Annotated in this window: 50 protein-coding genes and 1 pseudogene (1 of these 51 only partly in view); 23 read left to right on the forward strand and 28 right to left on the reverse strand. The window is 59.4% G+C overall.

The window, feature by feature from the left end; translation table 11 throughout:
* Window positions 1-182: 182 nt before the first annotated feature.
* Window positions 183-1847, reverse strand: a complete 1665-nt coding sequence (gene ettA, locus ACYZTW_RS29090) for an energy-dependent translational throttle protein EttA (RefSeq protein ID WP_462002788.1) — start codon at window positions 1845-1847, stop codon at window positions 183-185.
* 286 nt (window positions 1848-2133) lie between these two features.
* Here ettA and ACYZTW_RS29095 point away from each other — a divergent pair, with 286 nt between their 5' ends.
* The 5 genes and pseudogenes from ACYZTW_RS29095 to ACYZTW_RS29115 all read left to right on the forward strand — a co-directional run bounded on the left by ACYZTW_RS29095 (window position 2134) and on the right by ACYZTW_RS29115 (window position 10570).
* The gene (locus ACYZTW_RS29095; protein WP_462002789.1) at window positions 2134-5982 is read left to right on the forward strand and encodes a sensor domain-containing protein; all 3849 of its coding nucleotides are present in this window, start codon (window positions 2134-2136) and stop codon (window positions 5980-5982) included.
* A 249-nt stretch (window positions 5983-6231) separates the two neighbouring features.
* Window positions 6232-7485, forward strand: coding sequence for a serine hydroxymethyltransferase (gene glyA, locus ACYZTW_RS29100; protein WP_462002790.1), 1254 nt, complete (start codon window positions 6232-6234; stop codon window positions 7483-7485).
* A gap of 277 nt (window positions 7486-7762) precedes the next feature.
* Window positions 7763-9076: a C4-dicarboxylate transporter DctA gene (locus ACYZTW_RS29105; protein ID WP_462002791.1), complete on the forward strand. Its 1314-nt coding sequence runs from the start codon at window positions 7763-7765 to the stop codon at window positions 9074-9076.
* A 67-nt stretch (window positions 9077-9143) separates the two neighbouring features.
* A complete protein-coding gene (locus ACYZTW_RS29110) occupies window positions 9144-9848 on the forward strand; it encodes a FadR/GntR family transcriptional regulator (protein ID WP_347805737.1) in 705 nt (234 codons plus the stop codon).
* A gap of 25 nt (window positions 9849-9873) precedes the next feature.
* Window positions 9874-10570: pseudogene (locus tag ACYZTW_RS29115) on the forward strand (GntR family transcriptional regulator).
* A 98-nt stretch (window positions 10571-10668) separates the two neighbouring features.
* Here ACYZTW_RS29115 and yjiA read toward each other — a convergent pair.
* The 3 genes from yjiA to ACYZTW_RS29130 all read right to left on the reverse strand — a co-directional run bounded on the left by yjiA (window position 10669) and on the right by ACYZTW_RS29130 (window position 14082).
* Window positions 10669-11640 carry a GTPase gene (yjiA, locus tag ACYZTW_RS29120; protein WP_462002792.1) on the reverse strand — a complete coding sequence of 324 codons (972 nt, stop codon included), beginning with the start codon at window positions 11638-11640 and terminating at the stop codon, window positions 10669-10671.
* 163 nt (window positions 11641-11803) lie between these two features.
* Window positions 11804-12001 carry a YbdD/YjiX family protein gene (locus ACYZTW_RS29125; RefSeq protein ID WP_007895266.1) on the reverse strand — a complete coding sequence of 66 codons (198 nt, stop codon included), beginning with the start codon at window positions 11999-12001 and terminating at the stop codon, window positions 11804-11806.
* Window positions 12002-12015: 14 nt separating this feature from the next.
* Entirely contained in the window at window positions 12016-14082 is a 2067-nt protein-coding gene (locus ACYZTW_RS29130; RefSeq protein ID WP_462002793.1) for a carbon starvation CstA family protein, read from the reverse strand.
* A 159-nt stretch (window positions 14083-14241) separates the two neighbouring features.
* Between ACYZTW_RS29130 and ACYZTW_RS29135 the strand changes: the two genes are divergently transcribed.
* The gene (locus ACYZTW_RS29135; protein ID WP_462002794.1) at window positions 14242-14610 is read left to right on the forward strand and encodes a PilZ domain-containing protein; all 369 of its coding nucleotides are present in this window, start codon (window positions 14242-14244) and stop codon (window positions 14608-14610) included.
* Between the two features lie 159 nt (window positions 14611-14769).
* Here ACYZTW_RS29135 and radA read toward each other — a convergent pair whose 3' ends face one another.
* A complete protein-coding gene (gene radA / locus ACYZTW_RS29140) occupies window positions 14770-16137 on the reverse strand; it encodes a DNA repair protein RadA (RefSeq protein WP_008149143.1) in 1368 nt (455 codons plus the stop codon).
* Window positions 16138-16811: 674 nt separating this feature from the next.
* Between radA and mscL the strand changes: the two genes are divergently transcribed.
* Window positions 16812-17237, forward strand: a complete 426-nt coding sequence (gene mscL, locus ACYZTW_RS29145; protein WP_462002795.1) for a large-conductance mechanosensitive channel protein MscL — start codon at window positions 16812-16814, stop codon at window positions 17235-17237.
* A gap of 33 nt (window positions 17238-17270) precedes the next feature.
* On the opposite strand, the gene ACYZTW_RS29150 is transcribed toward mscL, so the two are convergent.
* Window positions 17271-18047: a ferredoxin--NADP reductase gene (locus tag ACYZTW_RS29150; RefSeq protein WP_462002796.1), complete on the reverse strand. Its 777-nt coding sequence runs from the start codon at window positions 18045-18047 to the stop codon at window positions 17271-17273.
* Between the two features lie 342 nt (window positions 18048-18389).
* Here ACYZTW_RS29150 and ACYZTW_RS29155 point away from each other — a divergent pair, with 342 nt between their 5' ends.
* From ACYZTW_RS29155 to ACYZTW_RS29165, 3 genes are all read left to right on the forward strand, one after another.
* Complete coding sequence (locus ACYZTW_RS29155; protein ID WP_462005859.1) at window positions 18390-19121, forward strand: helix-turn-helix transcriptional regulator; 732 nt, start codon at window positions 18390-18392, stop codon at window positions 19119-19121.
* A 177-nt stretch (window positions 19122-19298) separates the two neighbouring features.
* Window positions 19299-20423 carry a methyltransferase gene (locus ACYZTW_RS29160; RefSeq protein ID WP_462002797.1) on the forward strand — a complete coding sequence of 375 codons (1125 nt, stop codon included), beginning with the start codon at window positions 19299-19301 and terminating at the stop codon, window positions 20421-20423.
* Window positions 20424-20526: 103 nt separating this feature from the next.
* Complete coding sequence (locus tag ACYZTW_RS29165; RefSeq protein ID WP_462002798.1) at window positions 20527-21951, forward strand: IS1182 family transposase; 1425 nt, start codon at window positions 20527-20529, stop codon at window positions 21949-21951.
* Between the two features lie 154 nt (window positions 21952-22105).
* Here ACYZTW_RS29165 and ACYZTW_RS29170 read toward each other — a convergent pair whose 3' ends face one another.
* From ACYZTW_RS29170 to ACYZTW_RS29180, 3 genes are read right to left on the reverse strand one after another with little or no spacing between them, the layout of a single operon-like run.
* Entirely contained in the window at window positions 22106-22276 is a 171-nt protein-coding gene (locus tag ACYZTW_RS29170) for a DUF2474 domain-containing protein (protein WP_082555883.1), read from the reverse strand.
* A 58-nt stretch (window positions 22277-22334) separates the two neighbouring features.
* Window positions 22335-23342 (reverse strand): cytochrome d ubiquinol oxidase subunit II, encoded by a 1008-nt coding sequence (gene cydB, locus ACYZTW_RS29175; RefSeq protein WP_462002799.1) that lies wholly within the window; start codon window positions 23340-23342, stop codon window positions 22335-22337.
* A 3-nt stretch (window positions 23343-23345) separates the two neighbouring features.
* On the reverse strand, window positions 23346-24785 hold the full coding sequence (locus ACYZTW_RS29180) for a cytochrome ubiquinol oxidase subunit I (protein WP_462002800.1): 1440 nt from the start codon (window positions 24783-24785) through the stop codon (window positions 23346-23348).
* Window positions 24786-25315: 530 nt separating this feature from the next.
* On the opposite strand from ACYZTW_RS29180, the gene ACYZTW_RS29185 reads away from it, so the two are divergent.
* The gene (locus ACYZTW_RS29185; RefSeq protein WP_462002801.1) at window positions 25316-26554 is read left to right on the forward strand and encodes an MFS transporter; all 1239 of its coding nucleotides are present in this window, start codon (window positions 25316-25318) and stop codon (window positions 26552-26554) included.
* Between the two features lie 22 nt (window positions 26555-26576).
* Here ACYZTW_RS29185 and ACYZTW_RS29190 read toward each other — a convergent pair whose 3' ends face one another.
* Complete coding sequence (locus ACYZTW_RS29190; protein ID WP_462002802.1) at window positions 26577-27128, reverse strand: DJ-1 family glyoxalase III; 552 nt, start codon at window positions 27126-27128, stop codon at window positions 26577-26579.
* Between the two features lie 66 nt (window positions 27129-27194).
* Entirely contained in the window at window positions 27195-27650 is a 456-nt protein-coding gene (locus ACYZTW_RS29195) for a DUF4879 domain-containing protein (RefSeq protein ID WP_462005860.1), read from the reverse strand.
* A gap of 214 nt (window positions 27651-27864) precedes the next feature.
* Between ACYZTW_RS29195 and ACYZTW_RS29200 the strand changes: the two genes are divergently transcribed.
* Entirely contained in the window at window positions 27865-29160 is a 1296-nt protein-coding gene (locus ACYZTW_RS29200) for an NCS2 family permease (protein WP_462002803.1), read from the forward strand.
* Window positions 29157-30236 carry a tRNA (uridine(54)-C5)-methyltransferase TrmA gene (trmA, locus tag ACYZTW_RS29205; protein ID WP_462002804.1) on the forward strand — a complete coding sequence of 360 codons (1080 nt, stop codon included), beginning with the start codon at window positions 29157-29159 and terminating at the stop codon, window positions 30234-30236. The genes ACYZTW_RS29200 and trmA overlap by 4 nt, the downstream gene beginning before the upstream one ends.
* Window positions 30237-30290: 54 nt before the next feature.
* Here the strand turns inward: trmA and ACYZTW_RS29210 are convergent, their stop codons facing one another.
* From ACYZTW_RS29210 to ACYZTW_RS29220, 3 genes are all read right to left on the reverse strand, one after another.
* A complete protein-coding gene (locus ACYZTW_RS29210) occupies window positions 30291-30737 on the reverse strand; it encodes a DUF2442 domain-containing protein (RefSeq protein WP_462002805.1) in 447 nt (148 codons plus the stop codon).
* Entirely contained in the window at window positions 30734-31162 is a 429-nt protein-coding gene (locus ACYZTW_RS29215; protein ID WP_462002806.1) for a DUF4160 domain-containing protein, read from the reverse strand. Before ACYZTW_RS29215 ends, ACYZTW_RS29210 begins: the two co-directional genes overlap by 4 nt.
* 214 nt (window positions 31163-31376) lie before the next feature.
* Complete coding sequence (locus tag ACYZTW_RS29220; protein WP_462002807.1) at window positions 31377-31583, reverse strand: tautomerase family protein; 207 nt, start codon at window positions 31581-31583, stop codon at window positions 31377-31379.
* 177 nt (window positions 31584-31760) lie between these two features.
* Here ACYZTW_RS29220 and ACYZTW_RS29225 point away from each other — a divergent pair, with 177 nt between their 5' ends.
* From ACYZTW_RS29225 to ACYZTW_RS29235, 3 genes are all read left to right on the forward strand, one after another.
* A complete protein-coding gene (locus ACYZTW_RS29225) occupies window positions 31761-32672 on the forward strand; it encodes a LysR family transcriptional regulator (RefSeq protein ID WP_462002808.1) in 912 nt (303 codons plus the stop codon).
* Window positions 32673-32813: 141 nt separating this feature from the next.
* A complete protein-coding gene (gene aroQ / locus ACYZTW_RS29230; protein WP_008084592.1) occupies window positions 32814-33254 on the forward strand; it encodes a type II 3-dehydroquinate dehydratase in 441 nt (146 codons plus the stop codon).
* 5 nt (window positions 33255-33259) lie between these two features.
* Complete coding sequence (locus ACYZTW_RS29235; RefSeq protein ID WP_462002809.1) at window positions 33260-34114, forward strand: shikimate dehydrogenase; 855 nt, start codon at window positions 33260-33262, stop codon at window positions 34112-34114.
* Between the two features lie 36 nt (window positions 34115-34150).
* On the opposite strand, the gene ACYZTW_RS29240 is transcribed toward ACYZTW_RS29235, so the two are convergent.
* Together ACYZTW_RS29240 and quiC are read right to left on the reverse strand one after the other, a co-directional pair.
* Window positions 34151-34828 (reverse strand): TetR/AcrR family transcriptional regulator, encoded by a 678-nt coding sequence (locus tag ACYZTW_RS29240; RefSeq protein WP_462002810.1) that lies wholly within the window; start codon window positions 34826-34828, stop codon window positions 34151-34153.
* Window positions 34829-34930: 102 nt separating this feature from the next.
* Window positions 34931-36832 (reverse strand): 3-dehydroshikimate dehydratase QuiC, encoded by a 1902-nt coding sequence (gene quiC, locus ACYZTW_RS29245; RefSeq protein WP_462002811.1) that lies wholly within the window; start codon window positions 36830-36832, stop codon window positions 34931-34933.
* A 374-nt stretch (window positions 36833-37206) separates the two neighbouring features.
* Between quiC and ACYZTW_RS29250 the strand changes: the two genes are divergently transcribed.
* A complete protein-coding gene (locus ACYZTW_RS29250; RefSeq protein ID WP_462005861.1) occupies window positions 37207-38523 on the forward strand; it encodes an MFS transporter in 1317 nt (438 codons plus the stop codon).
* A gap of 45 nt (window positions 38524-38568) precedes the next feature.
* On the opposite strand, the gene ACYZTW_RS29255 is transcribed toward ACYZTW_RS29250, so the two are convergent.
* From ACYZTW_RS29255 to ACYZTW_RS29270, 4 genes are all read right to left on the reverse strand, one after another.
* Window positions 38569-39447 carry a DMT family transporter gene (locus ACYZTW_RS29255; protein ID WP_462002812.1) on the reverse strand — a complete coding sequence of 293 codons (879 nt, stop codon included), beginning with the start codon at window positions 39445-39447 and terminating at the stop codon, window positions 38569-38571.
* Window positions 39448-39498: 51 nt separating this feature from the next.
* Window positions 39499-40314, reverse strand: coding sequence for a sugar phosphate isomerase/epimerase family protein (locus tag ACYZTW_RS29260; RefSeq protein ID WP_462002813.1), 816 nt, complete (start codon window positions 40312-40314; stop codon window positions 39499-39501).
* 2 nt (window positions 40315-40316) lie between these two features.
* Window positions 40317-41372 (reverse strand): Gfo/Idh/MocA family protein, encoded by a 1056-nt coding sequence (locus tag ACYZTW_RS29265; protein ID WP_462002814.1) that lies wholly within the window; start codon window positions 41370-41372, stop codon window positions 40317-40319.
* Between the two features lie 212 nt (window positions 41373-41584).
* On the reverse strand, window positions 41585-42361 hold the full coding sequence (locus ACYZTW_RS29270; RefSeq protein ID WP_462002815.1) for an IclR family transcriptional regulator: 777 nt from the start codon (window positions 42359-42361) through the stop codon (window positions 41585-41587).
* Between the two features lie 177 nt (window positions 42362-42538).
* On the opposite strand from ACYZTW_RS29270, the gene ACYZTW_RS29275 reads away from it, so the two are divergent.
* The 3 genes from ACYZTW_RS29275 to ACYZTW_RS29285 all read left to right on the forward strand — a co-directional run bounded on the left by ACYZTW_RS29275 (window position 42539) and on the right by ACYZTW_RS29285 (window position 46530).
* Window positions 42539-44287, forward strand: a complete 1749-nt coding sequence (locus tag ACYZTW_RS29275) for an FAD-dependent oxidoreductase (protein WP_462002816.1) — start codon at window positions 42539-42541, stop codon at window positions 44285-44287.
* 395 nt (window positions 44288-44682) lie between these two features.
* Window positions 44683-45570: a KPN_02809 family neutral zinc metallopeptidase gene (ypfJ, locus tag ACYZTW_RS29280; protein ID WP_462002817.1), complete on the forward strand. Its 888-nt coding sequence runs from the start codon at window positions 44683-44685 to the stop codon at window positions 45568-45570.
* Window positions 45571-46530, forward strand: coding sequence for an alpha/beta fold hydrolase (locus tag ACYZTW_RS29285; protein ID WP_462002818.1), 960 nt, complete (start codon window positions 45571-45573; stop codon window positions 46528-46530). It begins immediately after the preceding gene.
* A 96-nt stretch (window positions 46531-46626) separates the two neighbouring features.
* Here ACYZTW_RS29285 and ACYZTW_RS29290 read toward each other — a convergent pair whose 3' ends face one another.
* The 3 genes from ACYZTW_RS29290 to ACYZTW_RS29300 all read right to left on the reverse strand — a co-directional run bounded on the left by ACYZTW_RS29290 (window position 46627) and on the right by ACYZTW_RS29300 (window position 48759).
* Window positions 46627-47220, reverse strand: a complete 594-nt coding sequence (locus ACYZTW_RS29290; RefSeq protein ID WP_462002819.1) for an HAD family hydrolase — start codon at window positions 47218-47220, stop codon at window positions 46627-46629.
* The gene (tesB, locus tag ACYZTW_RS29295; RefSeq protein WP_462002820.1) at window positions 47217-48086 is read right to left on the reverse strand and encodes an acyl-CoA thioesterase II; all 870 of its coding nucleotides are present in this window, start codon (window positions 48084-48086) and stop codon (window positions 47217-47219) included. Before tesB ends, ACYZTW_RS29290 begins: the two co-directional genes overlap by 4 nt.
* Window positions 48087-48189: 103 nt before the next feature.
* Window positions 48190-48759, reverse strand: coding sequence for a GNAT family N-acetyltransferase (locus ACYZTW_RS29300; protein ID WP_462005862.1), 570 nt, complete (start codon window positions 48757-48759; stop codon window positions 48190-48192).
* 84 nt (window positions 48760-48843) lie between these two features.
* On the opposite strand from ACYZTW_RS29300, the gene ACYZTW_RS29305 reads away from it, so the two are divergent.
* Both ACYZTW_RS29305 and ACYZTW_RS29310 read left to right on the forward strand, forming a co-directional pair.
* The gene (locus ACYZTW_RS29305) at window positions 48844-49764 is read left to right on the forward strand and encodes a histone deacetylase family protein (RefSeq protein ID WP_462002821.1); all 921 of its coding nucleotides are present in this window, start codon (window positions 48844-48846) and stop codon (window positions 49762-49764) included.
* 279 nt (window positions 49765-50043) lie between these two features.
* The gene (locus ACYZTW_RS29310; RefSeq protein ID WP_462002822.1) at window positions 50044-51285 is read left to right on the forward strand and encodes a TIGR03862 family flavoprotein; all 1242 of its coding nucleotides are present in this window, start codon (window positions 50044-50046) and stop codon (window positions 51283-51285) included.
* A 238-nt stretch (window positions 51286-51523) separates the two neighbouring features.
* On the opposite strand, the gene ACYZTW_RS29315 is transcribed toward ACYZTW_RS29310, so the two are convergent.
* Window positions 51524-52858: a DEAD/DEAH box helicase gene (locus ACYZTW_RS29315; protein WP_414910653.1), complete on the reverse strand. Its 1335-nt coding sequence runs from the start codon at window positions 52856-52858 to the stop codon at window positions 51524-51526.
* A gap of 65 nt (window positions 52859-52923) precedes the next feature.
* Window positions 52924-53850, reverse strand: a complete 927-nt coding sequence (gene yedA, locus ACYZTW_RS29320) for a drug/metabolite exporter YedA (RefSeq protein WP_462002823.1) — start codon at window positions 53848-53850, stop codon at window positions 52924-52926.
* Between the two features lie 162 nt (window positions 53851-54012).
* Between yedA and ACYZTW_RS29325 the strand changes: the two genes are divergently transcribed.
* A complete protein-coding gene (locus tag ACYZTW_RS29325) occupies window positions 54013-54465 on the forward strand; it encodes an Lrp/AsnC family transcriptional regulator (protein ID WP_046048737.1) in 453 nt (150 codons plus the stop codon).
* A 128-nt stretch (window positions 54466-54593) separates the two neighbouring features.
* On the opposite strand, the gene ACYZTW_RS29330 is transcribed toward ACYZTW_RS29325, so the two are convergent.
* From ACYZTW_RS29330 to ACYZTW_RS29340, 3 genes are all read right to left on the reverse strand, one after another.
* The gene (locus ACYZTW_RS29330; RefSeq protein WP_462002824.1) at window positions 54594-55205 is read right to left on the reverse strand and encodes a 3'-5' exonuclease; all 612 of its coding nucleotides are present in this window, start codon (window positions 55203-55205) and stop codon (window positions 54594-54596) included.
* 22 nt (window positions 55206-55227) lie between these two features.
* Window positions 55228-55707, reverse strand: coding sequence for a LabA-like NYN domain-containing protein (locus ACYZTW_RS29335; RefSeq protein WP_010467410.1), 480 nt, complete (start codon window positions 55705-55707; stop codon window positions 55228-55230).
* A gap of 214 nt (window positions 55708-55921) precedes the next feature.
* Window positions 55922-56401: the 3' portion of a DUF2076 domain-containing protein gene (locus tag ACYZTW_RS29340; protein ID WP_462002825.1), read on the reverse strand. 276 nt of this gene lie beyond the right edge of the window; only the last 480 of its 756 coding nucleotides appear in the window; its start codon lies off the right edge, out of view — the gene reads right to left on this strand; it ends in the stop codon at window positions 55922-55924.

Here is a 56401-nt window from a genome sequence, read left to right on the forward strand (position 1 = left end):
CGAGCAGGTCGGATCGCCGCACCGTCGCTCCCACAATTGTTATTCAGTGGACTTCAGATTTGCAGCCAACACAAATCCCCCTGTGGGAGCGAGCCTGCTCGCGATGGCCGCGCCGCGGTGTAACTGAAGCCCATAAAAAAACGGAGCCCCGAGGGCTCCGTTTTTTATGCAACCAATCCGATTCAGGCCAGTTTCTTGTGCCGTACACGATGCGGCTGAGTCGCGGCTTCGCCCAAGCGTTTGCGGCGATCGGCTTCGTACTCGGAGTAGTTACCTTCGAAGAACACCGCTTGCGAGTCGTCTTCGTACGCCAGGATGTGAGTCGCGACGCGGTCAAGGAACCACCGATCGTGAGAGATCACAATGGCAGCGCCCGGGAAGTCCAGCAGGGCTTCTTCCAGGGAACGCAGGGTTTCAACGTCGAGGTCGTTGGACGGTTCATCGAGCAGCAGGACGTTGCCGCCCTCTTTCAGGGTCAGGGCCAGGTGCAAGCGACCGCGCTCACCACCGGACAGGTCCTTGACGAACTTCTGCTGATCGCCGCCCTTGAAGTTGAAGCGACCGACGTAGGTGCGCGACGGGATCTCGTAGTTGCCGATGCGGATCTGATCGGAACCGTCGGAGATTTGCTGGAACACAGTCTTGCTGCCGTCCAGGTCTTCACGGCTCTGATCGACGCATGCCAGTTGCACGGTTTCGCCGACTTCGATGCTGCCCGAATCCGGCGTTTCCTTGCCCATCAGCATGCGGAACAGGGTCGATTTACCGGCACCGTTACCGCCGATCACGCCAACGATGGCGCCTTTAGGCATGGAGAACGACAGGTTGTCGATCAGCACGCGATCGCCGTAGCCCTTGGAAACGTTCTTGAACTCGATGACCTTGTCGCCCAGGCGTGGACCGGCCGGGATGTAGATCTCGTTGGTTTCGCTGCGCTTCTGGAATTCCTGCGATTGCATTTCTTCGAAGCGTTGCAGACGAGCCTTGGATTTGGACTGGCGGGCCTTGGCGCCTTTGCGCACCCACTCCAGTTCTTCCTTCATGGCTTTTTCGTGGGCCGACTGCTGCTTGGATTCGGCAGACAGACGATCGGACTTGGCTTCGAGCCAACCCGAATAGTTGCCCTCGTACGGGATACCGGCGCCGCGGTCGAGCTCGAGGATCCAGCCGGCAACGTTGTCCAGGAAGTAACGGTCGTGCGTGATCGCGACCACGGTGCCCGGGAAATCGTGCAGGAAGTGCTCCAGCCAGGCGACAGAATCGGCGTCCAGGTGGTTGGTCGGTTCGTCGAGCAGCAGCATGTCGGGGGCGGACAGCAGCAGGCGGCACAGGGCCACACGACGTTTCTCACCACCGGACAGGAATTCGACCTTGGCATCCCAGGCCGGCAGACGCAGCGCATCGGCGGCGACTTCCAGTTGGCGATCCAGGTTATGACCGTCGCTGGCTTGCAGGATGGCTTCGAGTTTGGCTTGTTCAGCGGCCAGTTTGTCGAAGTCGGCATCTTCATCAGCGTAAGCCGCGTAGACCTCGTCCAGACGCGCCTGAGCGTTCTTGATCACGCTGACCGCTTCCTCAACCACTTCACGCACGGTCTTGGTCGGGTCCAGAATCGGTTCTTGCGGCAGGTAGCCGATGTTCAGGTCCGGCATCGGACGGGCTTCGCCGTCGAACTCGGTGTCCACACCCGCCATGATTTTCAACAGGGTGGATTTACCCGAACCGTTGAGGCCGAGTACGCCAATCTTGGCGCCCGGGAAGAACGACAGCGAAATGTTTTTCAGGATTTCCCGCTTCGGCGGAACAACTTTACCCAGCCGATGCATGGTGAATACGTATTGAGCCATGGAGAACCTAGGGTCAGTGAACGATGAATGATTGGGGCGCGGGCGATGCCCGGCCAGGCCGTGCGCGTCGTCCGATTGATAGGTACCAATGCGTGCGCGCTAAAAAAAGCCTGATTCTAGGAGCTGGAACGCTCCCGCGTAACCGGCAAAGCTACCTGATTGACGGAAGGCAGTCCAGCCGAGCGGGACTGGCACTTTGCCACAACTCAAGGCATGCTAGCCGCCCTTCGGGCGTCCGGCTTATAGTGCACGTCGCGCCAGTCCAGCCAAACCGCAGGATTACAGTTTGTCTAATGTCACTCCCTCATCTTCCGTGAGCGCACTCAATCCTGCGATCGGCTCACCCCTGCGTGGATCCTTGAAGGGCGCGCTGGCGGCGCTCGTCCTGTTGTTGCTCGCGCTGCTGTTCTGGCAGTTGCTGGATCAGCTTCGCGATACCCAACAACACCAGCGTCAGTACACCATCGACTACACCGCCGATCTGGCCTCGCAAGTCAGCCTGAACATGGCGCTCAACGCCCAGATCGCCCTCAACCTGCTACCGATCGTCGAACAACCGCAAAGCGCCGACGAACAGCAGGCGCTGTTTCGCAAGCTGCAAAAGTCCTTGCCCGACCTGCGCAGCCTCGCGTTACTCAGCCCCTCCGGCAAAGTCCTCACCGACAGTGCCGACGACAGCGACGACACCGACTACCTGAGCGAACTGGTCCGGCGCAGTCACGCCCAGGCCCATTATTTCAGCAACGCCAATGACGGCTCGGTGGTACATCTGCTGCTGCATCAAGCCAGCGGTAGCACTCGCGGCTACTGGGTACTGCGCCTGACGCCGACATTTTTCTCGTCGCTGACCAAACAAAACGAAGCCGGTATCCGCCCGCTGTGGCTGGTGGAAAACCGCTTCAATCACCAAGTTATCAGTCGCGATGAGCCACTACCCTTGGCCAAGCCCGGCGAACTGACCGAGGACGATGTGGCCAACAGCGTGTTGACAGTGCCCCTGAGCAACAGCGACTGGCAACTGCGCGGGCTGTTCGACCGGCAACGGGTGATCGAACACCTGCTGCCGGCGTTCATTGGCAAATGCCTTCTGGGCCTGGCCTTCTCCCTGCTGCCGTTCATCGCCCTGCTGAACATGCGCCGCCGCCAGCGCCAGGTGCACGAAGGCCGTCGACGCTACCAGGATATTTTCGAAGGCACCGGCGTCGCCCTGTGTGTACTCGACGTGTCCGGGCTCAAAAGCCTCTTCGACAAGGCTCAGTTGCACAGCAGCGAACAACTGAAAGCCTGGCTCGAGACACCGCAACAACGCCAGCAACTGCTGCAGGAACTGCGCATCACCGAGGTCAACCTGGTCGCCCTGCAACTGCTGAACGTCAACGCTTGCGATCAAGCCTGGAAACTGCTGATCGACGGCAACCCGCAGGACGGCGCCGCCATCGGCGATCAAGTGCTCGACGCGGTGCTCAACCAGCAGAAACAGCTTGAACTGGAAATCAAACTGCAGGACGCCAATGGCCGCGACCAGCACTTGTGGCTGGTCCTGCGTCTGCCGGAAGACGTGGACGACTATAAAGCGGTGATCCTGAGCATCACCGACATCACCAGCCGCAAGCTCGTCGAACTGTCGCTGTTGGAGCGTGAAGGATTCTGGTCCGACGTGGTGCGCACCGTGCCGGATCATCTGTACGTGCAAGACGTGATCAGCCAGCGAATGATTTTCAGCAACCACCACCTGGGCCAGACGCTCGGTTACAACCGTACCGAACTGCACCAGATGGGCGAGTATTTCTGGGAAATTCTGCTGCACCCCGAAGATGCCGACTTCTACCACCGCTCGCGCCAAACCCAGCGGCAGGCCGGTTACAGACAATTGATGCAATGCCAACTGCGCTTCCGCCACCGGGACGGTAAATGGCGGCGTTTCGACATCCGTGAACAGGCGCTGGCGCGGGACAAGCACGATCAGGTCACGCGGATCATCGGCGTGGCCAAGGACATCACCGAACAGATCGAAGCCAGTGAGTCTCTGCGCGACAGCGAGCAGCGTTACCGGATGCTCGCCGAAAGCATCAGCGACGTGATTTTCTCAACTGACAGTAAGATGGCGCTCAACTACGTCAGCCCGTCGGTGCAAGCCGTGCTGGGCTACGACGCCGACTGGATTTTCCAGAACGGCTGGCAATCGACCATCGCCAACCCGCAACAGCTGACCGGCATTTACCACCTGATGGACCGGGTCAGCAAAGCGCTGAATAAACCCGACCAACTGGCGCTGTTGCGCAGTCAGGTGCAGACCCAACTGTTTTTGTTCGACTGCCTGCGGGCCGACGGGCGCAAGATCCCCATCGAATTGCGGCTGGTGCTGGTGTGGGACGAACACGGTGCATTCGAAGGCGTGCTGGGCGTCGGTCGCGACATCAGCCAGCAACGCCGGGCCGAAAAAGACCTGCGCATGGCCGCGACCGTATTTGAGCACTCGACCTCGGCGATCCTGATTACCGACCCGGCCGGCTACATTGTCCAGGCCAACGAAGCCTTCAGCCGTGTCAGCGGTTATGCGGTGGAGCAGGTGCTCGACCAGTTGCCAAACATGCTGACCGTCGACGAGCAGCAGGAATCCCATCTGCGTTATGTGCTCAAGCAACTGCATCAGCACAGCACATGGGAAGGCGAAGTCTGGCTCAAACGACGCAATGGCGAACATTACCCGGCCTGGGTCGGGATCACGGCGGTGTTGGATGATGAAGGCGATTTGGCGAGCTACGTGTGCTTCTTCAGCGACATCAGCGAACGCAAGGCCAGTGAGCAGCGGATTCACCGCCTCGCCTATTACGACGCCCTGACTCACCTGCCCAACCGCACACTGTTCCAGGATCGCCTGCACACAGCGCTGCAATCGGCCGAACGGCAGAAGTCCTGGGTGGTGCTGATGTTCCTCGACCTGGACCGCTTCAAACCGATCAACGACTCCCTGGGCCACGCCGCCGGCGATCGCATGCTCAAGGAAATGGCCACGCGCCTGCTCGGCTGTGTCGATGACGACGACACCGTGGCGCGCATGGGCGGCGATGAATTCACCTTGCTGCTGCAACCGCGGGCCAACCGTGAAATTGCCTTGAACCGGGCGATTCATGTGGCCGAACAGATTCTCGCCAGCCTGGTGAAACCGTTCGTGCTTGAAGGCCGCGAGTTCTTCGTCACGGCCAGTATCGGGATCGCCCTGAGCCCTCAGGACGGTAACGAACTCAGCCAGCTGATGAAAAACGCCGACACCGCGATGTATCACGCCAAGGAGCGCGGCAAGAACAACTTCCAGTTCTATCAGGCCGACATGAATGCCAGCGCCCTGGAGCGTCTGGAGCTGGAAAGCGACTTGCGTCATGCCTTGGAGCAAGACGAATTTGTGCTGTATTACCAGCCGCAGTTCAGCGGTGATGGCAAACGCCTGACCGGCGCCGAAGCCTTGCTGCGCTGGCGCCATCCGCGACGCGGGCTGGTGCCGCCGGGAGACTTCATTCCGGTGCTCGAAGAGCTCGGTCTGGTGGTGGATGTCGGCGACTGGGTGATCAGTGAGGCCTGCCGTCAGCTCAAGACCTGGCATCAGGCCAAGGTCCGGGTGCCGAAGGTGTCGGTGAACATTTCGGCCCGGCAATTCTCCGACGGCCAACTCGGCACGCGAATCGCCACCATCCTCAAGGAAACAGGCCTGCCGCCGGCGTGCCTGGAGCTGGAATTGACCGAAAGTATCCTGATGCGCGAAGTCAGCGAAGCGATGCAGATTCTTGCCGGGCTGAAAAATCTCGGTTTGAGCATTGCGGTCGACGACTTCGGCACCGGTTACTCATCGCTCAACTACCTCAAGCAGTTCCCGATCGACGTGCTGAAAATCGACCGCACCTTCGTCGACGGCCTGCCGTCGGGTGAGCAGGATGCGCAGATTGCCCGCGCGATCATCGCCATGGCCCACAGCCTCAATCTGGCGGTTATCGCCGAGGGCGTGGAAACCCACGAGCAACTCGACTTCCTGCGCGAGCATGGTTGCGACGAGGTTCAGGGGTATCTGTTCGGCCGTCCGATGCCGGCGAGCCGGTTTGAAGCGCAGTTCAGCAATGATGCGTTGTTCATGTTCGACTGAGGCCTTGTGGTGGGGCTGATGGCCCTATCGCGAGCAGGCTCGCTCCCACAGGTTTTTTGGGTGTACACAAGATTTGTGACCACTGAAGATCCACTGTGGGAGCGAGCCTGCTCGCGAAGAGGCCGGCACGATCACCGCTGATCCCGTCATGAAGCCCACTTGTCTGCGACATGATGTCCTTTCATATGCCATCTAAAACCCATTGGGTTAGAATGCCCCCCTTTTCTGCCCCGATCCTTGAGGACCGCCATGTTCAGCCGTGATTTGACTATTGCCAAGTACGACGCCGATCTCTTTGCCGCCATGGAGCAAGAAGCTCAGCGCCAGGAAGAACACATCGAGCTGATCGCTTCGGAAAACTACACCAGCCCAGCGGTGATGGAAGCTCAAGGCTCGGTACTGACCAACAAATACGCCGAAGGCTACCCGGGCAAGCGCTACTACGGTGGTTGCGAGTTCGTCGACGTGGTCGAGCAACTGGCCATCGACCGTGCAAAAGAGCTGTTCGGCGCTGATTACGCCAACGTTCAGCCACACGCTGGCTCCCAAGCCAACAGCGCCGTTTACCTGGCCCTGCTGCAAGCGGGCGACACCATCCTGGGCATGAGTCTGGCGCACGGCGGTCACCTGACCCACGGCGCCAGCGTTTCCTCCTCCGGCAAGCTGTACAACGCCGTTCAGTACGGTATCGACGGCAACGGCCTGATCGACTACGACGAAGTCGAGCGTCTGGCCGTTGAGCACAAGCCGAAAATGATCGTGGCCGGTTTCTCTGCCTACTCGCAGATTCTGGACTTCCCGCGTTTCCGCGCTATCGCTGACAAGGTTGGCGCTTACCTGTTCGTCGACATGGCTCACGTAGCCGGTCTGGTCGCCGCTGGCGTCTACCCGAACCCGGTTCCTTTCGCTGACGTCGTGACCACCACCACGCACAAGACCCTGCGCGGTCCACGTGGCGGCCTGATCCTGGCTCGCGCCAACGCCGACATCGAGAAGAAGCTCAACTCCGCGGTATTCCCGGGCGCCCAGGGTGGCCCGCTGGAGCACGTGATCGCCGCTAAAGCGATCTGCTTCAAGGAAGCGCTGCAGCCTGAGTTCAAGACTTACCAGCAACAAGTGGTGAAAAACGCCCAGGCCATGGCCGGCGTGTTCATCGAGCGCGGTTACGACGTGGTGTCGGGCGGCACTCAGAACCACCTGTTCCTGCTGTCGCTGATCAAACAGGAAATCTCCGGTAAAGACGCCGATGCCGCTCTGGGCAAAGCGTTCATCACCGTGAACAAGAACTCCGTGCCAAACGATCCACGCTCCCCGTTCGTCACCTCCGGTCTGCGCTTCGGTACTCCGGCTGTGACCACTCGTGGCTTCAAAGAAGCAGAGTGCAAAGAGCTGGCCGGCTGGATCTGCGACATCCTGGCGGACCTGAACAACGAAGCGGTGATCGACGCCGTTCGTGAGAAGGTCAAGGCCATCTGCAAGAAGCTGCCGGTATACGGCGCCTAATCAGCCCGCTAAACCGCAGCAATGAAAAAACCGGCCAGTGATGGCCGGTTTTTTTTGGTCCACGATTTTTTTCAAACCGCGAAAAGGCTCAAGGTCGGAGCATTACGCCCAACTGGTAAGACCGGTCATGCCAATCACTTAAATTTTGCTTGCGATCACCCAAAAACAGCGCCTAGACTGCGCCTGCACTGGACATACCGGTAAGACCACAATAATTAAGTCCTGAATCTGATGCGCGAAGCGCACGGCAGCCAGGACACCGACCAGGATTCCTCCCATGCTCAGATGGTGCTCGCGTTCAATCTTCCTCCAAGTGGTTCTCGGACTGGTGCTCGGCATCGTCTGCGGGCTGACCCTTCCTGAATACTCCGCCCAGCTCAAACCTCTTGGCGATGGCTTCATCAAACTGATCAAGATGCTCATCGGTCTGATCGTGTTCTGCGTGGTGGTCAGCGGCATCAGCGGTGCCGGCGACCTGAAGAAGGTCGGACGCATCGGCCTGAAATCGGTGATTTACTTCGAAATCCTGACCACCATCGCCCTGGTGATTGGTCTGGTGTTCGCCTTCAGCACCGGAATCGGCAGCGGCGCAAACATTCATCTGGATCAGCTCTCCGCTGCCGACATGGGCGATATCGCCCAGCGCGGTCAGCACATGCACACCACCACGCAGTTCCTGATGGACCTGATCCCGACCTCGGTGATCGGCGCCTTCGCCGACAACAACATCCTGCAAGTCCTGCTGTTCTCGGTGCTGTTCGGCAGCGCCCTGAATCTGGTGGGCGAAGCAGCCTCCGGTATTTCCCGGTTGATCAACGAACTCAGCCACGTGATCTTCCGCATCATGGGCATGATCGTGCGCCTGGCGCCGATTGGTGTGTTCGGGGCGATTGCCTTCACGACCAGCAAATATGGCCTGGACTCGCTGCAACACCTGGGTAGCCTGGTTGGCCTGTTTTACCTGACCTGCGTGGCGTTCGTGTCGCTGATTCTCGGCCTGGTGATGCGCCTGTCCGGCCTGCGGATGTGGCCATTGCTCAAGTACTTGCGCGAAGAGTTGCTGATCGTCATGGGCACCGCTTCTTCCGACGCCGTGCTGCCACAAATCATGCGCAAGCTTGAGCATCTGGGCATCGGCAGTTCGACAGTCGGGCTGGTCATTCCTACCGGTTACTCGTTCAACCTGGACGGTTTCTCGATCTACCTGACCCTCGCCATCGTGTTCATCGCCAATGCCACCGGCACGCCGCTGGCCATGACCGACCTGCTGACGATTCTGCTGGTGTCGCTGATCACCTCCAAAGGTGCCCACGGTATTCCCGGCTCGGCGCTGGTGATTCTCGCGGCGACACTGACGGCGATCCCGGCGATTCCAGTGGTCGGTCTGGTGCTGGTGTTGGCAGTGGACTGGTTCATGGGTATCGGCCGGGCGCTGACCAACCTGATCGGCAACTGCGTCGCCACCGTGGCCATCGCACGCTGGGAAAAGGACATCGATATCCAACGGGCAAACAAAGTACTTTCCGGTCAGCTGGGTTATACCTTCCAGCCGAAAAAGCCTGTCGGCCCTGCGCATCAGCAGGAATTCTGAATAATCGCCGTGCCTGCCCACGGGCGGGCACGGTCATCAATCGTTTTGGATGCTCATGGAGCGAACAGTGATCACCACATCAACCGTCGTCAATTCAGTCGTAGAAAAACTTCGGGCCGCTTTGGCCCGTGGTCAGTGGCGCTCCGGCGAGATGTTGCCGGGGCAGCGTGAGTTGGCCGAACAACTGGGCATCAGCCGCCCTAGCCTGCGTGAAGCCGTCATCGTGCTGGAAACCCTCGGGCTGGTGCGTTCCATGCCGGGTAAAGGCGTGGTGGTGCTGGAGGCCAATCTCAGCGACAGCCAACGCCACGACAGCGCAGTCGCCGGTGCGAGCCTGGAAGACGTGCTGCAACTGCGCTACACCCTCGAGCCGTTCATTGTCGGCCTGGTGGCGCAGTCGATCAGCAGCAAGGAAGTCGGACAACTGCGCCTGACCCTGATGGACATGCGCGAAGCGCTGGAGGCCAACGACAGCGAAGCCGGCGTGAACGCCTACATCGCCTTCCACGAAGAGCTGTTCACGCTGACGTCAAACCCGATTTTCCAGAGTGTGGTGCAACAGACCAGCAACGCCCTCAAGCAAAGCGCCGACGTGCTGCGCAACTCCCCGGAGCATTTGGCTGAGCGCCTTGAGGAAAACGAGGCGGTGGTGCGGGCGATCCGCAGCAAAAACAGCGCCCAGGCCAGCGCCGAAATGCGTCGGCACATCCTTCGAGAAGGCCAGCGGATGGGCATCGAATTGAATATTCCGGACGACAACCTCGTCAGTTGAGTCCGCTTCGAACTGGAGACAGGCCATGAACAGCTTCGCCTCACCGCAAACACTTACTGCCCTGCCCTTCCCGCGAACGAACACCGGGAAGCCGTCGACGGATGATCTCTACTCACGGATATTCGATGCCATTCTCGAACAGCGCATCGTCCCCAGCAGTCGCTTCACCGAAGAAAGCCTGGGAGACATGTTCGGGGTGAGCCGCAGCAGCATCCGCCAGGTACTGACGCGCCTGTCTCATCAGCAGATCATCATCCTTCGCACTCATCATCGTCCCCGAGTCGCCGCACCGGATACGGAGCAAACTCGGCAGACGCTTCACGCCCGGCGACTGACCGAACTCACGCTGGTGCGGCTGGCCTGTCAGCAACCTCGTTCACAAGACCTGAAACGCTTGCGCGCGTTAATCGATAGCGAGCGCCAATGTACGGTGCGTGGTCCGGCTATACGGTTTTCATTTGCGCTTGGCGGAAATGGCGGGGAATGTACCGTTGGCGCATTTTCTCTGCAGTCTGGTGCCGCTGACTTCGTTGGCGATTGCGCAGTTTGATGCGCAGTTGGAGGACTATTGCGTGTGGCAGGTGCATCTGGCGATTCTGGAGGCTGTGGAGCGCAGGGATGTGGTGATGGCGGTGGCGTTGCTGAGTCGGCATCTGGATTATTTGGAAGAGACTTTGCTGAACGCGAGACCGACTCTTAGTCAAAATCGTGTTGCCGGTTAAATCGCCTTCGCGAGCAGGCTCGCTCCCACATTTGGAATGCATTCCCCTGTGGGAGCGAGCCTGCTCGCGAAAGCGTCAAAGCAGACGCCGACCATGCTTCAGCTTGCGGCCACCCGCGCAAACCCCTCTCGGATTTTCTCTTCTGGCAAATCATCGGCAATAAACACAATCACGCTTTCTCGCGCTTCGTCGTCCGCCCACTCCGTGTCCCAATCGAATCCGTATAACTTCAACACACCCTGAAACACCATACGCCGCGGCTCGCCAAGGATGTTCAACACGCCTTTGTAGCGCAGCAATTGCTTGCCATGGTCTTCCAGCAGTTCGTTCATGAACTCGCTGAGTTTGTCGATATCCAGTGGCTTGTCGGTGCGCAGCACCAGGCTGGAAATGCGGTCGATGGACGGCGCTTTGCTCACCGGGCGCAGGCTGACGCCACCGCCAAGGTCGGCATTGAGATTGAAACCGCGCACGTCGAGCAATTCGGCGAGGTCAATTTTGCCGTGCTCGACCACGCGGATCGGTGCGCGACGGTTGATCCGGGTCAGGCGCTCGCTCAGCGCGTTAAAGGTCGCCTCGTCCACCAGATCGCGCTTGCTCACCAGTAAGCGGTCGGCGAAACCGATCTGCGCCTGGGCGATGGTTTGGGTCAGGTGAGTGTCAGCGTGCGCCGCATCGACCAGGGTGATGATGCCGTCGAGGATGTACCGCTCGCGCAGCTCTTCATCGATGAAGAACGTTTGCGCCACCGGTGCCGGATCGGCCAGGCCGGTGCATTCGATCACCAGACGGTCGAAGGCGATTTCGCCGCTGTCCAGGCGCTCGAGCAGCAAGTACAAGGCTTTGGTCAGATCGGTGTGGATGGTGCAGCAGACGCAGCCGTTGGACAGCGTCATCACTTGCACGGGTTCGTCGCCCAACAGTTGGGTGTCGATACCGGCTTCGCTGAATTCGTTCTCGATCACGGCGATTTTCAGGCCGTGTTCGGCTTTGAGCAGGTAGCGCAACAGCGTGGTTTTGCCGGCGCCGAGAAAGCCGCTGAGGATGGTTACCGGGATGGGAGAGGACAAACTGGATCTCCTGTTTCACAAAATTAAAAAACAACACTAAACAACTGTGGGAGCGAGCCTGCTCGCGAAGGCGGTGTGTCAGTCGACATCGATGTCGAATGACAGATTGCCTTCGCGAGCAGGCTCGCTCCCACAGGTTTTTGCCATGACCTGACTCAGCAGATCAACAGCACTTCGGCCCACCCTTGCCACCGTAACGAGCCTCTTGGCGTTCCCGGAAGAACATCTCGTAGCTCATCACCGGTTTGTCCGGGTGTTTGGTTTGCATATGCTCGACGTAATTGTCGTAGTCGGGCATCCCGACCATCAGGCGCGCGGCCTGACCGAGGTATTTACCGAGGCGACTCAGGTCATTGAACATGCTGCAATCCTCGATTACGCATCCGGCAGAGCCTGGAATGGCGCTTCTTTATCCGTACGTTCTTTGCTGCCCCAGGCGGAAATACCGACCTTGAGCGCATAGAACAGGATACTGAATACCACGAACAGGAACAGCGCTGTCAGCGTTGCGTTGGTGTAGGCGTTGAAGATCACGTGCTGCATCTGGGTGATGTCCTTGGCCGGGGCGAGGATCTGACCGTTGGCCAGCGCATCGCTGTACTTCTTGGCCAGCGACAGGAAGCCGATCGCCGGGTTGGCGTCGAACAGCTTGATGAAGCCGGCGGTGGTGGTACAGATCAGCAACCACACGGCGGGCAGCATGGTCACCCAGACGTAGCGTTGGCGTTTCATCTTGATCAGCACAACGGTGCCGAGCATCAGCGCGATACCGGCCAGCATCTGGTTGGAGATACCGAACAGCGGCCACAAGGTGTTGATCCCACCCAGCGGATCGATCACGCCCTGGTACAGCAACCAACCCCACATTGCCACGCAACCGGCGGTTGCGATCAGGTTGGCGGTCCAGGATTCAGTCCGCCGCAGGGCCGGCACGAAGGAACCGAGCAGGTCCTGCAGCATGAAGCGTCCGGCACGGGTGCCGGCGTCGACGGCTGTCAGGATGAACAGCGCTTCGAACAGGATCGCGAAGTGGTACCAGAACGCCATGGTGTTTGCACCCGGCAGGACACTGTGCAGGATCTGCGCGATACCGACCGCCAGGGTCGGCGCACCGCCCGCACGGGCCAGGACGGTGGTTTCACCGATATCCTTGGCTACCGCTTGCAGGGCTTCCGGCGTAATCGCGAACCCCCAGCTGCTGACGGTTTGTGCCACCGCCACCACGTCACCGCCGACGATCGCCGCCGGGCTATTCATGGCGAAGTACACGCCTGGCTCGATCACCGATGCGGCAACCATGGCCATGATGGCCACGAAGGATTCCATCAACATGCCGCCGTAACCGATGTAACGGGCATGGCCTTCGTTAGCCAACAGTTTCGGTGTGGTCCCGGAAGCGATCAGCGCATGGAAACCGGACACCGCACCACAGGCGATGGTGATGAACAGGAACGGGAACAGACCGCCCTTCCACACCGGCCCGGTGCCATCGATGAACTGGGTCAGCGCCGGCATTTTCAGGTCGGGCATGGTGATCAGGATGCCGATTGCCAAGGCCACGATGGTGCCGATCTTCAGGAAGGTCGACAGGTAGTCCCGCGGCGCCAGAATCAGCCACACCGGCAATACTGCCGCGACGAAACCGTAGCCGATCAGCATCCAGGTAATCTGAATCCCGGTGAAGCTGAACGCCTTGGCCCAGACTGGATCAGCGGCAATCTGCCCGCCCAGCCAGATCGAACCGAGCAGCAACAGCACACCGACCACCGAGATTTCACCGATGCGACCCGGGCGGATGTAGCGCATGTAGATGCCCATGAACATCGCGATCGGGATGGTCGCCATCACCGTGAAAATCCCCCACGGGCTTTCGGCCAGCGCCTTGACCACGATCAGCGCCAGCACCGCGAGGATGATGATCATGATCAGGAAGCAGCCAAACAGCGCGATGGTGCCGGGGATACGGCCCATTTCTTCGCGGACCATGTCACCCAGGGAACGGCCGTTGCGGCGGGTGGACATGAACAGGACCATGAAGTCCTGAACGGCACCGGCCAGCACCACGCCGGCAATCAGCCACAGCGTGCCGGGCAGGTAACCCATCTGCGCCGCCAGGACCGGGCCGACCAGCGGACCCGCGCCAGCGATGGCTGCGAAGTGGTGGCCGAAGAGAATGTGTTTGTTGGTGGGGACGTAGTCCAGACCGTCATTGTTGATCACGGCGGGGGTGGCCCGTCGCGGGTCGAGTTGCATCACGTTGTTAGCGATGAACAGACTGTAGTAACGATACGCAACCAGATAGATGGCCACGGCGGCGACCACAATCCACAAGGCGTTGATCGCCTCGCCTCGGCGCAATGCCACTACGCCTAGGGCGCACGCTCCCAGGATTGCCAGCAGCAGCCAGGGTAAGTGGCGTAGCAGGCTATTATTATTTTTCATTTTATGATTCCAGCCAGGGTGGACAAGAAAGACAGCCATCCCGAGTTTAGCTCTCCTGACGGCAAAGGCCATACCCCAACATTGGTCTAGACGCCTGTCTTGGCTGGCAGGCTTTGACAATGCAGGTCTATAGTCAGCGGACATTCCGAGGATTACGCCATGAGCGAACACCCTGCCAATCGCCGCCGCTTCAAACGTATTGCGTTCGATGCCAAAACCGAGCTGAGCCAGGGGGAATTCATCTGGCCGGTGAAGTTGATCGACCTGTCGCTCAAGGGGCTGCTGATCGAAAAGCCCGAACCGTGGCTGGGTAATCGGGACTGGCATTTCCTGGTCGATATTCATCTCAACGAGGACGTCGAGATCAAGATGGATGTGATGTTGACCCACGATGACCATGGCCAGCTCGGTTTTGTCTGCAAACACATCAGTCTGGAATCGATTGAGCGCCTACGGCGATTGGTCGAACTCAACCTGGGTGATCCAGAGGAACTGGAGCGCGAATTGGGCGCCTTGATCGAAGTCTGACGGCCCAACACTATTCCAATGTGGGAGCGAGCCGGCTCCGGGCGGCGTTCCGACGAATGCGGTCTGACATTCAACATTTAAGTCGACTGGCATACCGCTTTCGTCGGAACGCCGCCCGGAGCCGGCTCGCTCCCACAGGGTTTGTGTCCTGTTTAACGGTTACTCGAACAAGGCATCCAACGCCTGTTCCAGACGCGTTACGGCAATAATCTGCAACCCCGGCGGCGCTTCCTTAGGCGCATTGCCCTTGGGCACGATGGCGCGCTTGAAGCCGTGTTTGGCGGCTTCTTTCAAACGTTCCTGGCCACTCGGCACCGGGCGTACTTCGCCGGAAAGCCCGACTTCGCCGAACACCAGCAGATCATGGGGCAGTGGCCGGTTGCGCAAACTGGACATGACCGCCGCCATCAGCGCCAGGTCGGAGGCTGTTTCCAGCACCTTCACCCCGCCAACCACATTGAGAAACACGTCCTGATCGTGGGTCGGAATGCCACCGTGACGGTGCAGCACCGCCAGCAACATCGCCAGTCGATTCTGATCCAGACCCAGCGTTACCCGACGTGGATTGGCCAAGTGGCTGTCGTCCACCAGCGCCTGGACTTCCACCAGCATCGGCCGCGTCCCTTCCCACGTCGCCATGACCACACTGCCCGGCACTTCCTCCTGCGCACGTGTGAGAAAAATCGCCGAAGGGTTGGAGACTTCTTTCAGCCCCTTGTCGGTCATACCAAACACGCCCAGTTCGTTGACGGCGCCGAACCGGTTCTTCACCGCCCGCAGCAAACGCAAACGCCCATCGGATTCGCCTTCGAAATACAGCACCGTGTCGACCATATGCTCCAGCACTCGCGGCCCCGCCAATGCACCTTCTTTCGTCACGTGACCGACCAGGAAAATGGCCGTGCCGCTCTGCTTGGCATAGCGCACCAGCAACGCTGCGCTTTCCCTGACCTGGGACACGCCGCCCGGTGCCGATTGCAGCTGCTCGGTGAAAATCGTCTGAATCGAGTCGATCACCATCACCTTGGGCTTTTCCTGCCGGGCCGTGGCGATGATGGTTTCGATGCAGGTTTCGGTCATCACCCGCAGTTGATCCTGAGGCAAGCCGAGACGGCGGGCGCGCATGGCCACTTGCTGCTGGGATTCTTCGCCGGTGACGTACAGCGCCGGCATGACTTTGGCGAGGTTGCACAAGGTTTGCAGCAGAATGGTCGATTTGCCGATGCCCGGATCACCGCCGATCAGCACCACCGAACCGTCTACCAGACCACCGCCCAGCACCCGATCGAGTTCACTGGAGGCTGTGGAAAAACGCGGGATCTCTTCGACACTGACTTCGGCCAGGGTCTTGATCTGTGCCTGCTGGCCGGTCCAGCCGGTGCGACCGCTGGGGGCTGCGGCACCGCCACTCTCCACCATGGTTTCAGTCAGGGTGTTCCAGGCCCCGCACTCACCGCACTGGCCAGCCCACTTGGGGAAGGTTGAGCCGCACTCGGTGCAGCCGTACATGCGCTTGGCCTTGGCCATCTGAACTCCCGGCAAAAACCGCGATGATAGCTCAGCTGGAGCGGATCAGTGCGCCGAAGTTACCCAGCGGATCTTCGATAGCAACTTGCTCGGAGCCGGGTATACATTCACCGTATTACTATTCATGAAAACCTGTACAACTTCTCGCTCCGACATATTCAGCCAAACACTGGTCTCGCACGACGAACAAAAAATCAAAACCTGTACAAACCTTCGCCATTTAAAACCTGAACGTACAATCAAACTTTTAAGCCAGCCTTATAATATGAACAACCAAGTTAGTGGCAGCACAATGGCAATATTGACATCGAACACAGGAAACTTGTTTGAGATTCGAGTCTTATACCCTACAAACCATTCACATAAAACTTCATATACCGCTCATTGCCCTTGCATCAACCCAGTGATGCTGCAGCCCCTACTATCTATGGTTTTATCCTGCGCCTCGCCTCCACTCAGCAGAGACGAGTGACCGACAGACAAAAGGTCCTGCGGGCGCGCTGAAGGCCCCAGTCCAAAGCGGCCACCCCGAGCAAGCGTGATGGCATTTTCAAACTTTTTACCGCTGAGAAGGCCGGGAGCAGGCAAGCTCTGTAAGCAGTTGTTTGGAGCAGGATGCATCTTGCTGAATTACACTGCGTTCACCAACCTCATCTGTAACAAGGAAATCACCTATGGGCGTGATAAGTGAGTTCAAGGCCTTCGCGGTCAAAGGTAATGTGGTCGACATGGCCGTCGGTATCATCATCGGCGCCGCCTTCGGCAAGATCGTTTCATCGTTTGTCGGCGACGTAGTGATGCCACCCATTGGCCTGCTGATTGGGGGCGTGGACTTCAGTGACCTGGCCATTACGCTCAAGACAGCCAACGGGGACATCCCGGCGGTAATGCTGGCGTACGGCAAATTCATCCAGAGCCTGATTGACTTCATCATCGTCGCCTTCGCGATCTTCATGGGCGTCAAAGCCATCAACCGCCTGAAACGTGAAGAGGCCGTTGCGCCAACGCTGCCGCCGGTTCCGACCAAGGAAGAAGAGCTGTTGGAAGAGATCCGCGATCTGCTCAAGGCTCAGAACAACCGGCCCTCAACAGGTCAGTAAAACAAGCAACGGCGCCCTTGAGGCGCCGTTTTTTTACCAGTAGTTTTCCACCGCCACTTGCCCGGGTCGTCGACTGAGGCTCAAGTGCATGTGGCGCTGTTTGAGCAATTTGCGCGTGTCATCGATCATCTGCGGGTTGCCGCAGAGCATGACCCTTGAGTGCTCGGCCGCCAGTGCCAGGCCTGCCGCCCGCTCCAGCTCGCCATTTTCGATCAGCGCAGTGATCCGGCTACTCAGCGCGCCATGATGCTGCTCGCGCGTGACGGTGGTGATGAACTGCAGCTTGTGCGCAAACTCCGCTAAATAGTCGCGCTGCGCCAACCCGCTGATGAGGTCCTGATAAGCCAGTTCCCGGGCTTCGCGCACACTGTAGACCAAGATGATTCGTTCGAATTTCTCCCAGACCTCGAAGTCCTGCAGGATCGACAGAAACGGCGCCAGGCCGGTGCCTGTGGATAACAACCAGAGATCACGGCCGTCGACAAAGCGATCGAGCGTCAGATAGCCAAAGGCCTGGCGTTCGACCAGCAGTGTATCGCCGACCCCCAACCGACTCAGCTCACTGGTGAACTCCCCCCCGGGCACCACAATGGAAAAGAACTCGAGGAATTCGTCATAGGGTGAAGACACCATGGAATAGGCGCGCCATACCGTGCTGCCATCAGCCTTCGTCACGCCCAACCGGGCGAATTGACCCGCGCGAAAACGAAAGCCCGGATCCCTGGTGGTGCGTAGAGTGAAGAGGTTCGGGGTCAACGGCTGGACGTCGAGCAGGGTCTGGCGAGTGAATTTTTCTGCGCTGGCGGTCATGGGTTGCTCCATTCAACAGATAGCCCTAGTGTCCCGCAAAGCCTGCGAATTAAACACCGACGATTTGTAATGCCTTTAACAGCGTTTTCAAAGGTACTAACCAGACAGGGAGTTTTTACACTTTTTTCACAAAATAGCCCCTTAAAACATGGCGAAAATATTCAGCTCGACATCAAATACTTTATGTCTGCGCCCTCTTTTTATTAGAACTAGAAACTTACTTTTTCATACGCCAGCAAAGCCAAAAAATCTCACACTGCACGTAAGAATCATCCTACACTCGATGCGTGCAGGATCTTGGATCCAATCTGCACCCCCGAGTGTTATACATGGAGACGCATGATGGAAAGGTGGATGGAGTCACAACTTAACCAACTGTCGCGCACAACGGAGGTTGATACCGCGTATCGCATTGCCCTGGGTTTCGCGAAAAATATCGGGTTCAAATTTTTCGCTTTTTCAACAACTTATCAAACGAAAAACGATCAGTTCAGTACTATCCAACTCAATAACTACCCCACTGACTGGAACAGTGAATATGAACGACAGAAGTTTAGCGCAATAGACCCGGTAGTAGCTCATTGCAATCACTCGACGTTGCCTGTGCTCTGGAGTGAAGAGCTTTTTTGCAAGGTTCCATCGTTGTGGGAAGCGCTTGAAATGCAAGGTCTGCAGCACGGCTGGTCACAATCGGTGCATAACGAGGACGGTGGTGTTTGCAGCATTCTGAGCCTGGCCAGAAGCCATTGCCCGATAACGGCCTTTGAGCTGTATGAAAATCTCGGTTTTTCAGTGTTCATCGGGCGCCATCTGCATGCGTTGATCGCGCAGACGCTGCCCAGGAAATCGGCGAAACCACCCGTGCCCCATTTGTCCCCCCGCGAAATCGATGTATTGAAACTGGCGGCTGATGGCAAGACGGCGTATGAGAGTGCCAGAATCCTCAACCTCAGCGCACGCACGGTCAATTTCCATGTGCAAAGCGCCATTCTGAAGCTCGGGGTCAATAACAAGATTTCCGCAGTCATCGCCGCAGCCAAGGACGGTTTTCTCAATAGCAACGTGATGCGTTGACCCAAAAAACCTGCAAGTAATCCAAAAGAAAAAAACGTACCATTTGCGGTCCTTCTTGAGTGTTGACGTGTGAACCTTCACGACGCAGTGCACTCGGACGGTCTCGCCCGCTACAACGCCCTTGGGCCGCGGGAAACCAGTTGATGACCCCCCGTTGATTACCCAGAGCCCCGCCTCATGCCCTTGCTCGAAACACCCTTCGCCCGACTCGACCTGATCCGCCAGCCCGAACAGCAGAACGAACCGCTGCAGGCGTTTGATGCCGCAGACGAATACCTGCTCAACCATCTGGCTGACCAACAGCCCTCGGCCAACACTCGGGTTTTGGTGCTCAACGACAGCTTTGGCGCATTGGCCGCCAGCCTTGCGGGCAAGGTTCACGTGACCAGCAGCGGCGACTCGTTTCTGGCCTTTCAGGGGCTGGAAAAGAATCTGATCCGTAATGGCCAGGCGTTTGATGCGGTGCCGAGCGTACCGGCCAGCGAAGCCTTTTCAGGCCCCTTTGACCGGGTACTGATCCGGGTACCGAAAACCCTCGCCTTGCTGGAAGAACAATTGATTCGTTTGCAGGGCCAACTGACGCCGGGGGCTCAGGTGATTGCTGCGGCGATGATCAAGCATTTGCCCCGAGCCGCGGGCGATCTGCTGGAACGCTACATCGGCCCGGTGCAAGCCTCGTTGGCGGTGAAGAAGGCTCGGCTATTGATCGCGACCGCTGAGGTCAAAGCACCCGTCGTGTCCCCCTACCCGACCCGTTATCGACTCGACACACCTGAGATCGAACTGCTGAATCACGCCAATGTGTTCTGCCGCGAAGGGCTGGATATCGGCACTCGAGCGTTTTTGCCGCACCTGCCAAAGAACCTCGGCTCAGCACGGGTTGCCGACCTGGGATGTGGCAACGGGGTTTTGGCCATCGCCAGCGCCCTGCAAAACCCCGAGGCCCACTACACGCTCGTGGACGAGTCGTTCATGGCCGTGCAATCGGCAGCCGAAAACTGGCGCGCGGCGCTGGGTGACCGGGAAGTGGTTGTACGTGCCGGTGATGGTTTAGCGGGTCAGGAACCTCAGTCGCTGGACGTCGTACTGTGCAACCCACCGTTTCACCAACAACAAGTCGTCGGCGACTTCCTGGCCTGGCGCATGTTCCAGCAGGCCCGAGAGGCTCTGGTAGTGGGTGGCGCGTTGTACATCGTCGGCAATCGTCATCTGGGGTATCACAGCAAGCTCGCGCGGTTGTTCCGCGGTGTCGAGCAAGTGGCGGCCACACCCAAGTTCGTGATCCTTAAAGCCCGCAAATAACGGGCAAAAAAAACCCTCCGTCACAGACTGTGTGAAAACCTAGCAATCTGCGCGGAGCTCAAAGAAAATGCTCCGTATCGAAAGATACGGAGCATTTTTCGTTATGGCCTACATCCAAGGACAGTCCCGCAGCCAGACCAGCCTGTTCCCGGTCTCGCTGGAAGAGTTGATTCCCGAGGATCACCTCGTCCGTGTGATCGACACCTACGTCGCTAAGCTTGATCTTGTGCGCTTGGGTTTTGATAAAGCCTTATCAAAAGGTACGGGGCGCCCCTCTTACGATCCCTCCGATCAGCTCAAGCTGTTCCTCTATGGCTATTTCCAGCGGATTCGCTCATCACGGCGTCTCGAAGCCGAGTGCCAGCGCAACATCGAAGTGATGTGGTTGATCAACCGGCTCAAACCCGACTTCAAGACCATTGCCGACTTTCGCAAGAACAACAAAGCTGCCTTTATCGCGACCTGTCGTGCCTTCGTCCAGTTTTGCCGCACGGTGGGTCTCATCGCCGGCGAGCTGGTGGCCATCGATGGCAGCAAGTTTCAGGCGGTTGCTTCCTCGCGGCGTCATATGAATTTGAAGCGGCTCAAGCACCAGGAGCAGAAGCTGGATAAACGCATCGCTCAGTATTTGGCCGAGTTGGATGAGGCGGATAAAAACGAAGCCAATGAGGTGGTTGATCGCAGTGCGGTCAAGACGGCTTTGGCGCAACTTGAACTCAGGCACTCCAATAACCTGACGTGCCAGGCACTGATGAAATCAATGGAGCTTGAGCAATTCAATACCCACGAAAGCGATGCCCGAATGATGCGAACGCACAAAGGGCCGCGGGTTGCGTACAACGTGCAAACCGCCGTGGACGCTGAGCATTGCCTGATTCTGCATCATGAAGTCACTCAGGACAGTGATGATCGCAAGCAACTTGAGCCGATGGCCAAGGCCGCCAAGGAACAACTGCAGCAAGATGAACTGACGGTCACTGCCGATGCGGGCTACTCGAATGGCAAGCAGTTCCAGGCTTGTGAGGATGAGAGCATCACGGTTTATGTACCGCCGAATCGGTCAAGTAACTCCTGCGGTAAGGAGCAGGCGTTCTTCGATCGAACAGTGTTTACCTACGATGCAGCGCAGGATCGATATCAATGTCCTGCCGGCAAATGGCTGACACTCAAGCAGATCAGTAAGGGGGATCGCATCTATCAGGCGGCGGTTAGCGACTGCGCCGCCTGTCCGCTGAAAGCGCAATGTACTGAGGCCCAGCGCCGCTATGTCACACGCCATGCTCATGAAGAGGCTTTCGAACGAATGGAGCAGCGAATGCTGGCGCATCCAGAAATGATGACCGCTCGAAGATCCATCGTTGAGCATCCGTTCGGCAACCTTAAGCAGTGGTTGTTTGGCAATGCTCGCTTCCTGCTGCGACAGCTTGAGGGTACAAGAGCCGAAATGGCCTTGGCAGTGAACGCCTACAACCTGAAACGAGCAATTAACGTGCTCGGCGCGCGCCAACTGATGGCGTTGATGGGCTGAAAAGCCTTTTTCGCCTGCTGTCTGCACAAAAGCAAACGCCCCGAACAAGTCGGGGCGTTTGCTTGGAACCACCATCAGTGCGTTTTCACACAGCCTGGTCAGGAGGGTTGTAAATCCGTGCCGCAAGGCAACGGGATGGGATCAGGTGCAAAAATCAGTGGGTCGTCAGGCCCGCGGCATTCATGAACATGCGCATCAGGCTGGCCACGATGAACAGCGCCACAACGCTGCCGGTCCAGATCATCGCCAGCCAGCCGAGGCGCTGCCAGAGCGGCTTTTTCTCTGCTGCTTCGATTTCCTGCAAGGAATGTTTACCCGCCTTCATCGCAATCTCCTCTGAAGAAATGGCGCAGGTCTCAGCCCCTGCGCCACTGTCGCGTGCTCTAGTGATAGCCATCTTCGTGGGTGACCTTGCCGCGGAACACGTAGTAGCTCCAGAAGGTGTAACCCAGGATGAACGGGATGATGAACAGCGTGCCCACCAGCATGAAGCCCTGACTTTGCGGCGGTGCGGCGGCGTCCCAGATCGAGATCGACGGCGGCACGATGTTCGGCCACAGGCTGATGCCCAAACCGCTGTAGCCGAGGAAGATCAGCACCAGGGTCAGCAGGAATGGCGTGTAGTGCGCATTGCGAGCCACCGCTCGGATCAGACCGTACATGGTCACCAGCACCAGAATCGGCACCGGCAGGAACCAGAACAGGTTCGGCAGGGTGAACCAGCGAGCGGCAATCTCGGCATGGGCCAACGGGGTCCAGATGCTGACGATACCGATCACTGCCAACACCACGAAAGCCAGTGGCCGAGCCAGGTCATGCATCTGCTCCTGCAACTTGCCTTCGGTCTTCATGATCAGCCAGGTACAACCGAGCAAGGCATACGCAATCACAAGCGCCACGCCACAGAACATCGTGAACGGCGTCAGCCAGTCCAGTGAGCCACCGGCAAATTGGCGATTGACCACCGGCAACCCGTCAATGAACGCACCCAATGCCACGCCCTGGAAAAAGGTGGCGGCGACCGAGCCACCGATGAACGCCTTGTCCCAGAGATGGCGCTTGTCGTCCTTGGCCTTGAAGCGGAACTCGAAGGCCACGCCGCGGAAGATCAGCCCGATCAGCATAAAAATCAGCGGCAGGTACAACGCCGAGAGCACCACCGAATAGGCCAGCGGGAAGGCACCGAACAACGCCGCGCCGCCCAGTACCAGCCAGGTTTCGTTACCGTCCCAGACCGGCGCGACGGTGTTCATCATGACGTCACGATCGGTCTTGCCCGGAATGAACGGGAAGAGAATCCCGATCCCCAAATCGAAACCGTCCATGACCACGTACATCATGATGCCGAAGATGATGATCACGGCCCATATCAGCGGAAGATCAATACCCATGAGTCAAATCTCCTTGGTCAGGCTGGGGCTGTGATCACCGTCACCGTTGTCGTCGGCTGCGGACAGCGGACGCGCCGGTGTGCGTTTCTTGCCTGGACCGCCCTCGGGCGTTTCCTTGCCTTCGTCGATCTTCGGCCCTTTGCGCACCAGGCGCATCATGTAGCCCAGACCGGCACCGAACAGCGCGAAATAGACCACGACGAACATGATCAACGTGATGCTCATTTGCATGAAACTGTGATTGGAGGACGCATTCGCCGTGCGCATCAGGCCGTAAACGACCCACGGCTGACGGCCGATTTCAGTAGTGAACCAACCGGCGAGGATCGCAATCAGGCCGGATGGCCCCATCCACAACGCCAGGTACAGGAACGGCCGTGAGGTATAGAGCTTGTCGCGTTTGCGTAGCCACAGGCTCCACAAACCAGTGAAGATCATCAGGAAGCCCAGGCCGACCATGATCCGGAACGACCAGAACACGATGGTCGAATTCGGCCGGTCTTCAGGCGGGAATTCCTTGAGCGCCGGGACCTGTTTGTCCAGCGTGTGCGTGAGGATCAGGCTGCCCAGGTACGGAATCTCTACCGCGAATTTGGTCTTCTCGGCTTTCATGTCCGGCCAGCCGAACAGGATTAGCGGAGTCGGTTCATCACCGACGTTTTCCCAGTGGCCTTCAATCGCGGCGATTTTCGCCGGCTGATGCTCAAGCGTATTCAGCCCGTGGAAGTCACCGATGACGGCCTGAATCGGCGCCACGATCAAGGCCATCCACATGGCCATCGAGAGCATGGTGCGGATTGCCGGGTTGTCCTTGCCGCGCAGCAAATGCCAGGCCGCCGAGGAACCGACAAAGAAGGCGGTCGCGACGAACGCTGCCGTCGCCATGTGCATCAGGCGGTACGGGAACGACGGGTTGAAGATCACCGCCAGCCAGTCCACCGGAATGACCTGGCCATTGACGATTTCGTAACCTTGCGGGGTCTGCATCCAGCTGTTGGAGGCGAGAATCCAGAAAGTTGAGATCAAGGTGCCGATGGCGACCATGACCGTGGCGAAGAAGTGCAGATTGCGCCCGACCTTGTTCCAGCCGAACAGCATGACACCGAGGAAACCGGCTTCAAGAAAGAAAGCGGTGAGTACTTCGTACGTCAGCAGCGGCCCGGTCACGGAGCCGGCGAAGTCCGAGAAGCGACTCCAGTTGGTGCCGAACTGATAGGCCATGACAAGCCCGGAGACCACGCCCATGCCGAAGTTGACGGCAAAGATCTTCGACCAGAAGTGGTACAGGTCGCGGTACGTGTCGTTATGGGTTTTCAGCCACAAGCCTTCGAGCACCGCGAGGTAACTCGCCAGGCCAATGGTGATGGCGGGAAACAGAATGTGAAACGAAATGGTGAACGCGAACTGCATCCGGGCGAGATCAAGTGCCTCCAAACCGAACATAAGTCTTCCTCTGTCAGGTAATACCGGCTGAAGGCTTGTGGCCTACACCCACTGCCCCCACGGATATGGAGTGTGGCGAATTTGAATTCGTTCTTTTTTTACAAACATCACAACGTAGGGAGTCTGGCCATCTGGCCGCCGGATCAATTCCACGAGCGGTCTTGATCTGGATCAAGCAACGTTAAAAGAGTAGTCCCATTTTTGACGATGGACGGTGTGGTCTTTTGCCGCGTGACAGGTTGCCTCATACCGTCGCCGGCAGCCCTGTAGCAGCTTCCGAAGGCTGCGTTCGGCTGCCGAAGGCTGCGTTCGGCTGCGAAGCAGTCGTGAAAACAGATACCGCGGAGCTTCAGGTAGACCGAGCTGGCAGGTTTTGCGACAGCTGCGCAGCCGAACGCAGGCTTCGCCAACTGCTACAAGGGTTACAACTCAAAATCGGTGTCTAGCTAACGAAATTTCCCAACCCTGCAACTTTTGGTTACAGCTTGGTGATAATCTCGACCCTCTCCTCGCTCAAGACCTGCCCTCAGATGCCCAGCCAAGCGCCCTTGCTGTTACGTCATCACCGCCCATTTATCGCGTTCTGGCTGGCTCGGGTGTTTACCGCCAGTGGTTTTCAGATGCTCACGGTGGCCATTGGCTGGAACCTCTACCAACTGACCGGCAATGTGCTCGATCTGGGCCTGGTCGGTCTGGTGGAATTCGCCCCCCGAGTGCTGTTCATGCTGCACACCGGGCATGTCGCGGACCGTTATGACCGGCGCAAGGTCGCGGCAATCTGTCAGTCCGTGCAAGCGTTGATCGCCCTGTCGCTGGCCATCGGCAGCGCGACCGACCACGTCACCCGGGAGATGATCTTCATCCTCGCGTTCCTGCTCGGTGCCGCCCGCTCCTTCGAGATGCCGACCACTCAGGCCCTGCTGCCGAGCATCGTGCCCAGCGCGCTGTTTCCCCGCGCCGTGGCCGCCGCCCAATCCGCACAGCAATCGGCGACTATCGTTGCCCCGGCCCTCGGTGGGTTGCTCTACGCCTTCGGCAGCGTCTGGGTCTATGGCCCGACAGTGATCCTCTACATCATCGCCTGCACGCTGATGCTCAACCTGCCCGCACGGCAGACACCGCTGAACAAGGGCAAGGCGACGCTGGATTCGTTGCTGGCGGGCATCCGCTTCATCCGTAGTCGTCCGGACATTCTCGGGGCGATTTCTCTGGATCTGTTTGCCGTCCTGCTCGGTGGCGCAACGGCGCTGCTCCCGGTGTTCGCCAAGGACATTCTGCTGACCGGCCCTTGGGGCTTGGGCCTGCTACGCTCAGCGCCGGCAGTCGGTGCGCTGCTGATGTCGCTGTACCTGGCGAGATTTGCCGTGGAGCGCAAAGTCGGACGGGTCATGTTCACTGCTGTGGGTGTATTCGGCGTCGCGACCATTGCGTTCGGCCTGTCGACCTCGTTCTGGTTTTCCCTGGCGGTGTTGGTGGTGCTGGGCGCGGCGGACATGATCAGCATGGTGATCCGCGCCTCCTTCGTGCAACTGGAAACACCGGATGAAATGCGCGGCCGGGTCAGTGCCGTGAACGGTCTTTTCATCGGCGCTTCGAACCAGTTGGGCGAGTTTGAATCCGGCTTGACCGCCCACTGGTTCGGCACCGTGCCGGCAGTGGTCATGGGCGGTATTGGCACGTTGGTGGTGACCGGGGCGTGGATCAAACTGTTCCCGACCCTGGCCGAGCGCGACCGCATGCATGTGCCGGTGGAAGAAGTGAAGGCTTGAAGCAGTTTGCCCAAGGCATGCTCTAGACCACCAACTCCCCTGCCACCGCCGCTCGCCTGGCTTTGCCGCAGAGTTGTTCCACCAGCGTCAGGGCGAATTGCAATGCCGCCCCTGAACCTTGGGCAGTGATGCAGTTGCCATCGACCACCACCGGTTGATCGACGAAGTTGCAGCCCAACAGTTGATGGCTGGCCGATGGCAGGCAGGTCATGCGCCGCTGACGCAGTACGCCAAAGGCTTGCAGCGCCAGCGCCGGGGCCTCGGCGATGCCGGCGAAAAGTCGCCCGGCCGCCGCCTGATCCTTGAGCAATTGTTGCAGGGGTTGATGGGCCGCCAGATGTTGCGCCCCCACGGCACCGCCGGGCAGGACGATCAGGTCGAACGGCTGGGCCAGCACGTCCACCAGCATCGCGTCGGACGTCACTCGGGTGCCGCGCGCGCAGGTGAGCATGCGCCGCCCCTCGATGCTGGCCACCACCACTTCAATCTTGGCGCGGCGCAACACATCGATCAGGGTCACTGATTGCAGGTCATCGATGCCCTCGGCGAGGGTAATCAGAGCTCTAAAGGTCATGGGCGCAGTCCACAGGATGATCTTTAAAGCGTAGTCAGCTTTCCTGACCCTTGTTCGAGCCCGCCGTTACTTGATGTAAAGCTGCGTCGACAGCGTATTGCCTGGCGCGTTGATCGATGTGTTGCTGAAGGTGAACGTACCTTCCTGCTTGCCGGCCAGATCGAATACATACAAATAGCCGACGTTTTTTCTCCCTACGGTGCACTCAGTCAGGTTGCCATTATCAAAAGCACACACAGGGGTCCGGGTGCCGTTCACGTCAAAACCGTCCAGCCCGACATGCGCCCCACGACCATAGCCGACTTCCAGCACGTAGATCTTTATGTTCGGCCCAGTGTGATTACAGCGCGTCTGCTCTTGCCCCTCGGCAATGTTTTCAAAACCACAGCTCGGCGACTCGACCTTGAGTACCTTCACCTGACTCAACGGTAGCGCCGATGCAGCCGAGGCGGTGTGTGCCCCCAGGAACAAGACGATCGCCATTGCGAATACGGCAATCAGACGTTTATTCATGCAATACATAAGTACCCCCAAAACCAGCGCGCAGTATGGCGCAGTTGGCTTTACCGCAAAACATCGACGACGATCGCAGCCATAAGCAGCCATTGCCCCACGCTGCTGGTATGATGCGCGGCTTTTTCCGACCCACAGAAAATTACCAGGCGCCATCAGCGGTCTGTGCTTTGCTGTTGAGGTCGATACATTCACGGCGCCTGGCGCGCCACGGGGAGCGGGCATGCTGGAAAGGCTGTTTCAACTCAAGGCACACAACACCAACGTGCGGACCGAGATTCTGGCGGGCGTCACGACCTTTTTGGCCATGGCCTACATTCTGTTCGTCAATCCGAGCATCCTCGGCGAGACCGGCATGGACAAGGGCGCGGTGTTCGTCGCCACGTGTCTGGCAGCCGCCATCGGTTCGACGGTGATGGGCCTGATCGCCAACTACCCGATCGCTCTCGCGCCGGGCATGGGCTTGAACGCCTTCTTTACCTACACCGTGGTCCTGCACATGGGCCACACCTGGCAAGTGGCGCTGGGTGCGGTATTCATCTCGGCGGTACTGTTCTTCCTGCTGTCGATCTTCCGCATCCGCGAATGGATTATCAACAGTATCCCGTTGCCGCTGCGTTCGGCGATTGCCGCCGGTATCGGCCTGTTCCTGGCCCTGATCGCCCTGCATAACGCGGGCATCGTGGTGAGCAACCCGGCAACCATGGTCGGCCTCGGCGATTTGAAACAACCGGCCCCGATCCTCGCGACCCTCGGCTTTGCCCTGATCGTGGCGCTTGAAGCGCTTAAAGTGCGCGGCGCGGTGCTAATTGGCATTCTGGCGGTGACCATCGTTTCGATCCTGATGGGCTTCACCCCGTTCGGCGGCGTGATGTCGATGCCACCGTCGTTGGCCCCGACCTTCCTGCAACTGGACATCAAGGGCGCCCTGGACATCGGGCTGGTCAGCGTGATCTTCGCCTTCCTGTTCGTCGATCTGTTCGACAACTCCGGCACCCTGATCGGCGTCGCCAAGCGCGCTGGCCTGATGGGCAAGGACGGCCACATGCCGAAAATGGGCCGTGCCCTGATCGCCGACAGTACCGCGGCCATGGCAGGCTCCTTGCTGGGCACCTCGACCACCACCAGCTACATCGAATCCGCAGCCGGCGTGAGTGCTGGCGGCCGCACCGGTCTGACCGCCGTTGTCGTGGCGATTCTGTTCCTGTTGGCGCTGTTTTTCTCGCCATTGGCGGCCAGCATTCCAGCCTTTGCTACCGCGCCTGCACTGCTGTTCGTCGCGGTACTGATGACATCCGGCCTGGCCGAAATAGACTGGGACGACATCACTGTTGCGGCGCCGGTCGTGGTCACCGCCCTGGCCATGCCATTCACTTATTCCATCGCCAACGGCATCGCCTTCGGTTTCATCTCCTGGACTGCGATCAAGTTGCTGTCCGGCCGCGGCCGTGAGCTGAACTCGGCACTGGTGATTCTGTCGATTCTGTTCGTGATCAAGTTGGGTTGGTTCAACGCATGACTTTTGATTCCCAGGCTTACGCCGTTCAACTCGAAGAAAAGGTTACGCGCCTGCGTGATCTGTTGGCCCCGTTCGGTGCGCCAGAACCTGAGGTATTCGATTCGCCGCTGCAAAACTTCCGCCTGCGCGCCGAATTCCGCCTGTGGCGCGAAGCCGGCGAGCGTCACTACGCGATGTTTTCCCAGGAAGACAAACGCACGCCGATCCTGATCGAGGAATTCCCGATCGCCAGCCTGCGCATCAACGAGTTGATGCCGCAGCTGAAAGCGGCATGGCAAGCCAGTGCGGCCCTGAGCCACAAGCTGTTCCAGGTGGAGTTTCTGACCACCCTGGCCGGCGATGCGATGATCACGCTGTGCTACCACCGCCCGCTGGACGAGCACTGGCACGCGGCGGCGTCGAAACTGGCAGCCGACCTGAACGTCAGCATCATCGGCCGTTCCAAGGGCAAACGCGAAGTGATCGGTCACGATTACGTGGTCGAGCAGATGGACGTCGGCGGTCGCACCTTCAGCTATCGCCAGCCGGAAGGCGCGTTCACCCAGCCCAACGGCACCGTGAACCAGAAGATGCTCAACTGGGCTTACGACTCACTCGGTGATCGCTCCGACGATTTGCTGGAGCTGTATTGCGGCAACGGCAATTTCACCTTGCCGCTCGCGACGCGCGTGCGCAAAGTGCTGGCCACCGAAATCAGCAAGGCGTCGGTCAACGCCGCGTTGAGCAATCTCAGCGAAAACGCTGTGGATAACGTCACCCTGGTGCGCTTGTCCGCCGAGGAGCTGACCGAAGCCCTGAACGAAGTTCGTCCGTTCCGTCGCCTGCACGGTATCGATCTGAAGAGCTACGAGTTCGGTAGCGTCTTCGTCGATCCGCCTCGCGCTGGCATGGATCCGGACACCTGCGAGCTGACCCGTCGCTTCGACAACATCCTCTACATCTCCTGCAACCCGGAAACCCTGGCGGCCAACATCGCCCAGTTGCACGACACCCACCGCATCACCCGATGTGCAATGTTCGACCAGTTCCCGTGGACCCATCACATGGAATCCGGGGTGTTGTTGACCCGCCGGTAATTGCCGGCGCCAGATACAAATCAGCCGTCCTCACGACGGCTTTTTTGTGTGTGCTTAAAGCGTGATATCTGTCTTGCGCGGACGCCCGCCCTTGCGGCCATTGGCACGCGCGGCCTCGGCCTTGGCGGCACTGCTTTGGCGACCATTGCGTGAGGCGATGACCGAAGCGGCCATGTCCATCAGCGGTTTGCTCGCCGAAATCATCCCGGCGATAGAGACCTGCAGGTGTTTGCCCTCATGGCACAGGGCGGTCCCTGAAAAACCGACTTTCATTCTGTCGAAATCCTCGGTCTCGAAACCATCGAATTCCGGGTAGAGCTTCACTGGAAGCAGCACGCCACTACCATCGTCGAAGCTGACCACCAGACACGGCTCCAGAAACGCCACCGCCGTCGCCTGCAAACCGCTGTTGCGGCGCAATTTTCCCCGCTCGATCGCATCATCCAGAACCGCTTCGGTCACTGGCCGATCCGCCAGATTGTTTGCCTTTATTGCTTTCATAGTTCGATCTCCACACCTTCCGCTGCCCCGATCAGGGTCAATAAGGTTTTGCTCTCCCGTGGTTCATAACACGCCGAGCCAATCATGTAGGTGGTACTGGCGATCCGCTTCATCACGACGACTTCATTGGTCTGCCAATCCCAAAGCTGATGGTCGAGACAGGCTGTCTTCAATTTGCTCCACCAGATACCGCGAGCTCGCCGCAAATGGGCTGGTTGCCTGAGCGTCTGACGCAAACCCTCCAGCACTGCCAATGGTGGCCGTCGCGAGTGCGGGACAACGTCCCAAAGTTCGACGCTGTTGTGCCAGTAGCTAAACTTGAAGCGTGCACTCCAGGTGCCTGCATCCACATGCGCATGAGGTGGGCAATGTTCATCGCGCAACATGATCACCACTGAAAAACCTTTGTAGCTGCATACTTTCATGCTAACCCATCCGTTAGGTTAATGAGCCCGAAGACTCGACATTCCCTGGAAAATCCGACAACTGGCGCTGAGCATTCGATCAGCCATCCGCCATTGAGCCTAGCGCTCAGGCCCTCATCAGGCCGGCGGATGACGGCGCAAATTGGTAAGCAATCCTTTCACCGCTTCCACAAAAAAGCCGTCACGAGGACGGCTTTCCTGGTTTGCCACACAATCACCCTGGTTGATTTTTTCGATACTCGGTCGTGGTCATTCCGGCATAACCCCAATTATCCGTGTCGACCTCCTCGATCACAATGTGGGTCAGCTCCGGAGGCTTGCCGAGGACTCGCTGCAAGGTGTCGGTGATTTCGGCGATGACCTGGGCTTTCTGCTCCCGGGTCACGCCATCACGGGTGATACGTACGCTGACGAAAGGCATGATGTTGCTCCTGTCTGGTGATTGAAGAAGACTGACCGCGTGCCGCTGCTCATCCCGCCGTCCACTGCCCACAAAGCCGGTGGTGAAATCGGCGTGGGTCAAGTAAAGCACCGCTTCGACAATTTCATCTACAGTGGCGAAATTCAGTTCTTCATTTGATCCCCGGTGTAATCAATCATGCAGCGACAATTCGACGATCTTCAGTTGGGTAGCATCGAACTGTTTTGTCTGGCGGCCGAAGCCGGCAGCTTTACCGCCGCCGCGCTGGTGGCTGGCGTGACGCCGGCAGCAGTGAGCCGCTCGGTGTCGCGCATGGAAGAACGCCTGGGCGTGCGGTTGTTCGCCCGCACCACCCGCAGCGTCAAACTGACCGACAGTGGTCGGCGGTATTACGAGGAATGTCGCCAGGCGCTGGCGCAACTGGTCGAGGCCCAGCGCGAGGTCATGGGCCAGCAGCAACAGCCTTCCGGCACCTTGCGCATCAGCATTCCCACCACCTATGCCCATCACCGGATTCTGCCGTTGTTGCCGGCTTTTCGGGCACGCTTTCCAGCGGTGAAGGTCGAGTCACACATCAGCAATCGCAACATCGATTTCGTCGGCGAAGGCTATGACATGGCGATCCGCGTGCGGGCGATTCCGGATTCCGGCCTGATCGCCCGACAGTTGGAAGACGCCGCGCTGGTGATGATTGCCAGTCCTGACTACCTGAAGCACGCGGGCGTTCCACACACGCTGGACGATCTCAAACAGCACGAGTGCATCCAGTACGAATTGCCCAGCAGCGGTCGGCGGATTGCCTGGCTGTTCAACGACAATGGCGTGCACCGGGAGATTCTGGCCGAGGGCAATCTCAGTTGTTCCGACGACGTACTGGGCGGCGTGACCCTGGCCAAACATGGCGCGGGACTGTTCCAGACCTACCGCTTCATCGTCGAAAACGAACTGGCCGATGGCTCACTCGTGGAAGTGCTCAAGCCCTATGGCGGACGCTCGCGACCGTTCACCCTGCTCTATCCGCAAAGCCGCCATATGCCGCTGCGATTGAGGGCGTTCATCGATTTTCTGGTGGAGCACCTGCCCCGCTGAGAAGCCGAAACCGTCCGATCACCGCACACAATAACCCTGCGAGCCTCCTCTTCAATTGACCAAACTAACTAGCTAGTACAATTTATCTCCACAGGCTGAAACCCTCGGCCAATGCCAAAAATAATAAGTGGAGAGACTCCGATGCCCCCTATCGTTCTGGTGCTCAACGGCCCGAATCTGAACCTGCTCGGCACCCGTGAACCGGCGACTTACGGCCACGAAACCCTGGCGGATATCTCAGCGTTGTGCGGTCGTGCCGCCGAAGAGTTCGGCCTGGCAGTGGAGTTTCGCCAGACCAATCATGAAGGCGAACTACTCGACTGGATTCATGCCGCCCGCGGCCGTTGCGCCGGGATCGTCATCAACCCGGCCGCCTGGACCCACACCTCGGTCGCGATCCGCGATGCCCTGGTCGCCAGCGAATTGCCGGTGATCGAAGTCCACCTGTCCAATGTTCATGCCCGCGAGCCCTTCCGCCACCACTCTTTTGTTTCGGCCATCGCCACCGCGGTGATGGCGGGTTTCGGCAGCCACGGCTATCGCCTGGCGCTGGAGCATTTCAGTCAACGTTTGAAGGGGTGAAGGCCGTGACTCAGAACAACGCGGTACTGGCCGGACTGATCGGCGCCGGCATCCAGGCCTCTCGCACCCCCGCCCTGCACGAGCATGAAGGCGATGCCCAGGGTTTGCGTTACCTCTATCGTCTGATCGATCTCGATCAATTGAAACTCGACAGCAGCGCCCTGCCCGACCTGCTGATGGCCGCCGAGCGGATGAACTTCACCGGCCTGAATATCACCTTCCCGTGCAAGCAGACGATCATCCCGCTGCTCGACGAACTGTCACCGGAAGCCCGAGGCATTGGAGCGGTCAATACGGTGGTGTTGAAGGACGGCAAACGCATCGGCCACAACACCGATTGCCTGGGGTTCGCCGAAGGTTTTCGTCGTGGCTTGAAGGGCGTTGCCCTTGAGCGCGTCGTGCAAATGGGCGCCGGTGGCGCGGGCGCGGCAGTGGCCCATGCACTATTGAGTGAAGGCGTACAACAGCTGAGCATTTTCGACGTGGAAATCAGCCGCGCTCAGTCACTGGCGGACAACCTCAATCAACATTTCGGCGTCGGCCGGGCTGTGGCGGGCCATGACTTGCCGAGCACCCTGGCCCAGGCTGACGGTCTGGTGAACACCACCCCCATGGGCATGAAGAAACTGCCGGGCATGCCAGTGCCGGTGGAACTGCTTCGAGGTGAATTGTGGGTGGCGGAGATTGTTTACTTCCCACTGGAAACCGAACTGCTGCGCAACGCCCGCGCATTGGGTTGCCGAACGCTGGATGGCGGCAACATGGCCGTGTTTCAGGCGGTGAAGGCGTTTGAGTTGTTCAGCGGCGTGGTGCCGGATGCGCAGCGGATGTTGGAGCATTTTCAGAGCATGAATGGCTGAATGGATGTGGCGGGGGGGTATTCCCCTCACCTCACATCAGGCCTGTAAATACCGCAAAACCGACTCGCAAATCATCTCTCGATGACGCTGCTTGATGCTTTCGTCCGGCAAATCGATCTGAAAAATCTCACCGAATGTATGGCGGTTCGACACGCGATAGAAGCAAAACGAACTGATCAACAGGTGCACATCCAGCGGCTCAAGCCCTGACCGGAACACACCTTCCTCAGCACCGCGACGCAAAATCTCGCCCAGTGAATCGAGAATGGTGTTGTTCATCGCCTTGATCGTATCGGAACGTTTCACGTACTCAGCGTTGTGAATGTTCTCGATGCTGACAATCCGCACAAAGTCGACATTGTGATCATGGTGATCGAAAGTGAATTCAACCAGCCGACGAATCGCTTCCACCGGCGCCAGTTCGGTCAGGTGCAGACGGTTTTCGGTGCTGCGGATATCGCCGTAGAGTTTCTCCAGCACCTCGACGTAGAGCTGTTCCTTACTGCCGAAGTAGTAATAGATCATGCGTTTGGAGGTGTGGATGCGCTCGGCGATCGCATCGACGCGAGCGCCGGAAAGCCCCTGCTGGACGAACTCGACAATGGCTTCTTGAAGGATGTTCTCGCGGGTCTTTTCCGGGTTGTTCTTACGACTCTTGCGCGGCTCGACAATCGGTTCGTCGGGCGCTGCGGAGAGTTCTGAAGTTATCGTCATTGCGGGCTCACGGCCATCACTGCACAGGTTGGCGATTATGGGCCGCGCCGCACAGTGAAGGAAGCTGCGCGGCGGCGGTTTGTCCCCGTGTTTACGATTTTCCTACAACTTTGCCTGACGTACGGCACCACTGCGCGATTTGGCCATCGCCGCCAGTCGCACCGCCACGTTGGCCGCACCGTACCCCGCGTAGCCATTCTTGCGCTGGATAATTTCAAAGAAGAACCGCCCTTCAAACGGCTCGGTGTAGACGTGAAACAGCTCGCCACCCTGAGCATCCCGGTCGTAGAGCACGTTGTAATACGCCAGTTCGCTGAGAAACTCGTCGTCGAAATCGAACCGCGCGGCGAGGTCATCGTAGTAATTGAGCGGGATATCCAGCAGCGGCACGCCCGCCTCCTTGGCTCGGCTGACTTCGGCAAAGATGTCGTCGCAATCAAAGGCGATGTGATGCACTCCGGAGCCGCGATAACTCGACAGCGCGTGTGAGATCGCGGTGTTGCGATTCTCGGAAATGTTCAGCGGCAAGCGGATCGAACTGCAACGGCTGCGCAGCGCCCGGCTCTTCACCAGACCATACGGATCAGGCAGTACCACTTCGTCGTCGGCCTCAAAATCCAGCAGGCTTTTATAGAACAGCACCCAACTGTCGAGGCTGTCGGCCGGCAGCGCCATGGCCATGTGGTCGATGCGCTTGAGGCCACCACTGGCCACGGCGGTGGGTTGCAGGTTGAAGTCGGTGCCGTAGACGTCGGCATCCTGATCCACCAGATAAATCAGACTGCCATCCGGCGCGCGCACGGCGGCGAGCTCCAGTTCATTGGGGCCAACCAGTCCGCGATACGGTTGACCTTTGTAAGCCACGGCCCGGGCCAGCGCACTGGTGCTGTCCTTGACCCGCATGGCGGTGGCGCACAGCGATGGGCCGTGTGCCTCGAAAAAACTGTGGGCGAACGAGTAAGGCTCGGAGTTCAGGATCAGGTTGATATCACCCTGACGCAGCAGGCTCACGCTCTTGGAACGATGTTGCCCTGCCTTGACGAAGCCCAGCCGCTCCAGCCAATGCGAAAGCTTGGCGCCAAGGCTTTCGTCCACGGCGAATTCAAGAAACTCGATGCCGTTGTACTCGCTGGCCTTGGGTGTCTCGAACAGAATGTCGGGGTTGACCGTTGGTTGGGTTTCCTGCGCCAGCCGCTCGCGGGTTTTCTCTTCCAGGTACAGCAACGACCGCAAACCGTCGGCGGCATTGGCCCGTGGCGGCGCGGCGCGGAAGCCGTCGTTGAAGATCTCAAGCGACAATGGCCCGGTGTAACCGCTCTTGATGATCGGCGCGAGGAAACCCGGCAGATCGAATTCACCCTGGCCTGGGAAACAGCGAAAATGCCGGCTCCATTCCAGCACGTCCATGGCCAGGATCGGCGCGTCGGCCATTTGCACGAAGAAAATCTTGTCGCCGGGAATCTCGGCGATCGCGCTCGGATCACCCTTGAGTGACAGCGTGTGGAAGCTGTCCAGCAATACGCCGAGGTTTGGGTGATCGGCCTGACGGACGATGTTCCACACCTGTTGATAAGTGTTCACGTGGCGGCCCCAGGCCAGCGCTTCGTAGCCGATCCGCAAACCACGAGCACCGGCGTGTTCGGCCAGCAGGCGCAAGTCGTCGACTAAAATCTGTTCATCACCGATGGCGTCAGCCGAGGCGTTGCTGCACACCAGCACCAGGTCGGTGCCCAGTTCCTGCATCAAGTCGAACTTGCGCTCGGCCCGTTCCAGGTTACGCGGCAGGCGGTCGCGGCGGCAGCCCTCGAAATCCCGGAACGGTTGGAACAGCGTGATCGCGATCCCTAGATCGGCGCACATCTGTTTGATTTCCCGCGGGCTGCCGTCGTAGTAGAGAAGGTCGTTCTCGAAAATTTCCACCCCGTCGAAACCGGCGGCGGCGATGGCTTCAAGTTTTTCCGGCAGGGTACCGCTCAAGGACACGGTGGCAATGGAACGCTGCATATTTCGACTCCCGGTGGTGGAGACAATCTTGTTAGGGGCATTGCACGCTTTATGTAGGAGCACGGCTTGCCGGCGATGGCGATCTCGTGGACGCCATCGCCGGCAAGCCGTGCTCCTACAGGGACCGCGTTTTTCTTGAAATGAATTATTGGCTGCAAGATCCCGCACAGCAATTCAAAGTGTACTACCCGGTTAGTTTTACGTGCGATTATCGAACACAATGCCCCTTGGCGAATTGACGATTTTTCGTCCACTGCGCAACATCAACACCACATTGGGTCCGCTCATAAACCACAGGACCCGGTTACCAAAGACCCAGAACACCACATAAAAATAATCGGTGGCCCTACATGACTCCTTCTCAAAGCTCTTCCATGGAGCGTTCCTCCATGACTCCTGCCCCCAGCGGCATCGGCGACAAGATCCGCGGCGCCATGGCGGTCGGCAAAACCCGTTGGGGCATGCTGGCGCTGGTGTTCTTCGCCACCACCCTGAACTACATTGACCGCGCCGCCCTGGGCGTGATGCAGCCTATCCTCGCCAAGGAAATGAGCTGGACGGCGATGGACTACGCCAACATCAACTTCTGGTTCCAGGTCGGCTATGCCATCGGTTTCGTGCTGCAAGGCCGGCTGATCGATCGGGTCGGCGTCAAGCGCGTGTTCTTCTTCGCCGTGCTGCTCTGGAGCCTGGCAACCGGTGCCCATGGCCTGGCCACTTCGGCCGTCGGCTTCATGGTCTGCCGGTTCATTCTGGGTCTGACTGAAGCCGCCAACTACCCGGCGTGCGTGAAGACCACCCGGTTGTGGTTCCCGGCCGGCGAACGCGCCGTGGCCACCGGCATCTTCAACGCCGGGACCAACGTCGGTGCGATGTTCACCCCCATGTTGTTGCCGCTGATCCTTCACGTCTGGGGCTGGCAGGCCGCGTTCCTGTGCATGTCGGCGCTGGGCGGGATCTGGTTGGTGCTCTGGGGCTTGAAGTACTTCAACCCCGAAGATCACCCGAGCGTTAAACAATCGGAACTGGACTACATCCAGAAGGAAGTCGAGCCGGAACAAGCCCGCGTGCCGTTCTCCAAGATCCTGCGCATGCGTGGCACCTGGGCTTTCGCCCTGGCTTACGCGATCACCGCGCCGGTGTTCTGGTTCTACCTCTACTGGCTGCCGCCGTTCCTCAATCAGCAATACAACCTGGGGATCAACGTGACCCAGATGGGTATCCCGCTGATCATCATCTACCTCACCGCTGACTTCGGTAGCGTCGGCGGCGGGATCCTGTCCTCGTTCCTGATCGGCCGAGGCGTCAACGCGATCAAGGCGCGGCTGATGTCCATGTTCCTGTTCGCCTGCTGCATCGTCGGCGTGATCATGGCGGCGGGCTCGAGCAGCCTGTGGGTCGCGGTGTTCGCCATCTCCCTGGCCATCGGTGCGCACCAGGCCTGGACCGCGAACATCTGGAGCCTGGTGATGGACTACACGCCCAAGCACATGATGAGTACGGTGTTCGGCTTCGGTGGCATGTGCGCGGCCATCGGCGGGATGTTCATGACGCAGTTGGTCGGCCACATTCTGACAATCACCAACAACAACTACACCGTGCTGTTCACCATGATTCCGGCGATGTACTTCATCGCGCTGATCTGGATGTACTTCATGGCACCGCGCAAGATTCCGACCGTCACCCTGTAAAACCCTTCCCCCGGCAGGCCTGACTCCAGGCCTGCCCTTCTTCTCTCACCGACGACTCTGCTGCCAGGCTGCTGCCAACCCGCTGCAACAAATCACCGCGATCCCGACCACCGTGGTCAGGGTCGGCGTGTGAGAAAACAGCAACCAGCCCAGCAAACCGGCAAAGACAATCTGGCAATAACCGAACGGCGCCAACAACGCTGGGGCGGCGTGCCGGAAGGCTTGCGTCAGAAACAGGTGAGCCGTCATCCCGCAGGCGCCCAGCGCCACCATCATAAATCCATGGCCCAGGCAGGGGACTTGCCAGAAGAATGGCACCAGCGCGCTCATCACCAGCGTGTTGCACAGCCCGGCGAAGAAGTTGCTGGTGGTCGGGCTATCGATGTTGCTGAGCTTGCGGGTGAGCAACTGATAGAAGCAGAAAAACAGCGCCGAGCAGAGCGGCAGCAACACCGCCGGGGTAAAGAGTTCTCCGCCGGGATGGACGATGATCAACACGCCGATAAATCCGCAAATCACCGCAATCCACTGGCCACGCGTGACGTGCTCGCGCAGCAGTGGCACCGACAGCGCAGTCACCAGAACGGGCGCGAGAAAGTTGACCGCCGTGGCTTCGGCCAAGGGGATGTACTGTAAGCCAGTGGTGAAAAACAGACTGGTGCCCAACAGACACAACGCCCGCAACAGCTGAAGTAACGGCCGTTTGGTTCGTAGGACACCCAGCCCGGATTGCGGCAGGAAAATCCCGGCCATCAGTAAGGTGTGAACCAGATAACGAGCCCAGACCACCATGACGATCGGGTAGAAGCCCGAGAGGTATTTCGACAAGGCGTCGTGACTTGAAAACAGGAAGGTCGCAACGACGATCAGCAGAATCCCTTTGAAGGGTTGGTTTACGCCGGAGAGCGGAGTGCTGATGGTCATTTGGTATCCTTTGTTTTTAAAGTCAAAAGCATCGCGGGTGCGCAGCACCGCTTACAGCCGCGCCAACAATTCACGGGTTTTACTCAACGCCATCCGCGCCCGCTGCAACCCGCTCACACCCTGTTCAAGCAACTTCACGGTGGGGATCTCCAGGCTCAACGGAATATCAGCCGGTAAACAGTGCAACAACCCCGCCAGATCACAATCGCCATCGCCCGGAAAACGCCGCTCGTTACGGGCCTGGCGCAGAATTTCCGCCATGTCCGTCGGCCGTGGCCCGGCGACGTCGCACAGCTGGGCATACCGTAACCGTGACGGGGCAACTCTGGCCAGATCTTCCAGCCGCGAAGCCGATCGGTCGAAATGAAACGCGTCCACCAACATCGCACCGTTTTCACGCCCCGCGTTTTCAACGATGCGCACCGCCTGTTCGAGATTGCGCGCATCCGTCCACGGCATGAACTCCAGGTGCGGATGAAGCCCGTAAGGTGCTGCCAGATCACAGAGTCGAGCGAAGTTATCGGTGAGCCGCTGTTCGTCAGAATCGTTACCGGCCACCAGCAATTCACTGGCACCGAATTCGGCACCGACCGCCAGAATCTTCTCGAAATCGGCGACGACGGTTTCGGGTTTAAGACGCAGGATTTCGACATCCAACACACGAATGCCGGTATCGCGCAGTCGCGCCAATGTCCTGCGCCGTAACCCGACATCGGCGACCAGCGCAAAGTGGTGTTCTTCAGGCGTCGCAGGCTCCAACCGTAATCCGACATGACTGTAACCGGCCTGTACCGCCACTTCGACCATCTCCGGTGGTGACAATTCCAGCACCGTCAGGCTGGCCAGGGAAAAGATCCGTTCGTTCATGTTCATCCCTCGATCAAGGTCGGTGCGCAGGCACGGCCGGTTTCGGCGGCCTCGCGTATCGCTTCAATCAGCGCCAACGTGCGGGCGGCATCGGCGACGCTCACCAACGGCTCGACTTCCCGACGCGCCACGCGCACGAAATGCTGCAACTGCAAACGCAGCGCTTCATCGGCGCTGAAGTTTTCCTGCACCGCCAGCAACGGTTGGTGCCATCCCCCATCAGTGTCGGCGTAATGCCAACGCTTAAGCTGCGGAATGCTCAACGCACCACCGGTCCCGGCCAGCAGATAACACGGCTGATCGGCCTGACGTGGGTACACCGGGTTCTCGCCGGAATCCAGCTCCCAGCTCCAGGGCGCCGCGACCGCATCCGAACCGGTCAAACTACCCAGCGCGCCACTGTCGAATTGCAGCAACACCGCCGCGCAATCTTCGTTGGCAAACCCGCGCACCGCATTGCTGGTGATCGCCTGAACCTGCCGCACTTCGCCACACAAATGCCGGAGCAGATCGAGGTCGTGAATCAGGTTGGTCAGCAACATTCCGGCGCCGGGTTCACGGCGCCAGGGCGTCTCGAAATAGCTGTCGGGTTTGCGCAACTGCCAGAGCGCGGTCACCGTCGTCAGCCGGCCCAACGCGCCGCTTTGCACCAGTTCATGGGCGCGGACGATCAGCGGATTGTGCCGGCGATGATGACCGACCAGGACAGGAACGCCCGTGGCTTTCGAAGCGGCGACCAGCTCGCGGACTTCATCCATGTGCACGCCCACCGGTTTTTCCAGCAGGACTGGCACGCCGACAGCGAGGCAATCGAGTGCAGTGCTGACGTGCAGCGTGTTCGGGTTGGCGACGATCACCGCGTCTGGCTTGACCTGCTCCAACATCTGACGGTGATCAGCGAAATACACCACGCCCCATTCCGCCGCAAGGCCCACTGCTTGCGGACCCGGATCGGCCACTGCGCACAAGGTCGCTTCCGTCAGGGATTGCAGATGCCGGTAATGCTGCTGGCCCATGTTGCCAGCCCCGATCAGGGCAATACGAAGGGGTGAACTCATCGTGCGGTCCTCTTGTGATTATTGTCGGAAGGGCGAATTCCAATAATTTAGAACCTGGTTCCAGATTCTCACACAAGCAAACCGCAAAAGTGTGCGAACAGCGCACGGCTTCTGTAGGAGCAAAGCTTGCTCACGATGCAGACACCGCGGTGTCTCAGAAAGACCGCGTCATCGTTCATCGCGAGCAAGCTCTGCTCCTACAGGGGAAGCGATCAGCTGAACAACTCAGACGCCAAACTGGCCGCCGACAGCTCCTCGGTAAACGTCAACAACAGCGGCGCCAACTCATGCAGTCGCGCTCCCGGCATCCGTGCGCTGGGCCCGGCGATGCTCAGCACACCGATGACTCGACCATCACTCGGATGCCGCACCACCGCAGCAATCGCCGAGGTGCCCACCGCCGAACTTTCCTCGACCCAGGCATAACCCTGCTCCCGCGCCAGGCGCAAGCGTTCCAGCAGTTCGATGTTGGAACGTGGTGCATTCGGCCCGAGGTCCTTCGGCCGCTCGCCACCCTGCCGCTCTACCAGTGATAGCGCCTCGGCATCGCTCATACACGCCAGCCACGCATGCCCCGACGCGGTGTAAAACAAGGGCGCATCGCGGCCCATGTCCGGGTCGTAACGCAGGCCGGAACGGGCGCCCTGGGATTTGGCGATCCAGATCTGCCGCTCACCTTCAATCACCCCAAGACGCACCAGCTCGCCGGTTTCCTGGGCGAGGCGATCAAGCACCGGCTGAACAATATCCGCGCCGCTGCCCGACAGGTAACGGAAACCCATGGCGACCAGTTTGGTCGACAGGTGATACCGCAGGTTCTCCGGATTCTGTCGCACGTAACCCAGTCGAATCAGCTCGGCGAGCAACCGGTGAGTCGCGCTTTTGGGAATATCCAGTTGCTCTGCCAGCGTCTGCATCGGCAGGCCTCGAGGGTCACTGGTGAGGCTTTCAAGCACGCTGAAAACACGTTCGATCTGACTGCCGGCCATGGGAGGTTCCACACAAAATTTGTCCGATTCTAGAAGACAACTGACCGAATGCGAAATCTGGAACCCACTGTCCGATAACCGCCCGCTTTACCCGTTGAACGGTTGCCGAGCTCGATTACGCTCCTATATTTTCTGGAATCAAATTCTAAAAAATACAAACCGCTGGAGCTTCAGACGATGCCTGCCGAATCAAATAATCTTCCGGATATCGATTGCGACGTGCTCATCGTCGGCTCCGGTGCGGCCGGGCTATCGACTGCAGTCACCGCGGCGTGGCATGGCTTGAAAGTCATCGTGGTCGAAAAAGATCCGGTGTTCGGCGGCGCCACGGCGTGGTCCGGTGGCTGGGCCTGGGTGCCGTGCAACCCCTTGGCCCGGCGCGCAGGGATCGTCGAAGACGTTGAACAACCGCGCACTTACCTGAAACACGAATTGGGCGAGCATTACGAGCCGGCCATGATTGATGCTTTCCTCGAAGCCGGGCCACGGATGGTGGCATTCTTCGAGCAGCACACCTCACTGCAATTCGCCGACGGCAACGCCATTGCCGACATTCATGGCGACACGCCAGGTGCTGGCACCGGTGGACGTTCGGTCATCGCAGCGCCTTATGACGGACGAAAAGTCGGCAGGCTGCTCAAGCGTCTTCGCAAAACCCTGCAGGAAACTTCGTTCATGGGCATGCCGATCATGGCAGGTACGGACCTCTCGGCCTTTCTCAACCTGACGCGCTCGCTGTCGGCGGCCTGGCACGTGACCCGGCGCTTTTCGCGGCACCTGTTCGACCTCGCTGTTTATGGTCGGGCGATGCAGCTGGTCAACGGCGTCGCGCTGGTGGCTCGGCTGGCAAAATCCGCCGAAGACCTCGGCGTATTGCTCTGGGAGTCGGCACCCGTTACCGAGCTGCTGCGCGAAAACGATCAGGTCCGAGGCGCGGTGGTCAGCACCGCCAAAGGCAAAGTCCGCATCCGTACGCGCAAGGCCGTGGTGCTGGCGGCCGGCGGTTTTGCCAATGACATTGAGCGGCGCAAGGCGTTGTTTCCTCGCACACCTACCGGCAATGAACACCTGGCTCTGCCGCCCCTCGGCGTAGCCGGGGATGGCTTGCGACTGGGTGAAAGCGCTGGCGCAAGGGTGAACACCGATCTGGCGTCGCCCGTCGCCTGGGCACCGGTTTCGCAAGTGCCGCACAAGGACGGCAGCATCGGCCACTTCCCGCACATCATCGAGCGCGGCAAACCGGGGATCATCGGCGTGTTGAGCAACGGCCAGCGCTTCGTCAACGAAGCCAACGGCTACTACGACTATGTGACCGCCATGGTCGCCGCCACCCCGGAGGGCGAAGCAGTCGCCTCCTGGCTGGTCTGCACCCATGGCTTTCAGCGGCGTTATGGCCTGGGTATCTCTCGGCCGTTTCCGGTGCCATTGTCATCCTTTATCCACAGCGGCTATCTGAAAACCGGCCCCACGATCGAGGAATTGGCCGAGGCCTGCGGCATCGACCCGAACGGTTTGCGCAGCACTGTGTCCGAATACAACCGGCACGCGCGTAACGGTGAAGACCCGCTGTTCGGTCGCGGTTCGACGCCTTACAACCGCAAACAGGGCGATGCGTTGCAGCAACCCAACCCTTGCGTCGCACCGATCGAACAAAGCCCGTTCTATGCCGTGAAGGTCCAGCCCGGCTGCTTCGGCACCTTCGCCGGCCTCAAGGTCAATGAACATGCTCAGGTTCTCGGCGAATCGGGCGAGGCCATCACCGGGCTGTACGCAGCGGGTGGTGACACGGCCAGCATCATGGGCGGGCACTACCCCGCCGGCGGCATCAATCTTGGCCCGGCGCTGACCTTCGGCTACATCGCCGCGCGCCATATCGCAGGTATTACCGCTTACGAACGGGAGATCGACTATGTCGCGCATCGTTAATGCACAGGGTTTGAACATGCCCAAACTCGGCCTCGGTACCTGGCCGATGCGGTACGCCGCTGTCAGCGCTCGACGGGAATCTGGATAACGAAGACCGAACGCTGATCGCCGGTTTGTCCAAGCGCGAGCGCCAGGTCAATCTGGACTTTGCGCCGGTGTGGGATGCGTTCGACCAGTATTTCCCTCGAAGCAGGCGGTCGCCTGCTCGATAAAAACCCATCGCCTGAAGGAATTAGATGGGTTGTCCGTGTTCAATACGAGTCTGGAGGATTCCTGGCCACCCACCACAGGTTGCCGGGAAGGCTGCTGTGCGCAACAAAAGATGGACGACCGGACTGGCGCCGCTCCCACTCAGCAGCAACACTCATCCCCACGGACAATCAGAGGGTTCCCACATGCTATGGAAAAAAGGCCGACGCAGCGACAACGTGGTCGATGCCCGTGGTGATGATTCTGGCGGCGGTGGGATGCGCTTCGGTGGCGGCAAGGGCCTGAGCCTGATGGCGATTATCTTGATCGTCGGGATCGGCTGGATCACCGGCCAGGACCCGCTGCAAATCCTCGGGCAACTGACCGGGCAGATGAGCGAGCAATCGGCACCGGCGCCGACTCAAACCCGCAAGGCCCCGCCGGCCAATGATGAAGGGGCCGAGTTCGTGCGCTCGATCCTCGGTGATACTGAAGACACTTGGGGTCAGATTTTCCAGCAGGCGGGTCGTCAATATAAAGCCCCGACCCTGGTGCTGTTCAGCAACCGTATCAATTCGGCCTGTGGTCTGGCGACATCGGCGACCGGCCCGTTCTATTGCCCGGCGGACCAGAAGGTCTACCTGGACATGAGTTTCTTCCAGGAAATGTCCCAACGCTTTGCCGCTGCTGGCGACTTCGCTCAGGCCTACGTGATCGCTCACGAAGTCGGACACCATGTGCAGACCTTGCTCGGTGTTTCGGCGAAAATTCAGACCGCCCGCCAACAGGGCCGGCAGATGGAAGGCGACGGCGGTTTGCTGGTGCGCCAGGAACTTCAGGCCGATTGCCTGGCCGGGGTCTGGGCCAACAATGCACAGAAACGTCTGAACTGGCTGGAACCCGGTGACATCGAAGAAGCCCTGAACGCCGCCAATGCCATTGGCGATGACCGTTTGCAGCAGCAAGGTCAGGGGCGCGTGGTCCCGGATTCGTTTACTCATGGTACGTCGGCGCAAAGGGTGCGCTGGTTCAAAACCGGATTCGCGCAAGGCCAGGTCGGCCAGTGCGATACCTTTGCAGCGAAAAACCTATAAATGAATAAGTGGCTGTTAGCTCTACTGATCACCTGCGCAAGCGCCCAGGCTGCCGAGCATGCGGTCAAGGAGGTCAGCCCCGGACGCCTGCTGCTGACTTCAGGTGAAATTGCGGTGGGCATTGGTCCGGCGCCGAAGAAAATCGAACGCGTGCTGATCATCATCCATGGTCGATTGCGCAATGCCGACACCTATCGCCAGAGCGCCGAGCGTGCGGCCGAGCAGGCCGGGCAAAGTGCGAGCACCTTGGTGATCGCCCCGCAATTTCTCAATGACACCGACGTCGCGGCCCATCCCGTGGCAGACAGCGTATTGCGCTGGCAGGGTAATGACTGGATGGCGGGCGGTTTATCCACCGCTCCGTTTTCCATGAGCTCCTACGCGGCGCTCGACGAAATCATCGCCAGAATCGGCGATCACCGACAGTTTCCGGACGTGAGGCAAATTGTCATTGCCGGTCACTCCGGCGGCGCTCAGGTGGTGCAGCGATACGCGTTGCTGGGCCACGATCAGCCAGCGCTCAAGGCGGCCGACATACAGGTGCGTTACGTCATCGCCAATCCGTCTTCTTATGCGTACCTCGATGAGCGACGGCCGGCGGCGTTCAGACACGCCAGTTGCCCGAATTTCAATCGCTGGAAGTACGGGCTGAAGGATTTACCCGCCTATGCCGGAGGGCAAACAGCCAAGCAGCTGGAGGACAACTACGTCAAACGCGATGTCGTTTATCTACTCGGGCAGCAGGACATCGACCCGAAGCAGCCGGCGCTGGATAAAAGCTGTGAGGCCCAAGCTCAGGGGGCCAATCGATTGGCTCGCGGGCGCAATTATTTTGTTTCTCTGAAGCGGCTGCATCCTCAAGGTTTGAATCAGCAGCTGATTGAAGTGCCTGGGGTCGGGCATGATGGGGATGGGATGTTTAACTCGCCGCAGGGGCAGAAGGCGTTGTTCGGTCAGTAAGTGTTGTGGTGTTTGATCTGATGCCTTCGCGAGCAGGCTCGCTCCCACATTTGACCGCATTCCATTGTGGGAGCGAGCCTGCTCGCGAAGAGGCCCTCAAGCCGACAACATTTCCCGCAACACCACACAATCCGCCGCATGCCAGTCCGCCAACTCAGGCCAGGGATTATCCGGCAGGTTCACCAACACCGTCCGCGTCCCCGCCGCCCGACCGCAATCCAGATCAAAGCGGTAATCACCGACCATCACCATCTCACTGGCCGGTACATTCCAGGCCTGGGCCAACTTCAGCAAACCACCGGGATGCGGTTTTGGCGGAGCTTCATCACGGCCCAGCACATCCTCCACCGCAAAGCAGTCGGCCAGGCCGATCGCCTCCAGCGTGACATGCGCCAGTTCGCGAGCATTGCGCGTAAGAATGCCCAGGCGATAACCGCGCCCGGCGAGCTCACGCACCAGCTCTACCGCGCCCGGTGCCGCTTTCGAACCGAGCGCCAGATCTCGTTCGTGCTCCAGCAACCACGCATGTTTGGCGGCGGCTTCATCGGCCGGCAGCGCGGCGAGGTGGGTCAGGATGTCGTCTTCGGCAGGAATCGCCAACGCCACGCGGATCGCCGCGAAGTCATGCACGGCCACCGTCAGGGTGCCGTCCATGTCGAACACCCAGTGCCGCACCTCGGCCAGGCTCATGCCCAATCCTTGCGGTGGCGAATCAGGCCTTCCTGCGTGACCGAGGCCACCAGTTGCCCGGCGCGGTTGAACACGCTGCCGCGCGAGAAACCACGGGAATTGCCGGCCCACGGGCTGTCCATCGCGTACAGCAACCAGTCATCGGCGCGCAGATCGGCGTGGAACCACAGTGCGTGATCGAGGCTGGCGACCTGCATGTCTTTCTGCCAAACCGATTTGCCATGGGGCTGCATCGACGTGGTCAGCAGACCGAAATCCGAGGCGTAGGCCAGCAGGTATTTATGCAGTGCCGGAGTATCGGCCAAGGCACCGTCGGCGCGAAACCAGACGTATTTGATCGGATCGGACGGTTGCGGGTTGTAGGGGTCTTTCTCGGTGATCGGTCGGAACTCGATCGGTTTCGGGCACAGCAGCTTTTCACGCATGTGCTCGGGAATCAGGTGCGCACGCTGCTGAGCAAGTTCCAGCTCTGACGGCAGGTTTTCCGGGCCGACTACGGTTGGCATCTCGGACTGATGCTGAAAGCCTTCTTCGTCGTACTGGAACGACGCACTGCAGGTGAAAATCGGGTTGCCCTTCTGGATCGCCGTCACTCGACGCGTACTGAAACTGCCACCGTCGCGCACCCGATCAACCTGATAAACCACGGGCAGCGCGGAATCGCCGGGACGCAGGAAATAACCGTGCATCGAATGCACATGGCGCGCCTCTTCGACCGTCTGACTGGCCGCCGACAGGGACTGACCGATCACCTGACCGCCGAACAACTGACGAAAACCCAGGTCCTGGCTGCGGCCACGGAACAGGTTTTCTTCGATCGGTTCCAGGGTCAGCAGGTCAACCAGATCATCCAACACTTGGCTCATTCAGACTCTCCTCACACAACGCATGCCGCGCAGTCTTGGCTGCGACGGTCGATTCAATTTCTGGCCAGGGCCCATGGGAGCCATTGTAAACGTCCGCGCCGGCTTATCCATGCAAGGTTTGCAGCCATTGTTCACGGGTGATGCGGTACAGCGCATGGTGACGCAGGGGGTGATCGGCCGCGAGCATCGGGTGGTCGAAATCATCGGCTGAATCATGGTGCATGCCGATTGCCTGCATGACTTTCTGCGACGGCATGTTGGTTTCGCTGGTGAAGGACACGACTTCTTTCAGCGCCAACCGGTCAAACCCGCAGCGCAGAGCGGTCCACGCCGCTTCACTGGCGTAGCCGAGGCCCCAGTGCTCGCGGGCCAGGCGCCAGCCGATTTCGGTGGCCGGGGTGAAAGGCGCGTCGAAGCAAACCACGGCGAGCCCGGTAAACCCGATAAATGCCCCGGTGTCCTTGCGCTCCAGCGCCCAGAGACCGAAGCCATGCTCGGCAAAGTGGCCACGAATCCGTCCGATCAGCGAGGCACTTTCCAGACGACTTAAAGGCGCCGGAAAATATCGCATCACCTGTGGATCGGCGCACATCGCCGCAAACTCCGGCAAATCCTCATCGCGCCACTGCCGCAACAGCAGTCGTGCGCTCTGGAGTTCCAGTATTGGTTCCATCATCTCCCCCTTCCCATGCCGCAAGTCTACAACGCTGGTAGGATCCGTCCTTCATTCCTACAGGCTTTCTTAGATAAACCCGTCATGCCCCTGCCCCTGATCTACCACGAAGACTACAGTCCCGAGTTCCCGGCGGATCACCGCTTCCCCATGGACAAGTTTCGCCTGCTGCGCGATCACTTGGTGGATAGCGGACTGACTCGCGACGCCGACCTCCTGCGCCCCGACCTCTGCCCACCAGAGATTCTCGCGCTCGCACATGACCCTGCGTATATCGAACGCTACATGAGCGGCGAGTTGTCCCGCGAAGACCAGCGGCGACTCGGTCTGCCGTGGAGCGAAGCCTTGGCCCGGCGCACGGTGCGAGCGGTCGGTGGCTCGCTGCTGGCAGCCGAGCAGGCGCTGGAACATGGTTTGGCCTGTCACTTGGCCGGCGGCACCCATCACGCGCATTACGACCATCCCGCCGGGTTCTGCATCTTCAATGACCTGGCCGTGATCAGCCATTTCCTGCTGGAAAGCGGTCGGGTGAATCGGGTGCTGATCTTCGACTGCGATGTGCACCAGGGCGACGGGACTGCACGGATCCTGCACAACACCCCGGACGCTGTGACCGTTTCCCTGCACTGCGAGAAGAACTTTCCTGCACGCAAAGCCGAAAGTGACTGGGACATTCCACTGCCCAAGGGGATGGGCGATGCCGACTACCTGAAGGTGGTGGACGATGCGCTCAATTATTTGCTGCCGCTCTACCAACCTGACCTGGTGTTGTACGACGCCGGCGTCGATGTGCATAAAGATGACGCGCTCGGCTACCTGAAACTGACAGACGAAGGCGTCGCCGCTCGCGATGAAAGCGTGATGCGTCATTGCCTGGGCCGGGATATTCCGGTGGTCGGGGTGATCGGCGGCGGCTACAGCAAGGACCGCAAGGCGTTGGCGCGCCGTCATGGAATCCTGCATCACAGTGCGCAACGGGTCTGGCAGTCATCAGGTTGTCATTGAGGTGTGAGTCTTTACCCACAATGCCTGTGGAACTGCCTGTGGATAACCTGAGTGAAAGGTCCTACAGGCCATGAGGGGCGCAGGTTACAACTCGGCGGTTGTTTTTTAACCACCTTCAAAAACACCAATGTTCCCTGTGGGAGCGAGCCTGCTCGCGATAGCGATTTAACAATCAACATTGATGTCGACTGACCCACCGCTTTCGCGAGCAGGCTCGCTCCCACAGGGGACTGGGCTGGTAGAATGCCCGGCTTATTCCGCCAACCCGCAGCGCACTCCATGACTCAGCCTTCGACCACTTCCTCTTCTCATGTCGCCATCATCGGCGGCGGCCCCGCCGGTTTGATGGCGGCCGAAGTGTTGAGCCAGGCCGGGATCAAGGTTGATCTGTACGACGGTATGCCTTCGGTGGGACGAAAATTCCTGCTGGCCGGTGTGGGTGGCATGAACATCACCCATTCCGAAGCCTACCCGGCGTTTCTCTCACGCTACGCCGAACGCGCGCCGCAGATTGCGCCGCTGTTGCGGTCATTTTGCGCTGATGCGCTGTGCCAATGGATTCATGACCTGGGCATCGAAACCTTTGTCGGCAGTTCCGGCCGAGTCTTTCCTACAGACATGAAAGCCGCCCCCCTATTGCGAGCCTGGCTCAAACGTCTGCGTGACAGCGGCGTCGTTATCCACACCCGTCACCGCTGGCTCGGCTGGGACGACAGCGGTGGATTGCGCATCGACAGCCCCGAGGGCGAAAAAACCGTCAAGCCTGACGCAACCTTGCTGGCCCTCGGCGGCGGCAGCTGGTCGCGACTCGGCTCGGACGGCGCCTGGATGCTGCCACTGGAGCAACGCGGCGTAGGACTAGCACCGCTGCAACCGAGCAATTGCGGCTTCGAGGTGCAGGCCTGGAGCGAGTTGATGGTCAGCAAATTCGCAGGCGCACCGCTGAAAAACATCGCCATCGGCCTCAATGACGACGTGCCGCGGCTCGGCGAATGTGTGATTACGGCCACAGGGATTGAAGGAAGTCTGGTGTACGCCCTGTCGGCACCCATCCGCGAAGCCATCAACCTGCACGGCTCGGCAACCCTTCATCTCGACCTGTTACCGGGTAGACCTGTGGATAAAGTGCAGGCTGCGCTGAGCAAACCACGTGGGTCACGCTCCATGGCTAAACACCTGCACAGTCAGCTTGGGATTGATGGAGTAAAAGCGGCGTTGCTGCGGGAACTGACGCCGGCCGAATGTTTTGCCGATGTGGCGCTGCTGGCCAAAGCGATCAAAGCGCTACCACTGACGCTGGTTAAAACCCGCCCACTGGACGAGGCCATCAGCAGTGCGGGTGGCGTGATGTTCGAAGCGATGGATGAGCGTTTGATGCTCAAGCAACTGCCTGGTGTGTTCTGCGCAGGGGAAATGCTGGATTGGGAAGCGCCGACGGGGGGCTATCTGCTGACCGCGTGTTTCGCCAGTGGGCGCACGGCGGGACTGGGGATGGTGGAGTGGTTGAAGCGAGGGGCGTGATTTGTTGGCCACACGTACTTCTACAGCCTTCGAGATCCACCCCTCACCCTAACCCTCTCCCCAAAGGGGCGAGGGGACTGACCGAGATGTACTTTCAAGCTACATCGACCTGAAAGTTCGAGTCGAACTCAGGTTCTGAAAGGCCCCCAATCTGCTCCCTTTCCCCCTCTCCCCTTTGGGGCGGTCCGACGTTTCGGGAGGGCTGGGGTGAGGGGTGGTTCTAGAACCGATCACACCATCAAGGCTTACGCTTACGCGGCCCGGTATTAAACACCGGCACCTTCCGCACTGGCTTGATCGAAGGCTCCGGCGCTGACGCATCACCGCTCTCAACCCACTTGCCCAGATTGCGTTTACCGCCACTTGAAGTCTTCGGCTTCTTCGGTTTTTTCGGCTTCTTGACCACCTGACCGCTGGCATCGGTATCCGGCACCCGGTGCTCAGGCTCGAAGTCATGTTCCATCTGGCGAGGCAATGTCTGACGGGTCAACGTCTCGATGGCCGACAGCAGGTTCACTTCATCGGCGCAGACCAGCGAAATAGCCTGCCCGGTTGCACCCGCGCGACCGGTACGACCGATCCGGTGGATATAGTCCTCAGCCACGATCGGCAGGTCGAAGTTGACCACCAATGGCAAATCTTCGATATCCAGACCACGGGCCGCAACGTCGGTGGCCACAAGAATCTGCACTTCACTGGCCTTGAAACGGTCCAGCGCACGCTGACGGGTTGCCTGCGGTTTGTCGCCGTGGATGCCGTCAGCATTGATGCCCAGGCCCTGAAGTTTTTCCACCAGCGCGTCCACGCCGTTGCGGGTCTTGGCGAACACCAGCACCTGCTTCCACTTACCCTTGCGCAGCAAATGGATGAACAATTCCGGCTTGCGCTTCTTGTCCACCGTCACCACCCATTGCTTGACGGTGTTGGCAGCCACGTTGCGCGGGCTGACTTCAATGCTCAACGGATCGTTGAGCATTTGCCCGGCCAGGGTGCGGATCGCGTCAGAGAAGGTCGCGGAGAACAGCAGCGTCTGACGTTTCTTCGGCAGGGCCTTGTAAATGTTCCCCAGCTCTTCGGAAAAGCCCAGATCGAGCATGCGATCGGCTTCGTCCAGCACCAGGGTTTGCAGCTGGTTGAACTTGAGCGCGTTCTGCCGGAACAGGTCGAGCAAACGGCCAGGTGTTGCCACCAACAGGTCAACGCCTTTGCGCAGCTTCATCATTTGCGGGTTGATGCTGACGCCGCCGTACACCGCGTAAGTGCTCAACGGCAGATTCTCGGCGTACTGACGCACGGCTTCGTGAACCTGCTCAGCCAGTTCGCGGGTCGGCACCAGGATCAGTGCGCGCACCGAGTTGGCGGTGACTTTCGGCCCTTCCATGGCCAGCAATTGCAGCAGCGGCAGCGCGAAACCGGCGGTCTTGCCGGTGCCGGTCTGGGCGGCGGCCATCAGGTCGCGACCGGCCAGCACCGCCGGAATGGCTTGCGCCTGAACCGGCGTCGGGGTCTGGTAGCCGAGCGTCTCAAGAGAGCGCAGCAAGGGTTCGATCAGGCCAAGGGTGGCGAAAGTCATGGGATTACCGTAGGAAAAATCAGCGCGGGTGTGCAAAACGAGTGTGCATTGGCGCGCAGTTTACCCTAATTCACACGGGATTCTGTCGGCACCGCTATGGCAGGTTGAACGGGAGCTCGACGCCACTGCGGCAACCCGATCAACACCACGGCACTGATGATCACCAGCATCGCCAACCCTTCTTCAATACCAATGGTCTCGCCAACGAACACGATCCCCAGCAACACCGCCACCGCCGGGTTGACGTAGGCATAACTGGTGGCCGCCGCCGGACGCACGTTTTTCAACAGGTACATATAAGCGTTGAAGGCGATGATCGAACCGAAGAAGGTCAGGTAGGCCAGGGCCGCCCACCCTTCGATCGGCGGCATGCGTTCCAGATGCTCACCGCTCAGCGCACTGCCGATCAACAACGCCGCACCGCCGACCAGCATTTCCACGGCACTGGCCATCGCGCCCTGGGGCAGCGGCAAGTGTTTGCTCCACACCGAACCGAATGCCCAGGAAGCTGCCGCGAATATCAGCAACATGGCACCCAGCGGACTCGATTGCAGGTTGGAACCTAGGTTGAGCATGGCAATGCCGATCAAGCCGAGAACAATCCCGGCCCATTCGAGACGGGTATTACGCGCCCCCCAGAAATATCCGCAGAGCAAGGTAAACAGCGGCACCGTCGCCACCGCCAATGCAGCGACGCCGGAAGCCACCCCCATGTGTTCGGCCACACTGACCCCGCCGTTACCGCACGCCAGCAGCAAAATCCCGATGATCCCCGCCGCTTTCCACTGCGCCCAGGTCGGTGCCGGCGCCCCGCGCCAACGCAGGAACGCGTACATCAACGTCCCGGCGATCACGAAGCGGATGCCGGCGAGCAGCAGCGGCGGCCAGTATTCCACGCCGATGCGAATCACCAGGTAAGTCGAGCCCCAAATCACGTACAACGCGAAAAAGGCAGCGATCAACGGTAAGGGAAAACGGCGTAGGCCAGGCATGGGGCAGCTCGTAGGCAAGGCAAGTGAACAGCTATTCTAGAAAGGCCAGCGGCGTAAAATAAGTTACAAAACCTGTTTATAGCACCGGTACACTTTTCAAAACACGGAGATTTCCGTCATAAACCGTGTTTTCGAAAGTCAGTCATTTTCAGGAGTACAACGATGGATAAATACGATCGCATGCTCCTCAGCGCCCTGCTGGAAAACGGTCGTGCGTCCTACGCCGACCTGGCGCGCAAGGTCAACCTGTCCGCCCCGGCCGTGGCCGAACGCGTAGCCAAACTGGAAGCCTGCGGGGTCATCACGGGTTACCAGGCGAAAGTCGACATGGCCAAACTTGGCTTGCCGATCCAGTGCGTGATAGAACTGCGCTTGAACCAGCACGGTAATCAGAAGGCCTACGACGACCTGATCAAAATCCCACAACTGACCGAGTGCCACCGGGTGACGGGTGATCCTTGCGTGATCATGCAAGCGGCCGTGGGTTCGATGCCGGAGCTGGAAGAGTTGATCAACCGGATTGCCAAGTTCGGGTTCAGCAAGACCTCGATCGTGCTGTCGAGTGCGATAGAGAAGCGTGTGCCGCTGGGGCAGTTGGAAGGTAAGCCGATCTAATATCCCAGGAGATCGAAATGTGGGAGCGAGCCTGCTCGCGAAAGCGGAGTGTCAGTCGACATCAACGTTGAATGGTAGATCGCCTTCGCGAGCAGGCTCGCTCCCACAGGGGATCGGTGGTCTTTCTGTCAGAACCCGCGATGGCGTTTGAGATGCTCATTGATCTTCGCCGCCGGTACTTTCTGCAAGCTGACCAGCAGATCATGGGACAACTCCCGCAACCCGTGCCTCAGCCTCAGTTCCTGCGCCAAATGCGCCGTCAGATTGGCCGCCATCTCGGCATCGGCCATGGCCCGGTGAGCTTTACCGGTATGAGGCAGGTTGGCGAACGTGGTGAGGGTGCCGAGTTTGTGGTTCGGCGCGGCGGGCATCAAACGGCGGGCGAGTAGCAGCGAGCAGGCAAAGTTCTGCAAGCGTGTGCGTTTGATACGCCCGAGTTCAAAGTCCCAAAATTTCTGGTCGAACGCGGCGTTGTGGGCCAGCAGCGGTGTGATGCCGACGAATTCGTTGACCTCATTCATCACCTGCTCGGCCGACGGTGCGGTGCGCAGCATGGCGTTGCTGATACCAGTGAGTTGTTCGATGAAGGCCGGGACGCGCACGCCGGCATTCATCAGGCTCTGGTAACGCTCGACGATGCGCCCCTGCTCAAGGATCACCACGGCAATTTCCGTGGCCCGGCAGCTGCTGCTCGGGGAGATCCCGGTGGTTTCAAAGTCGATGACTGCTATGCGTTCCAAACCTGTTTCAACTCCGTAAAAATCAATTCTTGAGCAGCAACGCGCCTTCGATCGGCACGTAGCGGCTGGCGGCACGGATCAGCGAGTTGGCCGTCAGGCCCGGCACGCCGTAGGCCACTGCTTGCACCCCGTGCTTGGTGATGATGCGCTCCAGCAGCATGTCGAAATCACCGTCACCGGAAGCCAGCACCACTTCGTCGACATGGTCGGCGGCGTCCATGATGTCGAGGGTGATGCCCACGTCCCAGTCGCCTTTGGCCGAGCCATCGCTACGCTGGATGTAGGGCTTGAGCTTCACAATGAAACCGAGGTTGCGCAGGATCTGCTGGAATTGCTGTTGTTTGCTGTCGCCGCGATCGATGGCGTAGGCATAGGCCTCGACGATCTCGCCCTGTTTGCTGATATCAGCCCACAGCGCGGCATAGTTGAAATGACAACCATAGGCCTGACGCACGGTGTAATAGAGGTTCTGAACATCGGCGAACACTGCGATTTTTTTCACCGGTCATCCTCATTAGCGCGCCGGAGCGCGGGCAGGATCAGGCACCAGGCCCGAAAAGTTGCCCAGTATGCCAGCCTGAAGGATTGTTCCGCGAATAATCGGCCATGTGGCGAGGGAGCTTGCTCCCGCTGGGGTGCGAAGCGCCCCCTTGCTTTAGAACCTCAGGGGCCTGCTACGCAGTCCAGCGGGAGCAAGCTCCCTCGCCACAGATGAATCAGACGAAGGAATCGTCGTCGCCGCCGAAGAACGATGAGCTGTCATCGCTGTAGTCGGCGTCGGTAAAGCCGCCCTGATCACTGGAGTTGTCAGCCACGCGCTGATCGTCGCCCCAGCCCTTGTCACCGCTCTGATCGTTAACCTGAGCCGGCTCTTCCTTGATCACTTCAACCACTTCCGGCTGCTGATTGTGATGGAACAGGCTGCTGATGCCTTGCGCCAGCATCACGCCACCGGCCACACCGGCGGCGGTTTTCAGCGCACCACCGAGGAAACCGCTCCCGGCAGGCTGTTGCGGGGCGTAATTCTGCTGAGGCGGCGCTGCACCGAAGTTCTGTTGTGGCGGCTGCGAGTTGAACGACGGCCGCGCCGGTTCACGCCAGCCGCCACCGCTCGATGCGGGTGGGCTTTGGGTGGGCGCAGGCTGCGGATCACGGGAACCGCCACCGAAGATGCTCGACAAGAAGCCACCGCTGCT

It is taken from the genome of Pseudomonas sp. LB3P25 (assembly GCF_054897985.1).

Excerpts from the sequence above, each read along its gene's own strand:
- radA (WP_008149143.1), bottom strand. The coding sequence starts at position 16,137 with ATGGCCAAGGCCAAGCGCATGTACGGCTGCACCGAGTGCGGCTCAACC.
- ACYZTW_RS29190 (WP_462002802.1), bottom strand. The coding sequence starts at position 27,128 with ATGACCTTTAGAGCTCTGATTACCCTCGCCGAGGGCATCGATGACCTG.
- ACYZTW_RS29185 (WP_462002801.1), top strand. The coding sequence starts at position 25,316 with ATGCCCAGCCAAGCGCCCTTGCTGTTACGTCATCACCGCCCATTTATC.
- ACYZTW_RS29195 (WP_462005860.1), bottom strand. The coding sequence starts at position 27,650 with ATGTATTGCATGAATAAACGTCTGATTGCCGTATTCGCAATGGCGATC.
- cydB (WP_462002799.1), bottom strand. The coding sequence starts at position 23,342 with ATGGGTATTGATCTTCCGCTGATATGGGCCGTGATCATCATCTTCGGC.
- ACYZTW_RS29240 (WP_462002810.1), bottom strand. The coding sequence starts at position 34,828 with ATGACGATAACTTCAGAACTCTCCGCAGCGCCCGACGAACCGATTGTC.
- ACYZTW_RS29200 (WP_462002803.1), top strand. The coding sequence starts at position 27,865 with ATGCTGGAAAGGCTGTTTCAACTCAAGGCACACAACACCAACGTGCGG.
- ACYZTW_RS29285 (WP_462002818.1), top strand. The coding sequence starts at position 45,571 with ATGAATAAGTGGCTGTTAGCTCTACTGATCACCTGCGCAAGCGCCCAG.
- ACYZTW_RS29215 (WP_462002806.1), bottom strand. The coding sequence starts at position 31,162 with ATGAAAGTATGCAGCTACAAAGGTTTTTCAGTGGTGATCATGTTGCGC.
- ACYZTW_RS29150 (WP_462002796.1), bottom strand. The coding sequence starts at position 18,047 with ATGACCGCCAGCGCAGAAAAATTCACTCGCCAGACCCTGCTCGACGTC.
- ACYZTW_RS29265 (WP_462002814.1), bottom strand. The coding sequence starts at position 41,372 with ATGAGTTCACCCCTTCGTATTGCCCTGATCGGGGCTGGCAACATGGGC.
- ACYZTW_RS29255 (WP_462002812.1), bottom strand. The coding sequence starts at position 39,447 with ATGACCATCAGCACTCCGCTCTCCGGCGTAAACCAACCCTTCAAAGGG.
- ACYZTW_RS29250 (WP_462005861.1), top strand. The coding sequence starts at position 37,207 with ATGGAGCGTTCCTCCATGACTCCTGCCCCCAGCGGCATCGGCGACAAG.
- ACYZTW_RS29135 (WP_462002794.1), top strand. The coding sequence starts at position 14,242 with ATGAGCGAACACCCTGCCAATCGCCGCCGCTTCAAACGTATTGCGTTC.
- quiC (WP_462002811.1), bottom strand. The coding sequence starts at position 36,832 with ATGCAGCGTTCCATTGCCACCGTGTCCTTGAGCGGTACCCTGCCGGAA.
- ACYZTW_RS29225 (WP_462002808.1), top strand. The coding sequence starts at position 31,761 with ATGCAGCGACAATTCGACGATCTTCAGTTGGGTAGCATCGAACTGTTT.
- ACYZTW_RS29290 (WP_462002819.1), bottom strand. The coding sequence starts at position 47,220 with ATGAGCCTGGCCGAGGTGCGGCACTGGGTGTTCGACATGGACGGCACC.
- aroQ (WP_008084592.1), top strand. The coding sequence starts at position 32,814 with ATGCCCCCTATCGTTCTGGTGCTCAACGGCCCGAATCTGAACCTGCTC.
- ACYZTW_RS29315 (WP_414910653.1), bottom strand. The coding sequence starts at position 52,858 with ATGACTTTCGCCACCCTTGGCCTGATCGAACCCTTGCTGCGCTCTCTT.
- ACYZTW_RS29325 (WP_046048737.1), top strand. The coding sequence starts at position 54,013 with ATGGATAAATACGATCGCATGCTCCTCAGCGCCCTGCTGGAAAACGGT.
- ACYZTW_RS29180 (WP_462002800.1), bottom strand. The coding sequence starts at position 24,785 with ATGTTCGGTTTGGAGGCACTTGATCTCGCCCGGATGCAGTTCGCGTTC.
- ACYZTW_RS29105 (WP_462002791.1), top strand. The coding sequence starts at position 7,763 with ATGCTCAGATGGTGCTCGCGTTCAATCTTCCTCCAAGTGGTTCTCGGA.
- ACYZTW_RS29275 (WP_462002816.1), top strand. The coding sequence starts at position 42,539 with ATGCCTGCCGAATCAAATAATCTTCCGGATATCGATTGCGACGTGCTC.
- ypfJ (WP_462002817.1), top strand. The coding sequence starts at position 44,683 with ATGCTATGGAAAAAAGGCCGACGCAGCGACAACGTGGTCGATGCCCGT.
- glyA (WP_462002790.1), top strand. The coding sequence starts at position 6,232 with ATGTTCAGCCGTGATTTGACTATTGCCAAGTACGACGCCGATCTCTTT.
- trmA (WP_462002804.1), top strand. The coding sequence starts at position 29,157 with ATGACTTTTGATTCCCAGGCTTACGCCGTTCAACTCGAAGAAAAGGTT.
- ACYZTW_RS29300 (WP_462005862.1), bottom strand. The coding sequence starts at position 48,759 with ATGGAACCAATACTGGAACTCCAGAGCGCACGACTGCTGTTGCGGCAG.
- ACYZTW_RS29270 (WP_462002815.1), bottom strand. The coding sequence starts at position 42,361 with ATGGCCGGCAGTCAGATCGAACGTGTTTTCAGCGTGCTTGAAAGCCTC.
- ACYZTW_RS29210 (WP_462002805.1), bottom strand. The coding sequence starts at position 30,737 with ATGAAAGCAATAAAGGCAAACAATCTGGCGGATCGGCCAGTGACCGAA.
- ACYZTW_RS29125 (WP_007895266.1), bottom strand. The coding sequence starts at position 12,001 with ATGTTCAATGACCTGAGTCGCCTCGGTAAATACCTCGGTCAGGCCGCG.
- ACYZTW_RS29310 (WP_462002822.1), top strand. The coding sequence starts at position 50,044 with ATGACTCAGCCTTCGACCACTTCCTCTTCTCATGTCGCCATCATCGGC.
- ACYZTW_RS29220 (WP_462002807.1), bottom strand. The coding sequence starts at position 31,583 with ATGCCTTTCGTCAGCGTACGTATCACCCGTGATGGCGTGACCCGGGAG.
- mscL (WP_462002795.1), top strand. The coding sequence starts at position 16,812 with ATGGGCGTGATAAGTGAGTTCAAGGCCTTCGCGGTCAAAGGTAATGTG.
- ACYZTW_RS29165 (WP_462002798.1), top strand. The coding sequence starts at position 20,527 with ATGGCCTACATCCAAGGACAGTCCCGCAGCCAGACCAGCCTGTTCCCG.
- ACYZTW_RS29260 (WP_462002813.1), bottom strand. The coding sequence starts at position 40,314 with ATGAACGAACGGATCTTTTCCCTGGCCAGCCTGACGGTGCTGGAATTG.
- tesB (WP_462002820.1), bottom strand. The coding sequence starts at position 48,086 with ATGAGCCAAGTGTTGGATGATCTGGTTGACCTGCTGACCCTGGAACCG.
- ACYZTW_RS29160 (WP_462002797.1), top strand. The coding sequence starts at position 19,299 with ATGCCCTTGCTCGAAACACCCTTCGCCCGACTCGACCTGATCCGCCAG.
- ACYZTW_RS29155 (WP_462005859.1), top strand. The coding sequence starts at position 18,390 with ATGGAAAGGTGGATGGAGTCACAACTTAACCAACTGTCGCGCACAACG.
- ACYZTW_RS29170 (WP_082555883.1), bottom strand. The coding sequence starts at position 22,276 with ATGAAGGCGGGTAAACATTCCTTGCAGGAAATCGAAGCAGCAGAGAAA.
- ACYZTW_RS29130 (WP_462002793.1), bottom strand. The coding sequence starts at position 14,082 with ATGAAAAATAATAATAGCCTGCTACGCCACTTACCCTGGCTGCTGCTG.
- yedA (WP_462002823.1), bottom strand. The coding sequence starts at position 53,850 with ATGCCTGGCCTACGCCGTTTTCCCTTACCGTTGATCGCTGCCTTTTTC.
- ACYZTW_RS29305 (WP_462002821.1), top strand. The coding sequence starts at position 48,844 with ATGCCCCTGCCCCTGATCTACCACGAAGACTACAGTCCCGAGTTCCCG.
- ettA (WP_462002788.1), bottom strand. The coding sequence starts at position 1,847 with ATGGCTCAATACGTATTCACCATGCATCGGCTGGGTAAAGTTGTTCCG.